The sequence below is a fragment of the Pedobacter sp. FW305-3-2-15-E-R2A2 genome (assembly GCF_038446955.1).
Classification (GTDB): domain Bacteria; phylum Bacteroidota; class Bacteroidia; order Sphingobacteriales; family Sphingobacteriaceae; genus Pedobacter.
The window spans coordinates 634,387-692,057 of record NZ_CP151803.1 but is presented as its reverse complement, the minus strand read 5'-3'; the positions used below and the strand labels follow the sequence as shown (position 1 = coordinate 692,057).

At 41.3% G+C, this 57,671-nt stretch carries 40 protein-coding genes and 1 tRNA gene (2 of these 41 only partly in view); 19 read left to right on the top strand and 22 right to left on the bottom strand.

The genetic code is table 11. The features are described from left to right. Positions 1–830, top strand: partial view of a glycoside hydrolase family 43 protein gene (locus tag AAFF35_RS02745; protein ID WP_342330810.1) — the 3' portion only. 235 nt of this gene lie to the left of the window's left edge; the window shows 830 of its 1,065 coding nt (coding positions 236–1,065); the start codon falls outside the window, past its left edge; it ends in the stop codon at positions 828–830. A gap of 1 nt (position 831) precedes the next feature. Here the strand turns inward: AAFF35_RS02745 and AAFF35_RS02740 are convergent, their stop codons facing one another. The 13 genes from AAFF35_RS02740 to AAFF35_RS02680 all read right to left on the bottom strand — a co-directional run bounded on the left by AAFF35_RS02740 (position 832) and on the right by AAFF35_RS02680 (position 22,555). Beyond that, complete coding sequence (locus tag AAFF35_RS02740) at positions 832–1,848, bottom strand: LacI family DNA-binding transcriptional regulator (RefSeq protein ID WP_342330809.1); 1,017 nt, start codon at positions 1,846–1,848, stop codon at positions 832–834. An 83-nt stretch (positions 1,849–1,931) separates the two neighbouring features. After that, positions 1,932–3,608, bottom strand: coding sequence for a sodium/sugar symporter (locus tag AAFF35_RS02735; RefSeq protein ID WP_342330807.1), 1,677 nt, complete (start codon positions 3,606–3,608; stop codon positions 1,932–1,934). A gap of 49 nt (positions 3,609–3,657) precedes the next feature. Beyond that, positions 3,658–4,989, bottom strand: coding sequence for a xylose isomerase (xylA, locus tag AAFF35_RS02730; RefSeq protein ID WP_342330806.1), 1,332 nt, complete (start codon positions 4,987–4,989; stop codon positions 3,658–3,660). Between the two features lie 26 nt (positions 4,990–5,015). Further along, the gene (locus tag AAFF35_RS02725; protein WP_342330805.1) at positions 5,016–6,491 is read right to left on the bottom strand and encodes an FGGY family carbohydrate kinase; all 1,476 of its coding nucleotides are present in this window, start codon (positions 6,489–6,491) and stop codon (positions 5,016–5,018) included. 170 nt (positions 6,492–6,661) lie between these two features. Continuing rightward, positions 6,662–8,602, bottom strand: coding sequence for a RagB/SusD family nutrient uptake outer membrane protein (locus AAFF35_RS02720; RefSeq protein ID WP_342330804.1), 1,941 nt, complete (start codon positions 8,600–8,602; stop codon positions 6,662–6,664). Positions 8,603–8,613: 11 nt separating this feature from the next. Then, positions 8,614–11,637: a TonB-dependent receptor gene (locus tag AAFF35_RS02715; protein WP_342330803.1), complete on the bottom strand. Its 3,024-nt coding sequence runs from the start codon at positions 11,635–11,637 to the stop codon at positions 8,614–8,616. A 256-nt stretch (positions 11,638–11,893) separates the two neighbouring features. Next, positions 11,894–13,672 (bottom strand): glycoside hydrolase family 9 protein, encoded by a 1,779-nt coding sequence (locus AAFF35_RS02710; RefSeq protein WP_342330802.1) that lies wholly within the window; start codon positions 13,670–13,672, stop codon positions 11,894–11,896. 1 nt (position 13,673) lies between these two features. Next, positions 13,674–14,222 (bottom strand): carbohydrate binding domain-containing protein, encoded by a 549-nt coding sequence (locus AAFF35_RS02705; protein WP_342330801.1) that lies wholly within the window; start codon positions 14,220–14,222, stop codon positions 13,674–13,676. 104 nt (positions 14,223–14,326) lie between these two features. Further along, complete coding sequence (locus AAFF35_RS02700) at positions 14,327–15,439, bottom strand: IPT/TIG domain-containing protein (RefSeq protein ID WP_342330800.1); 1,113 nt, start codon at positions 15,437–15,439, stop codon at positions 14,327–14,329. 5 nt (positions 15,440–15,444) lie between these two features. Next, on the bottom strand, positions 15,445–17,022 hold the full coding sequence (locus AAFF35_RS02695) for a RagB/SusD family nutrient uptake outer membrane protein (RefSeq protein WP_342330798.1): 1,578 nt from the start codon (positions 17,020–17,022) through the stop codon (positions 15,445–15,447). Between the two features lie 23 nt (positions 17,023–17,045). Continuing rightward, positions 17,046–20,519, bottom strand: a complete 3,474-nt coding sequence (locus tag AAFF35_RS02690) for a TonB-dependent receptor (protein WP_342330796.1) — start codon at positions 20,517–20,519, stop codon at positions 17,046–17,048. 197 nt (positions 20,520–20,716) lie between these two features. Continuing rightward, positions 20,717–21,880 (bottom strand): FecR domain-containing protein, encoded by a 1,164-nt coding sequence (locus AAFF35_RS02685; RefSeq protein ID WP_342330795.1) that lies wholly within the window; start codon positions 21,878–21,880, stop codon positions 20,717–20,719. Positions 21,881–21,970: 90 nt separating this feature from the next. After that, entirely contained in the window at positions 21,971–22,555 is a 585-nt protein-coding gene (locus AAFF35_RS02680; protein ID WP_342330793.1) for an RNA polymerase sigma-70 factor, read from the bottom strand. A 521-nt stretch (positions 22,556–23,076) separates the two neighbouring features. On the opposite strand from AAFF35_RS02680, the gene AAFF35_RS02675 reads away from it, so the two are divergent. After that, entirely contained in the window at positions 23,077–24,549 is a 1,473-nt protein-coding gene (locus tag AAFF35_RS02675; protein WP_342330791.1) for a hypothetical protein, read from the top strand. A 112-nt stretch (positions 24,550–24,661) separates the two neighbouring features. Here AAFF35_RS02675 and AAFF35_RS02670 read toward each other — a convergent pair whose 3' ends face one another. Further along, positions 24,662–25,201 carry a Bro-N domain-containing protein gene (locus tag AAFF35_RS02670; protein ID WP_342330790.1) on the bottom strand — a complete coding sequence of 180 codons (540 nt, stop codon included), beginning with the start codon at positions 25,199–25,201 and terminating at the stop codon, positions 24,662–24,664. A gap of 620 nt (positions 25,202–25,821) precedes the next feature. Between AAFF35_RS02670 and AAFF35_RS02665 the strand changes: the two genes are divergently transcribed. The 3 genes from AAFF35_RS02665 (at position 25,822) to AAFF35_RS02655 (ending at position 28,482) form a co-directional block, all read left to right on the top strand. Next, positions 25,822–27,147, top strand: a complete 1,326-nt coding sequence (locus tag AAFF35_RS02665; protein WP_342330788.1) for a HEPN/Toprim-associated domain-containing protein — start codon at positions 25,822–25,824, stop codon at positions 27,145–27,147. Positions 27,148–27,260: 113 nt separating this feature from the next. Then, complete coding sequence (locus AAFF35_RS02660; protein WP_136878775.1) at positions 27,261–28,130, top strand: hypothetical protein; 870 nt, start codon at positions 27,261–27,263, stop codon at positions 28,128–28,130. Continuing rightward, positions 28,108–28,482, top strand: coding sequence for a hypothetical protein (locus tag AAFF35_RS02655; protein ID WP_342330787.1), 375 nt, complete (start codon positions 28,108–28,110; stop codon positions 28,480–28,482). The genes AAFF35_RS02660 and AAFF35_RS02655 overlap by 23 nt, the downstream gene beginning before the upstream one ends. 380 nt (positions 28,483–28,862) lie before the next feature. Here AAFF35_RS02655 and AAFF35_RS02650 read toward each other — a convergent pair whose 3' ends face one another. From AAFF35_RS02650 to AAFF35_RS02640, 3 genes are all read right to left on the bottom strand, one after another. Further along, on the bottom strand, positions 28,863–31,373 hold the full coding sequence (locus tag AAFF35_RS02650) for a S8 family peptidase (protein ID WP_342330785.1): 2,511 nt from the start codon (positions 31,371–31,373) through the stop codon (positions 28,863–28,865). A gap of 18 nt (positions 31,374–31,391) precedes the next feature. Beyond that, positions 31,392–32,387, bottom strand: a complete 996-nt coding sequence (locus tag AAFF35_RS02645) for an ATP-binding protein (protein WP_136878772.1) — start codon at positions 32,385–32,387, stop codon at positions 31,392–31,394. A 445-nt stretch (positions 32,388–32,832) separates the two neighbouring features. After that, on the bottom strand, positions 32,833–35,874 hold the full coding sequence (locus tag AAFF35_RS02640) for a hypothetical protein (protein ID WP_342330782.1): 3,042 nt from the start codon (positions 35,872–35,874) through the stop codon (positions 32,833–32,835). Positions 35,875–36,048: 174 nt separating this feature from the next. Here AAFF35_RS02640 and AAFF35_RS02635 point away from each other — a divergent pair, with 174 nt between their 5' ends. Further along, on the top strand, positions 36,049–37,692 hold the full coding sequence (locus AAFF35_RS02635) for a recombinase family protein (protein WP_342330780.1): 1,644 nt from the start codon (positions 36,049–36,051) through the stop codon (positions 37,690–37,692). A 354-nt stretch (positions 37,693–38,046) separates the two neighbouring features. Here the strand turns inward: AAFF35_RS02635 and AAFF35_RS02630 are convergent. From AAFF35_RS02630 to AAFF35_RS02620, 3 genes are all read right to left on the bottom strand, one after another. Next, a tRNA-Arg gene (locus AAFF35_RS02630) sits at positions 38,047–38,123 on the bottom strand. A 108-nt stretch (positions 38,124–38,231) separates the two neighbouring features. Next, complete coding sequence (locus tag AAFF35_RS02625; protein WP_342330778.1) at positions 38,232–38,696, bottom strand: redoxin domain-containing protein; 465 nt, start codon at positions 38,694–38,696, stop codon at positions 38,232–38,234. Positions 38,697–38,707: 11 nt separating this feature from the next. Further along, entirely contained in the window at positions 38,708–39,613 is a 906-nt protein-coding gene (locus AAFF35_RS02620; RefSeq protein ID WP_342330776.1) for an SDR family oxidoreductase, read from the bottom strand. A gap of 239 nt (positions 39,614–39,852) precedes the next feature. Here AAFF35_RS02620 and atpD point away from each other — a divergent pair, with 239 nt between their 5' ends. Next, positions 39,853–41,358: a F0F1 ATP synthase subunit beta gene (atpD, locus tag AAFF35_RS02615; RefSeq protein ID WP_342330775.1), complete on the top strand. Its 1,506-nt coding sequence runs from the start codon at positions 39,853–39,855 to the stop codon at positions 41,356–41,358. Between the two features lie 22 nt (positions 41,359–41,380). Beyond that, a complete protein-coding gene (gene atpC, locus AAFF35_RS02610) occupies positions 41,381–41,623 on the top strand; it encodes an ATP synthase F1 subunit epsilon (protein WP_073229919.1) in 243 nt (80 codons plus the stop codon). 65 nt (positions 41,624–41,688) lie between these two features. Here atpC and AAFF35_RS02605 read toward each other — a convergent pair whose 3' ends face one another. Together AAFF35_RS02605 and AAFF35_RS02600 are read right to left on the bottom strand one after the other, a co-directional pair. Continuing rightward, positions 41,689–42,303, bottom strand: coding sequence for a hypothetical protein (locus tag AAFF35_RS02605; RefSeq protein WP_342330774.1), 615 nt, complete (start codon positions 42,301–42,303; stop codon positions 41,689–41,691). A gap of 68 nt (positions 42,304–42,371) precedes the next feature. Continuing rightward, positions 42,372–43,076, bottom strand: a complete 705-nt coding sequence (locus tag AAFF35_RS02600) for a LytTR family DNA-binding domain-containing protein (RefSeq protein WP_342330773.1) — start codon at positions 43,074–43,076, stop codon at positions 42,372–42,374. Positions 43,077–43,866: 790 nt separating this feature from the next. Here AAFF35_RS02600 and AAFF35_RS02595 point away from each other — a divergent pair. From AAFF35_RS02595 to ilvA, 11 genes are all read left to right on the top strand, one after another. Next, complete coding sequence (locus tag AAFF35_RS02595) at positions 43,867–44,757, top strand: branched-chain amino acid transaminase (RefSeq protein WP_342330772.1); 891 nt, start codon at positions 43,867–43,869, stop codon at positions 44,755–44,757. Position 44,758: 1 nt separating this feature from the next. Next, positions 44,759–46,456 carry a dihydroxy-acid dehydratase gene (gene ilvD / locus AAFF35_RS02590; RefSeq protein WP_342330771.1) on the top strand — a complete coding sequence of 566 codons (1,698 nt, stop codon included), beginning with the start codon at positions 44,759–44,761 and terminating at the stop codon, positions 46,454–46,456. A gap of 33 nt (positions 46,457–46,489) precedes the next feature. Further along, positions 46,490–48,229, top strand: a complete 1,740-nt coding sequence (gene ilvB, locus AAFF35_RS02585) for a biosynthetic-type acetolactate synthase large subunit (RefSeq protein WP_342330770.1) — start codon at positions 46,490–46,492, stop codon at positions 48,227–48,229. Between the two features lie 10 nt (positions 48,230–48,239). Continuing rightward, positions 48,240–48,851: an acetolactate synthase small subunit gene (gene ilvN, locus AAFF35_RS02580; RefSeq protein WP_124580257.1), complete on the top strand. Its 612-nt coding sequence runs from the start codon at positions 48,240–48,242 to the stop codon at positions 48,849–48,851. A gap of 74 nt (positions 48,852–48,925) precedes the next feature. Further along, entirely contained in the window at positions 48,926–50,407 is a 1,482-nt protein-coding gene (ilvC, locus tag AAFF35_RS02575) for a ketol-acid reductoisomerase (protein ID WP_342330769.1), read from the top strand. 59 nt (positions 50,408–50,466) lie between these two features. After that, positions 50,467–51,882, top strand: coding sequence for a 3-isopropylmalate dehydratase large subunit (gene leuC, locus AAFF35_RS02570; protein WP_342330768.1), 1,416 nt, complete (start codon positions 50,467–50,469; stop codon positions 51,880–51,882). Positions 51,883–51,893: 11 nt separating this feature from the next. Further along, positions 51,894–52,478 (top strand): 3-isopropylmalate dehydratase small subunit, encoded by a 585-nt coding sequence (gene leuD / locus AAFF35_RS02565; RefSeq protein ID WP_342330766.1) that lies wholly within the window; start codon positions 51,894–51,896, stop codon positions 52,476–52,478. Next, the gene (locus tag AAFF35_RS02560) at positions 52,478–53,947 is read left to right on the top strand and encodes an ATP-binding cassette domain-containing protein (protein WP_342330764.1); all 1,470 of its coding nucleotides are present in this window, start codon (positions 52,478–52,480) and stop codon (positions 53,945–53,947) included. Before leuD ends, AAFF35_RS02560 begins: the two co-directional genes overlap by 1 nt. A gap of 4 nt (positions 53,948–53,951) precedes the next feature. Then, positions 53,952–55,040, top strand: coding sequence for a 3-isopropylmalate dehydrogenase (gene leuB / locus AAFF35_RS02555; protein WP_342330762.1), 1,089 nt, complete (start codon positions 53,952–53,954; stop codon positions 55,038–55,040). 12 nt (positions 55,041–55,052) lie between these two features. Beyond that, positions 55,053–56,561 (top strand): 2-isopropylmalate synthase, encoded by a 1,509-nt coding sequence (locus AAFF35_RS02550; RefSeq protein WP_342330761.1) that lies wholly within the window; start codon positions 55,053–55,055, stop codon positions 56,559–56,561. 1 nt (position 56,562) lies between these two features. Further along, positions 56,563–57,671, top strand: partial view of a threonine ammonia-lyase IlvA gene (ilvA, locus tag AAFF35_RS02545; protein WP_342330759.1) — the 5' portion only. It continues 142 nt past the right edge of the window; only the first 1,109 of its 1,251 coding nucleotides appear in the window; its start codon is at positions 56,563–56,565; its stop codon lies off the right edge, out of view.

Sequence of the window (57,671 nt, the reverse complement as noted above, 5' to 3'; positions counted from 1 at the left end):
ACTACCACATTTTAAGCATGGACAGCGTGAATGGGAAAGTGACAGACCATGGTGTGGCTTTAAGTATAAAAGACATTCCCTGGGCGGGCAGACAACTTTGGGCGCCTGACGCCGCATTTAAAAATGGCATTTACTACTTATACTTCCCCGTAAAGGATAAACAGGATGTTTTCAGAATGGGGGTGGCTACCTCCACAAAACCTGAAGGGCCATTTAAAGCAGAACCTAAACCAATTGAAGGAAGCTATAGCATAGACCCTGCAGTATTCTCTGATGCCGATGGCAACAGTTATATGTATTTTGGTGGAATCTGGGGAGGACAACTTCAGCGCTGGAACAACGGAAAGTATGATCACAATGGTTCGAAAACTGATTCGGGAAAAGAGAATGAGCCGGCACTGGCTCCTAAAGTAGCAAAGATGAGCGCCGACATGTTAAGCTTTGATGGTGCGGTAAAAGATGTGGTGATCCTGGATAAAGAGGGAAAACCGCTGTTAACCAAAGATCATGACAGAAGATTTTTTGAAGCCGCCTGGATGCATAAATACAATGGTAAATATTATTTCAGCTATTCAACCGGCGACACACATTACCTGGCTTATGCAATTGGTGATAACCCTTATGGTCCTTTCACCTACCAGGGAACATTTATGGATCCGGTTCAGGGATGGACTACCCATCATTCCATTGTAGAGCAGAAAGGAAAATGGTATGTTTTCTACCACGACACACAGCTATCCAATAAAACGCACCTGAGAAACGTAAAAGTAACGGAACTAACGCACAATCCAGACGGAACGATCAGTTTGATAAAGCCGATCTTAAAGTAAGCTATACATTGGAAGACTGCCGTTTTATGATGGTAGGTTCCAAAACCAGGTGACAGATGTCATCATAAGGATGGTTCTTTTTGATCATCTGTAAAAACAATTCGGCACACCCCCGGCCCATTAAATTGGGATGTTGATCCACCGTTGATAGCGCAGGCGAAATGTAAGCTGAAAAAGCCTCGTTTGAAAAGCCAATAAGCCCTATCTTCGGTGGGATCTCATTTACTTCTTTCAGCTTTTTAAGCACGCCTAATGCGGTATAATCATCTGCGGTAATGATCGCTTCAGGAATGGTTTCAGCCCTTAATAATTTGGCTGCCCCATATCTCCCATCTTTTATAGAAAGACCACCGAAAACAATATGGTCCGGATCAATGGGTAATTGATTGACTTTCATCGCTTCTCTGTAGCCCTCCAGCCGGTCTGTGAAAGTTTTGATTGGCTGGGCCGTAGTGATAAAAGCAATTTTTTTGTAGCCCTGATCGATGAGGTGTTGTGCAGCAAGGAAACCTGCGTTAAAATCATTGAGGGTTACAGTAGGTACTTTTAGCCTGGTGCTGATCCTGTCGAAAAGGACCAAAGGTTTGTGCTGTGCAATGATGCCCTGGAAATGCGATATGTCGTCCTCAGTTCCCAATGATAAAGAGGCGATAATGCCATCTACCTGGGCTTCCAATAAAGTTTTAACTCCTTTAATTTCATTCTCCAGCAATTCATTCGACTGATAAAGTATAATGCGGTAGCCACTGTCTTTTAGCCCTTCTTCAATGCTGTGGATCACAGAGGCAAAAAAATGCGACTGTATACTTGGGACAATTACCCCGACTATAAATGTTTTACCAGATTTGAGTGCAGATGCAAGTCTGTTAGGACTATAATTGAGTTTTTTTGCAGTTTCTGCGACCAGGCGCCTTGTGTTTTCACTAATGGCAGGAAAGCCGTTTAGTGCCCTGGAGACGGTAGAGACCGTGATATTGAGCGCTTTCGCGATATCATAAATTGTGGTATTCTTCTTCAAAATCTGTAGCCGCTATATTTAAGACATAAATAAAAATCCGTTGCCTGAAAAATTAAAAGCTTCAGACAACGGATCAGAATTATTTACCAAAACACACTGTAAAGTGCCACTATAAGACCAACTACGATTAAGGCCCCAACCGCAAAAGCTGTTGAAGTTTTGAACATCGTTGCATCAATTTCAAGTCCTTTAGGATCTTCCGCTCCTTTATTTTCCAGGAGACTGATGATGATCATACCGATGATACAGAAAACGAACACGATGCCCATTCTGTCTATAAATGGAATTTCATAGATACCTGCTGAATTTTTAACAGCAAAGCCTACTTCCGATAACCAGGAAAGATCGGTCATATCGGGTAAAAATTTAAGCAGCAGGGAAAGTCCGAAACCACCTATTGTTGCGAAAAGTGCGGCATTAGAGGTCGACTTTTTCCAGAAGAAACCCAGGATAAACATGGCAAAAATACCTGGCGATACAAAGCCTGTATATTCCTGAATATATTGGAAACCTCCTTTTTTATCAATGCCCAAATGTGGGGCAATCAGTACGCCTAATATCATAGATACAATGATGGCTACTTTACCGGTCATGACCAGATTGGCTTCTGAAGCTCCGGGTTTAAGTACCTTCTTGTAAATATCCAGGGTAAATATCGTAGCGATGCTATTCGCTTTCCCCGCCAGTGAAGCCACTACCGCAGCCGTTAAAGCCGCAAAAGAAAGTCCTTTTAAACCAGCTGGTAAAAGATTAAGCAATACCGGATAGGCACGGTCCGGATTCAACTCTCCATTCTGCAGCATTTCCGTTTGAAAAGCCCCGTCTTTGTACAATACATACGCTGCGATTCCGGGAAGCACGACGATAACAGGCATCAGTAACTTTAAGAAAGCAGCGAATAAGATCCCCGCTCGGGCTGTCTTCAGGTCTGCTCCTAATGCACGTTGTGTGATGTATTGATTACAACCCCAGTAATTCAGGTTTACGATCCACATACCACCGATAAGTACGCTTAATCCTGGTAAATCGATATAATTCTCATTGTCCGGCTTAAGGATCATATGGAAATGCTCAGTAGCCTTTTCTGTCATAAGGCTATATCCTTCCAGAATGCCTGATGTTCCATAATGTTCAGAAACCAGGTTTAAAGCAAGGTAAGTCGTTGCAAGTCCGCCCAGGATCAGGAAAAACACCTGGATGACATCGGTGTAACCGATTACTTTCATCCCGCCCAAGGTAATGATAATGGCAAATGCTGCAATGGCATACATACAAAATTCCAGGCTGAAGCCGGAAATACTACTCACTGCCAGTGCCCCCAGGTAAAGTATGGAAGTTAAGTTAACGACCACATAGAGCAACAACCAGAAAACAGCCATGATCATGGCTACTGTACCGTTGTACCTCTGGTGAAGGAACTGTGGCATGGTAGAGATCTTGTTTTTCAGGTAAACAGGAATAAAAAAAACGGCAACTACGATCAGGGTGGCCGCGGCCATCCATTCGTAGGTGGCAATGGCAAGCCCCATTTTAAAGCCTGAACCACTCATGCCTATAAATTGTTCAGCAGAAATGTTGGAAGCGATTAAAGAGGCCCCAATGGCCCACCAGGTCAAAGAACCTTCGGCCAGGAAGTAATCCTGCGAACCGCTGGCGGCAGATTTTTTCTTGTTGTAAATGTACAACCCGTAGGCGGCAACAATGACAAAGTAAATTAAGAATACGATGTAATCTTTCGTATCCAGCACGTTGGTTTTCATTAATTTGGTTGGTTTAAGTCTTTAGCTATACAATGAATTACTATTCGGTTTATATGTGACGGTTGATCAGGTTTTCCAGGTATTCCTGTCTTCCACTTGTCACGGCCGGTTCCCCATTTTCTGCTGCATAGTTTCTTAAATCTACGAGGTTCAGTTTCCCCTGTTCAAATTCTGCGCCTTTACCTGAATCGAAAGAAGCATACCTGTCGGTCCGTATTTTTTTGTAATCAGATTTTTGAAGTATTGCATCTGCGGTAATCAGGGCTCTTGCAAAAATGTCCATGCCCCCGATGTGTGCATAAAAAAGATCGGCAGGGTCAGTTGAATTCCGGCGGATCTTGGCGTCAAAATTTACACCACCACCTTTCAGTCCACCACCTTCCAGGATGATCAGCATTGCTTCCGTCAATTCATTGATATCATTAGGAAACTGATCGGTATCCCAACCATTCTGGTAGTCTCCACGATTGGCATCAATAGATCCCAAAAGTCCGCTATCTACCGCTACCTGAAGTTCGTGCTGGAAAGTATGTCCTGCTAAAGTAGCATGGTTCACCTCAAGGTTTAATTTAAAATCAGCAAGTAAATCATATTCCTGCAAAAAGCCACGAACGGTAGCTGCATCATAATCATACTGATGTTTAGATGGCTCACAAGGTTTTGGTTCGATAAAGAAAGTTCCTTTGAAACCCTGTTTGCGTGCATAATCTCTGGCGGTATGTAAGAATTTAGCCAAATGTTCCTGCTCACGTTTCATATTGGTATTCAGCAAGCTCATATAACCTTCTCTTCCACCCCAGAAAACATAATTTTCTCCACCCAATTCAATCGTTGCATCCAGGGCTGCTTTCACCTGTGCCGCGCCATGGGCAAGCACCTGAAAATCAGGATTTGTGGCAGCGCCATTCATATATCGTTTATGGCTGAATAAATTGGCCGTTCCCCAAAGCAATTTCACACCACTGCTGGCTTGCTTTTCTTTTGCATACGCGACCATAGTTTGTAACCTGCGTTCATTTTCAGCAATATCATCCCCATAATCCACCACATCCACATCATGGAAACAATAGTAAGGCAACTGCATTTTAGTAATAAATTCAAACGCCGCATCCATTTTATCCTTTGCCCTTTCTACTACCTCTTTTTTTTCATCCCAGGGAAAAGCATGTGTAGGTCCTCCAAATGGATCTGCACCATTCCCGTTAAACGAATGCCAATAGGAACAGGCAAATTTAAAATGCTCATTCATGGTTTTACCTGCGACTACTTTATTGGCATCGTACCATCTAAAAGCAAATGGATTATCGCTTTGTAATCCTTCAAATTGTACCTGCTCAATTCCTTTAAAAAATTCCTTTTCTCCTGTTACTACTTTTGTCATGTTGATCTTATTAAATTCTATTTATATTATATTTTTTCGTTTAAAAGTGCTTTCCATTCCTGGTACAGCGGTTCATAAGCTGCAGAATTTCTGGGCTCCAGGTAAGTAATCAGTTCATGCCGGTTAAATGCCTGCTCCGGGCTTTCGAAAATTCCGGCGCCAATTCCTGCTCCTAAAGCTGCTCCCACACTGCCATCATTTTCATATAATTCGACAGGTACACCGGTTACATCCACAAATGTCTGAGCGAAAACATCACTTAAAAATAAGTTGGCCATGCCTGCCCGGATCACTTTCGGCTCCATCCCATTTTCCCTCATGATGTCCAACCCGTAACGGAAGGCAAATGCAATACCTTCCTGAACAGCCCTAAAAATCTCAGCACGTGTATGTAAATTCAGGTCGATACCCACCAATTCTGCCCCCGTATATTTATTGTTCAGCATTCGTTCAGCACCATTTCCAAATGGTAAAACCTTAAGCCCCCGGCTCCCGATTGGAGCTGAGGAGGCAAGGTTATTGAGCGTTGCGTAGGTCAGTTCGGGTGCAAAAGTGTATTTTGCCCAGCGGTACATACTCCCTGTACCATTGATGCAAAGGAGCACCCCGGTATGTTTTTGTGTTTTAGAATAGGTGACATGAGCAAAGGTATTTACCCTCGATTTCGGGTCGTAGGTCAGTTCATCACTTACCCCGTAGATGACACCCGATGTTCCGGCCGTGGCAGCCACTTCTCCCGGATTAAGCACATTTAATGATAAGGCATTGTTGGGCTGGTCCCCTGACTTATAAGCTACCGGAATTCCTTCCTGTAAGCCCAACAATCTTGCAACATCCGCTTTAAGCGTTCCATGCACAGAAAAAAGCGGCTTTATTTCCGGAATTAATTTTTCGTCAAGCCCATAGTATTCCATAACAGCTTTAGAAATTTCGTCTTTCTGAAAATCCCAGAACACACCTTCAGAAAGTGCAGCAATGCTGGTGCTGATCTGACCGGTAAGCTTCATGGCGATAAAATCACCAGGTAACATGATTTTGTCGATCTTACTATAGATCTCCGGTTCATGCTGCTTTACCCAAGCCAACTTGGAGGCGGTAAAATTACCCGGAGAATTAAGCATGCTGTGTAAACATTGTTCATGACCTATGGCATCAAACGCCTCCTCACCCAATTCTACCGCTCTGCTATCACACCAAATGATGCTGTCCCGCAGTACATTCTGATCTTTATCAACCAATACCAGTCCATGCATCTGGTACGCTATTCCTATAGCGGTCACATCTTTAGGATGAAAACTTCCTGATGCACTTAATTTTAGAATTGCATGTACCACATTTTGCCACCAGTCTACAGGTGATTGCTCTGCCCAGCCGGGCTTAACAGACTTAATTTCTGTTTCCTCATCAGGGTATTGCACCGACAATACCCGCTTTTGAGTATGCGTATCCACTACCGAAACTTTAATGGAAGAGGTGCCAATATCCAGGCCTAATAAATACATATATTAAATTTTAGAAGTTGTTAATTGCATTTGATTGGGGTTTAACCCAATACAATCGATTGCATTATTCTTTAAATAAAAAGATCAGTTTCACTGGGTCCATATTAGAGATGGGATATCCGTTTAACCGGATAAGCCCATCGCTGTAAAGACCATTTTGTATATAGAAATTAATTTGCATATCCCGGATTCTGATACGCTTGTTTCTCTGCAGCAGACATTTGCATTCCATCAATCTGTCCTTGCGGGATTGGCCGTAAATAAAGATTTGGGGTAATGGTACGCGTTATAGTTACCGGAGTATGGTCACCTATAGCCGTTCCACAAATTGTATAGGTAGCAGACAATTCGGCCCATTTTTGCGTCCGTATCAAATCAAACCTGCGGTAACCTTCCGCATAATATTCACGAGAACGCTCTGCCAGGATATAATTAATGTCAATTGTTGCCGGCGTTGCTGCAATTAAGGCCGCACTGTTATCTTCTGCCTTAGCTTTATTCCCATTGTTGTCCCAACGCCATTTTCCGGCCCTGCCACGAATCACATTGATCAACTCACGGGCACTTTTACCAGCTTTAGGTACTGCTCCTTTTACCGCTGCCTCGGCAGCAACAAAATAGAGTTCAGAAAATTTGGCAACGGGGAAAGGACGGGTACTTGCGGCATTTGGTTGTCCCAGTCCGGTACCGTTATCTGTGCGGTATGGCCCAAGCTTCCAAAGTCCCGGATATACGATTCTGCTGATCCCACCTGGCGCGATTACGTAATCTGCTCTTCCCGGTAAAATACCGGCACCCACGTTACTGATTCCTGCGCCGGCCGGGTAGGTCACGGATGCATTGTCCTCATTCAGAAAAGTTAAAATGGCATCTCCCGGTACCACCGACATGCCATTGGCATTGACCAGAGAAGCCGGAGCACTTGAAGCCGGGTTGTAGCCCTTAGGCCAGTTGCCACGGTAAACCGTCGTGAAAGTTCCGTCATAACGCGAATCGTTAGTTTTGTCGGCAAAAGTATTCTTAATGACCTCAATTGTCGGCGCCATACGGTTCCATGGACGTCCAAGGGCCTGTGCTGCTTCCCGCTGTACAGAGCTGATTCCTGAACTTCTGATATTGGGGTAATTCCAGGTCAGCATCCAGCTTGAAAAGTTATCAGGGGCACCACCTGAGCCAAAGGTTAAACTTCCTCCATTAAATTTTTCGCTGCTCTCGGTATGATCTGCATATAATAACAGCTCTTTGTTACGGTCATTACCTGCCCAGTTCACGTCATAATAGGTATCCACCAGTCCAAAGGATCCGGGATTGTCGATAGCCGTGGCTGCCACATCATAAGCCTGTTGAAAATACCAGCCCGCATCATGTCCGTCAGGATCTTTTCTGTCACTTGCAGGATAAGTAGGGATATTGTTTGGGTTTTGAAGCCACCAGCCATAAGTAAGGTAAGCCTTCGCCAAAAATAACCTTGCAAGTGTTTGCGTTACACCTCCGGTAACACGTGCAGTTACCGGCAAATCCGTTACTGCTTTCAGCAGGTCTGGGAATATCGCTTTGGTATAGACTTCAGTTACCGTATTCCGCACAGATGTTCTTACCGGATTGATGTTAAATTTAAGTTCACCGGAACCTAGATCGAGTGGCACCCCACCGAATGTTTGCACCAGCAAAAAATAATCAAATGCCCTGAAGAACCTCGCTTCGGCAACTAAGGTATTAGAAATGCCTACTGCACTGGCATTCTCAATCACCCCACTCGCAGTGTTGATGTTAGGAAAAGCTTCCCCCCATAAAATACTGCTCGGGAAACTTGTCGACTGGATAGAACCCACGCCGGAACAGTCCATATCCTTAAAATTACCATCTGCATCCTTGCCCCATGTCGCCTCATCGGTCCCGGTGATACAAGAGTTATAATAATAAGCTTGTCCGTATATATTACGCAGGTGGCCGTACATTGCCGTTAATCCACCTTTAACACCAGCTTCGGTTTTAAAATAGTCAGGCGTAAAAATACTGCGTGGCTCTTCATCTAAAATTTTTGAGCATCCTGCTGAAAATACCATCATCAGCCCCAGCCCTATCATCGTTTTTATTTGTATAGGTTTCATATCGATTGATTCTAAAATGTTAAATTAACTCCGGCAATGTAATTGCGGGTTGAAGGTGTATTGGTACCAATTGTTAAAATGCGTCTTTGTGCATCCGATAATGGCACTGCCGCATTTTCATTCCCATAAGAGTTGGTTTCGGGATCCATTCCTGATTCCCGGTGGTATGGAGAGAACATCACAAATGGATTTTGTACGGTAACATACATCCGCAGCTTAACATTCGAATTTTTAAGGAGCGTTTTGAAGTCATATCCCAGTGATATGGTCCGTACCTTCAGATAAGAAGCATCGAAATACCCAAGTGTACTTCCATATTTAGGGTTATCTCCGCTGGCAATGCCCCCCGGTTTAGGATACTTCGCATCGGTATTCTCAGGCGTCCAGTAATCCACCTTTACATTTCCTCTGCGTCCATTCATTAAGTTGAGGTACCCACCTGATCCATAAAGAGAGCTCACCAGTATACCTCCGCTTTTAAATGCAGCGACCACACTCAAATCAAATCCTTTATAAGCTACCCTGGAGTTAATCCCTCCTGCAAATTTCGGATCTACATTCAGGATCTGCCGGTCGGCAGCACCGATAGCTCTGGTTGGTTTGCCGTTTGCATCAAAATCACCCGTATATTTTACTTTAATCATCCCTGCATTTCCTCCCGGTTCCAGTGTAGTCAGATAAGGATCATTCGCCTGCCATAAGCCTACTTTTTCAAAATCGAAAATTGCGTTGATGTTATGGCCGACAAACCATAAATTACCTTCGTCGCGCGTTTGTCCTGAAGCCAGTGAAACCAATTTATTACGGTTTGCATAAAAATTAACACCTAAATCCCAGGTCCAGCCATTTAGATTCTCCAGTATCACCGCATTCAGATTAAATTCCAGTCCCTTATTTTGAGTTTGCCCCACATTGGCAGTATAGCCACCTACTCCGGAAGTAGAAGGTAAATTAATGCCCAACAGGATGTCTTTGGTATTGGTCACATAATATTCGACAGTTCCGGACAAGCGATTCTTAAGGATTGAAAAGTCTAAGCCATAATTCCAGGTCTCAGAATATTCCCAACCTAAGCCTGGACTGGGAAGTCTCGACATATAATACCCTGTGGCATAACCGGTATTACCAAAATTATAGGGCCTTGAGCTTAAAAGTCCGAGTGTTTGATAAGGATTTACCGCCTGGTTTGAGGTTTGCCCGTAACCCACACGAAGTTTTAGCTTATCAATTACGGATACCCCTTTCATAAATGACTCGTTCGAAATATTCCAGCCAGCTGATACTGCCGGATAGGTATGCCATTTGTGTCCCGGCGCTAATCGTGATGAAGCATCTGAACGAAGTGTGGCACTGATCATATAACGGTCGTCATAAGAATACATCAGACGCCCCATATAAGACATCAAACCAGTCAGGCTATAATTTCCATTTCCAATAGTGATTTCACCATTGGCCTGGCCAAGGTTATAAAACTGAAAAGCATCTGTAGGAATGTCCCTTGCAGACATAGATGAAGAATTAAACTTATTTTGCTCGGCAGAGTATAAGGCGACAACATTCAAATTGTGCTTCTTTGCAAAGGTCCGGTCGTAAGTCAGGAGGTTTTCAATCGTCCAATGGTAGGTCTGAGCATTACCAACACCGGCAGTTGAGGGTGTTGTTGGGGTTGAGCTGCCAATTCCGACTCCCGTAAAATTTCCATTGTTGCTCTGAATAAAGTCCATGCCCAGGTTGGCCCGGTATTTTAACCCTTCCACACCCGGAATTTTCACCTCCGCATAAGCAGAATTGTAAGTGGCAAATCCTCTGGTTTCATTTAGCCATTGGTTCTGTAAACTATTCGTCAACTCTCTGGTGTATACCCATTGTTCATCCTGGGGCAACCTCACTGTCCTCTTTAAACTTCCATCTGTGTTATAAGGGTTCGCAATTGGCGACATGCTCAAAATTCCGTAAATCCCTACCTGGTTACCTTCGCTGATGTTATAATTGTTATTGGTCGTAAAACCAAGGCGGAAATATTTGCCAACTTGCTGATCAACTGATCCTCTCATTGAATACCTGGTATATTGTTGCGTTGGAATTAGACTTTTGTTCTTATAATAGCCTCCTCCAAAATTATAACTTCCTGTTTCCGAGCCGCCAGACAGACTGATATCATGACTGGTCACTATTGATGATTTATTGTAAAATAAGTCCTGCCAATCGGTATTCACCTCATTGGATTCATCGACTCCATTCGTAGTAAATAAACCTGCTGCTTTACGCAAGGCGATAAATTCGGGACCATTCATCATCGGATATTCCGCAAAAAGCGTCTGCAAACCGGTATAGGAATTGTAAGAAATTTTCGAGCTACCTCCTTGTTGTCCGCGGTTAGTAGTTAACAAGATCACCCCATTCGCCCCGCGCGATCCATAAATTGCGGTCGCAGAGGCATCCTTTAAAATGTCAATGCTCTTGATGTCGTTGGGATTTATATCGGCTATAGATCCAGGAAATGGTATTCCATCAAGTACGATCAAAGGCTCGTTACTGGCGGTTAATGACCGCTGACCGCGAATAAGTATTTGCATTGAAGCACCCGGTTTACTGGAAGTCTGGGTGATCTCAACGCCTGCGATACGACCTTGTATGGCCTGGGCAATATTTGGTGCAGGTACCTCACGCATTTTATCGCCATTGATTGATGCAACAGAACCAGTCACCGCTTCCTTCCTTTGTGTACCATACCCCACCACAACTACCTGTTCAAGATCGGATGAAACCGGTAAAAGATTTACGTTAATTGTCGTTTGGTTACCTACAGTAACTTCTTTTGAAGTGTAACCAATAAACTTAAACACCAGCACTGCATTCTTTCCTGAAACGGAAATGGAATAATTACCATTTTCAATACTCGCCGTTCCGGAAGAAGTACCTTTTATGACGACGCTGACACCTGGTAAACCTTTGCCCAATTCATCGACCACCTTGCCTTTCACTACAACCTGTGCTTGCACAGCTATGGTCGAAAAGATTAAAATTGTTAACATTAAAACCCAGTGGATAGATCGCGGATGCTTCCAGCGGGGAATTAAAGAAAGTTGTAAAACTCCATTGCCCATAATTCAGCTTATAATTTGGTTAATACTATCGAAATAAGTAACCCGGTTTAAAACCGGGTCATCATCCGAAAAATAAAGGTATTTCCAATTGCCGCAACAGGCTGATTCAAATGTTTATATTGATGGTAGAAATGTTTAAAAAAGACTTAATGCGCAGGAATACTAAGAGATTTTGAGTAGCCTCCTATTCATGTAAATTTTCGTTTACCTTCTTTTGCATACACTCCAGGGCATTTACAAGATAGACCAAAGGCGCATTCCAGTTGATCGCAATTTCATTACTTGCATAAGAGGCAACATCATCCAGATACGACAATTCCGGCTCTGCAGATCCATACGTTAACCCATCCTGCTTTTCGGAATTGGGTCCGCCAACGAGCAGGCCAGGAACCGGATCGTTGATCCCATCTGCAGAAGATGGACGGTGATGCGGATTCATGGGTGATTTGGTACCGATGCCCGTTACAAAGGAATAACCCGTTGGATTTCTTCCCAGAACGTAATCCAGGTTTCCAAGTGCCGCATTCAGGTAATCCTTGTTTTGTGTGAATAAATAAGCATTAATGAGCAGAACACCCTGGTTCATGGCGACCGAATTACTCCCCCATATAAAGTCCGATAGCGCGCTGCCCATCACTGTACCATAGGCACCCGTTTTGCGGGCCTGCAGGTAACGATCTGCAATGGAAACCACTTTCTTCTTTAAAATGCTGGTGATATTTTTATAGGCTTCCGGAAGTTTATGCTGACATCTGATCAGGGAGTAATACCCCAGAATTCCTACATAACTCCAACTCGGCAAATTCACAGGGGCATTCAGGCGCGCAAAGAAAGCATCAAAGTATTTTTGCTCCGCGGTAGATGCCAGTAACTCGGCCGAAGCCCAGATCCATTCATCTTCGAAATCCTTATCTCCATAACCACCTGTATTTACCTTCAGGTCGAAGGTCCTGTTCATCAGGTCCTGATCGTAAGCAAGGTTTGGATTTTTGACCGCCCAATTCCAGGCCAGGGCAGCTGCAGAACGGCAGCTATCGGCCAGGCCGGGATACTGTTCCGGAAAATTCTTTAAAATACGGGATGCCTGAGCGGCAACGGCGGCCATATTCAGCGTTGCGGCAGTACCTTTTGCCACGACATACCGGGTAGCTAACGCCTGCTCCGGCATCACCATCGCATCGAAATCAAGATTTGTACATTTATTATATACACCTCCATCAGCAGGATCCTGCATCTTCAGCATCCAGCGTAAATTATAGATGGCCTCGGTCAATATATCCGGCACCTTATTTTTCGCGTTTGGAAGGGTTGCTTTCAGGCTAAGGAAGTACTCAGGAAAGTCTTCGTATGCGGAAAGTAAGGTGGCAGTAGAAATCCCGCTGTTGACGATGTACTTATTGTAATCGCCTGCATCATACCAGCCTCCCGCAACATTAATGCGGCTATTGGCCTGTCGGTTTTTGGAGACAGCTGAAGGATGAATCTGAACCGCAGTGTCCGGGTGTCCCGAAGCCCGGTACCACTTTCCTGCATAATTTTTATCCAGTGCTGAAGAAGCCCGCTGGTAATAAAACCCTTTCAAAGCCGCTCCTGCCAGGTCCTGATGCACATCATCCCCAATCGGGAAAGCCGAAGATTCGCCGATTCCCGGAATCCGGATTAAATAAGTTCCGGGTTGTTGGAAACTGCTAAAATCTGCGATCCTGGTCTTAATTCCGGAATAGCCTGTACTTTTCTGCTCAGACAGTGATCCGGTATATACCGACTGCCTGCCTGGTAACGCAATGAGTTCAAAACTACCTCCCGGAACAGCTCCGGTGAGGAGCACACTTTTATCCAAAGCCGGATAAAATCCGGACTGATCGAAAAAGATTTGCTGGTTTTCGGTCTTTTGGGCCAGGGCCTCAGTTGAATTTAGTGCGAAAAGCATAAAAAGCGATCCGTAAAATATGGATTTCATCATGTTACAGATATTTTTCATAATCGGCCTGACTGATTGCTTTGAGGCTCACATCATCAATAAACATTGTCCCGGATACATAGCCCAGTGCAAACAACAGCTTTATTTTCGTCACCCCGGAAGGAATGATATAGGCTCGTTCATAAAGCTTCCAGTCCTGGGTTCCGGTAACTGAAGCGATGTTAATCCCCTCTCCGACTTTTGATTCGTCCTTATTGAGCATTTCAAACAGGAAAAGAGCCCCATTCCAGGCTTCCTTTCCAACGCTCACTTCATCTGCCTTAATCCGGGCAGTCATCAGGATATATTGTGTGTTTTTGGGAAGGGATACAATTTGATGCATTCCTGTCCATTTTGAGGGATCATGAGAAACCAGTGCGCTGCTCATTTTTCCGGTACTAAAAACATAAGGGGTAACCTTGGCAGAATAATCCACCCATCCGCTAAGCTCATCTTCAAAGCCACCATTTGTGACCAGATTTTTTTGCGCCATTGCGGAGTAATTAACGCTGAGCATCAGCATGCCCACAGCTAGATATTTTAATAATTTCATTGGATTATATTTTTTGTGCTTAACCTAAAATAATCCGAAGCAACAGTCTGGCTATCCTGCTGTTGCTTCAGATCATTTCATTGAACTATTTTAATACGGAAGAATTAATACACCCCGATATCATCCAGGAAAATGGTCTCCGGTGCATTACCACTCAATTCCTGAAACCCAATCCAATTCAGACTGGTGGGTTTACCAGGTTGTATTGCATTTTGGAAACGTTCCAGAGGAACGACATAAGTGGTCCATTTGCCGGAGTGGAGCACGATGCTCACCTGACGGTTGTCAAAATCGTTCAATCCGATCTTGATCACTTTGCCTTCAGTACCGGTGGTTCCGTAGATGGAAAATTTAACATAGGTCTTATCACTCAGGTCTACCGGATCGCCACTGCCCACTGCATATCCTGCATAATTTCCGGTATAGGTAAGTTTGATGGAATTGGTACCCCTTTTAACCATTTCTGCATTGTTCACATCGCCGCTGGCACCACCAAAATTAAAGTCATAACCCGCTGTTATTTTATCGTCGTAAAACAGGTGTCTGAACCCAAAAGGCAATAATATGGGTACTGCGACCCCATCGTAGGAGACATACGGACCTGTACCGGTTCCACCAGGAGTAGTTACGCTTACTGCGCCCAGGGCAGCATCAGGTACCGACACTTTAATTTCTGTACTTGTTGTTGAGATTACCCGGGCTTCTACCGTACCGAATTTTACACCGGACACCCCGTCAAAACGAGATCCTGTGATGGTAATGATATCTCCGGCCGCTCCGTTAAACTGGCTCAGATCTGTAATGAGCGGAGCCGGCTGCCGGATGCTAAAATCGAAGGTGGTGCTGCCGGATGCATTGGTTAGCTTGAGTTTACCTGTTTGATTGATCCAGGATGCAGTAGCAGGAATCGTAACCACAATGGTACGGTCACTAAAAAGTGCGGTGTTCAAATAGGCTTCTGCCCCATTAAACTCGACCCTCTTCGTGCTTTTCAAATTCAAACCTTCGATCACATAAGTACCACCAACATCGCCTGAGCTGACCGTAGAGTCCAAAGCGATTGGTGCAGCACTTCCCGGCTTAACCAGGGTACGAATCCTGGTGATGACCGGCGCGCCCTTGCCTTCCTCCTCTTTTTTGCAGGAAGTGATAAATATCAACATGAAAAATAGACCTGTCAGGCAAAGGGCTATGGGGTTTTTATATATGATTTTCATAATAACTATTTAAAATTGTAAGGTACCGGTGGCAATAATAATTTAGGGTTGAGGGTGGATTCTGTGGTTGGATATGGCAAAAGAAAATTCGCATCAGTCGGCGTATATTTCTGGCCCCAAATTACTACAGGTGTAGTATTGCTGTAAATGCCCCGTTCCTGGTTGGCGATAACCGCGATCGCTTTAGGATGGGAAGTCACATTAAACCCATCCATTCTGCCCAGATCAAACCAATAATCTGCCTCAAACACAAATTCTACCCGGCGTTCCTGATAAATATCCTGAATGGAGATCGATGTTTTGGGAATCAGCCCGGCCCGTTGTCTGATTTTATTGAACGGGATGAGGGCAGCAGCAGCAGAAGTACGCTCTGCTCCAGCAAGAACAGCCTCTGCCTCAATTAAAAGTACATCTGCATAACGCATCAGGTAAGTATTATTTGCAGTTGAAAAAGCGGCTCCTTTACCTCCATTGTCTGCTGGTGTCCCTACTACATACTTTTTGATAAATGCAGGCATTCCCTGTGCAACTGCCCCAACTGGTAAAGTATAACCTCCTTTTGCCTGGTTAATTTCCGGATAAACATCGCCCTGCATCATTACGGTAGGTTTTCTCCTCAGGTCACCTGGCTCATAGTTAGTTAACAAATCTATTGACGGAGTAACGCTGCCATATCCATCTCCCGTACCGGTAATTTCAGAATTATAGGCCAGGAAAGACTGCAAAGCATTTCCATGCCCATAGGAAGATCCGCCCAGCCATTGGATAGCGGCTATACTTTCTTCATTATTGTTATTGGCGGTTTTAAATAAGTCCGCATAAGTTTTTCCGGAAATGTCTACCCCATATAATTTGAATTCTCCACTATTGATCACTTGTTCTGCTTTAAGGCGGGCATTGGGATAATCCCGCATGTAGAGGTAAACTTTTGCCAATAATGCAGCTGCTGATCCGCTTGATACCCTGCCTTGGGAAACAGATCCTGTTCTGATCATTTTAGTGCAGTTCTCTTCAGCAAACTTAAGGTCGTTGATGATGAACTGATAAATATCAGTTATCGGATTGGTATTGATCTGATATTTGCTGACATGATCCAGGCTATTTTCTATGATCGGCACATTTCCCCAGGTCCTGACCAGGTAAAAATAGGCAATAGCGCGCATGAACCTCGCTTCACCCAATGCATTATTTACTACTGCTGCCGGCACACTTGCAGGAACTTTCGCTTTGAGGTTATTGATCACTGCGTTTGATTGGGCAACTACGCTATACATGGAATTCCAGGCCGATAGCAGCTGGGTATTGTCGGCGGTTACCGAGAAATTGCCAAAGTTGATCACATCGGGCGAATAGGTATGTGCATTGCCGCTTAGCAATTCGGAGATACACCAGGAGGCTTTCGCATTCCAGTCAAACCATGGAGAATTATACAGTGCGGTCGTGCTGGCCTGTACCTGCTCCGCATTCTGGTAAAAATTATCTGCGCTGAGCGCATCCTGTGGCGGAATGTTAAAAAAATCTTTTTTACAGCTGCTGCTGACAAGGGCTATAAAAATAAAGGCGTATATGAGATATGATTTCATTTTCTTACAATAATTTGTGGTCACTAAAATTGTGCGTTTATTCCAAAAGTGATCGTCCTGGCTATCGGATACCTGCCCAGGTCGATATTATTCAGAATTGCGCTTTGATTCATTGCCCCTATTTCCGGATCGTACCCTTTGTATTTGGTAAACGTGTAGAGGTTCTGCACACTTGAATACACTTTCAGATTGGTAAATTTGAATTTTTTGATCCATGCTGAAGGTACTTTGTAGCCAAGGCTTACATTTTGAATCCTTAAAAAGGATCCGCTCTCCACATATCTGTCGGACACTACCAGATTTGGATTATCAATCCCGATTTTAGGTGCAGGAATATTGGAATCCGGATTTTCAGGTGTCCAGAAATTGCTGTAAGCAGCATATTGATTTTGATAAACTGCCGCCAGGTTACCCATGGTATTGTTTAACAAATTCATAATTTTCGAACCATAAGATCCGTTTAAAAATACCGTAAAATCAAAGGATTTATAATTGAAGGTATTGGTAATGCCATAGGTAAATTTCGGGTTCGGGTTCCCAATCTCAGTACGGTCCTTATCGTCTATTTTGCCATCACCGTTTACATCCACATATTGAATATCCCCCAGCCAGGTGCTGTTGCTGTTGTTCGCTATGCCACGGCCAAATTGAACAGGTGCAGACTGAAGTTGTTCCTGTGTTTTAAAAATGTCTTTTACTTTATAACCATAGAACTCACCAACTGAGCCACCTACCACAGTACGTGTTACCGGTGTTTGCAGGTAGGCATTGGTTACCGTTCCGAAAAGTTCAGTAAGGCCATTGCCCAGTTCTTCTACCGAGTTTTTATAATGAGAGAAAACTACACTTGTACTCCATTTAAAATGATCATTACTGATATTTTGTGAATTGACGCTCAGATCAAAACCTACGTTATTGATCTTCCCAAGATTCACATAAGGTGGGTTGATGCCACCCAGGTAATCAGGTCCGCCTACAAGGTATGCAGGAAGTGTCAGTTGAAACAGGAAATCCTTCGATGTCTTTTTATAAAGGTCGAAACTGGTATTGATCTTTCCGTTCAGGAAGCTCATGTCAATTCCGCCGTTATATTGAACTGAGGTTTGCCACTTTAATGCCTTATTGTCAATTCGTCCGGCAAGGAAACCTGTGCCCAACCCGGTTTGAGATGACCTCAATAAAGAACTGTACAGGTAATTAGGGATGTCCTGGTTACCTACTTCCCCATACCCAAGGCGGATTTTAACCCCGCTTACCACCGTATTGATCTTTTTCATAAATGATTCCTCAGATAATTTCCAGGAAGCGGCAAAGGAAGGGAAATAGCCCGTCTGGGAGCCCTCCGCAAACTTGGATGTCTTATCTCTCCGGATCGTGGAGGTCAGGCTGTACTTTGAACCATAAGTATAAATGGCACGGGCATATATCGATTCCTGCCGCTGTGTACCAATGTATTCATCATTGGTTGCAGTTATGGCCTGCCCTAAGTTCAGCGACTGCACATCATTGCTGTAAAAGCCCTGGCGTCCTCCTTCGATCCCTCTCCAGGTCGCTTCCTGAACTTCATAACCTAAGATCGCATTCAAATTATGTTTAGCTCCAAAGGTCTGGTTATAGTTCAGGTATTCTTTCCAGATCAGAAATGTACTTTGCTGATGGCGTTCCTTTAAGGAAGCCGTTGGATTGGTAAAACGGCCCCATGAATAGCTTGGGGTGAAAACGTTGTTATCTGAGAAATTAAAATCACCGCCCAGTTCTGACCTTAAGGAAAGCGGTTTAAAGAACTTTAATTCATTATAGATATTTGTATTGATGTTGCTCCTCTTCAGTTTGTTTTTGATCTGCTGTGCCTGTGCAACCGGGTTTAATGCAGCTGCGGCAGCCAAAGGATCTGATGCCGGAGGCCCGGTATACGTTCCGTCAAGATTGGTTACTGCAAGGTCTGGTCCCTGTAACAGCGCATTGTAAATGATGCCATTGTTGTCGCTGGTAATTACATTTTCTGCTGAGCGGTTTGCGGTCAGGGTAATTCCCACTTTAAACCATTCCTTAACCTGGGCATCCACATTCGTGCGAAGGCTATAGCGGCGAAAATCAGAACCAATCACCGTCCCGTCTTGTCCGAGGTATCCACCTGAGATGTAGTAATTCATTCCTTCTTTACCACCGGAAACGGAAACCTGATGACTTTGCTGCGGGGCAGTTCTGAAGATTTCCTTCTGCCAGTTTGTACCTTCTCCCAATACGGAAGGGTCTGCAAATTCAACTCTTCTTCCGGTTCCATAAATATCCCCTAAAGCGTTCTGGAGTGTCGCATATTGTTTAAGGTTCATTACATCCATATACTTTGCTACCTTTTGAAAACCTGCATAACCATCGTAGCTAATGACCGCATTGCCACTTTTACCACGTTTGGTCGTGATGATGATCACCCCGTTGGATGCCCTGTTTCCATAGATCGCCGTTGCAGATGCATCTTTTAATACATCAATCGACTCAATGTCATTTGGATTGATCAGTGATAGAGGGCTGACGGTGGTCTGTGAATTCGCATTTGAGGAGGAAGCCTGTAAGGGCGAGCGACCGCTTGTACTCTGGTTACTCGCATCACCTGAGATCGGCACGCCATCTATCACATATAAGGGTTCATTGCTACCACTTAAGGAAGTCACCCCGCGTACACGGACCGAAGTATTGCTGCCGGGTGCCCCTGAATTCTGGGAGATGGTTAGTCCGGAAGCCCTGCCCTGTAACATCTGATCGATGCTTACCTGAGGTACATTTGCAATATCAGCAGCTTTTACAGAAGAGATCGATCCGTTAATATCGCTGCGCTTTTGAGTTCCGTAACCAATCACTACCACGTCACTCAGCAAGGTCGTTTGCGGCTTTAGCACCACATTCAGTACGTTCTTTTTACCAGCCGGGATTTCTTGTGTCTCCATGCCGACGAATGAAAACAGGAGCACTCCGCCAGCTGATGGAACCGAGATCTTATACGTTCCGTTGATATCAGTTACTGTAGCGACCTTTGAGTCCTTCACCCTGACCGCAACTCCGGGCAGGGTTACCCCCTTCTCATCGCTCACGGTACCGGAAATTTCGGTCTCCTGAATTTGACTGTTCAGCGCCGGAAAGTACGCTGTCTTTTTGAGAATGATGGTTTTTTTAATGATCTTGAAATCAAGGTTTGTGTTTCTTAAGATCATCCCCATTGCCTGTTCGAGAGGCATATCGGTGACATTTACATTGATTCTATATTTCTCGTCAATATCGGCAGGCCTGAAAAGCAAATGATAACCACTTTGTTTTTCAATTTGCTTCAGGACAGAAACGATGTCTGCATTGGTTTGTTTAAGCGTCAAATTCTGACTAAAGCTACTAGCGCTAACCTGCATCAGGGCAAGAATAAAAAAAAGCACAGTGAGTCTCATTCTCAAGAGGATTTGGTAAGGATCACAGCACAATACCTGCCTGATCCTAAAAAATAAATTCATATCTTTATGGAGTTTGGGTTAAATTATAATGTCGTCTCATTGGCTTGTAGGTAACCTTTACAATGACCGGATGTGCTGCAAACACTATCCGGTTCTTTTTTTTAAATGGCTACGCCGATTCATTATACTGTGTTGTAGTATTGTTTCATATCTGGTTGTTTATTTGGTTAAAAATTTAGTGTAGCCGGTTTTACGTATTATTCAATAATGGTGAGCAGACGGTTGTTCAATTCGTATTTTAGCCCTGTAAACTGAAGCATGCTCAGGAGCTCTGAAAGTTCAACATCTTTAGATATCGTACCCGTGTAAGGTATTTTTGAAGTCGTGCTTTTAAATACAACCTGAACATCATACCATCTGGATATTTGTCGGGCAATTTCTTTGATTTCCATGTCTTTAAAAATAAACAGGTTGTTTCTCCAGGCCATTACTTCCTGCAGATCGACGTGCTGATTAACCTGTATGCCGGATGCATCTACAGCAGCTTGTTGTCCGGGTTTCAAAAGCTTAGAAAATTTCCCCGAAGAAAGATGGATACTGCCTTCTAACAGTGTTGTTTTTTCCTCGGTTTCGTCTTCATAGGCCATCACATTAAAATGTGTTCCCAACACACTGATTTGTGTTCCCCGGGATAGTACTTTAAAAGGCTGCTTCGGATTCCTGGCAATTTCAAAATACACCTCACCAGTCATTTGTACCTTTCTTTCAGGTCCTGTAAATGAAGTAGGAAACCTTAAACTGGACTTGGAATTTAGCCAGACCTTACTGCCATCAGGCAATACGACACTGTATTTCCCTCCCACCGGTGTGGTGATGGTATTGTATACTATTTCTGAAGAATTGTTTGCGGTGCCTTTTTGATAACTCAGCTCTCCCTCAGCAGTTTTTATCACACTTACATTTTGCTGATCAGCCACAGTACCCAAGCTTGCGTCAGCCAGTACCAAAGACGACCCGTCGCTGAGTGTGAGCACCGCCTTATTGCCTCCGGGTTTAATATTTGTTGATTCAGCTGATTTGGTAATTTGCTTCGGGGAAAGCGAGGAAGGATGCTGCATCCAAAGAACAACCAAACTCAGGAACAACAACAGAGATGCAGCAACCGTCAGTCCTTTCCATGAATAAATTGATTTTTTTGGCAATGAATATGTACTGGTCTGCTCTTCTTTCTCTATGTGATGTAGAATGCGTTCAAAAACCCTGTCTTCCATTAACATCCGCTCCTCTTCTGACAGCCCCGCAATATGTTCCGGAACCCCATCCATGCTGTCAAACCAACGATTAACCTGTTCTGTCTCACTGGCAGTGCAGCTACCTGAAAGATATTTTTTAAGCAAGGACACAGTAATTGATTTGCCCATAATGGTTTATTTATATTTGGTTGGTTAATGATATAGTCGGCCGGACAGGCAGTTGCCCCCAAAAAAAAATAAAAAAAGATGAAGGGGGGCCTAAAATAATAACCAGGCGAAGGATGAAGCGATGAGCATCTCCTTAAAATGTACCCTGAAAAGTTTCAAAGCATTTGTAATATGGTTCTCTACGGTTTTTTCAGAGAGCCCCAATAATTCAGCAATTTCCTTATTTGATTTATGCTGCTGCCTGCTGAGTTCAAATACCCTTCGACATTTGGCGGGCAATTTCGACATGACAAAACTAATCCCCTCTTCTACCTCGTGTAAGAAGATTGTTTCTTCAGTGGTATTGGCGGTGTCCTTATAATTAAAAGAAAGCAATTCCAGATAGTTATTTTTTGTAGCCTCCTTAGCCAGATGATCAATAACCGAATAGCGGATAGACGTATGGAGATAAGCCCTCAGTGAACTCCTGATATTGATCTTTTTCCGATTGGTCCAGAATATAGTAAAGAAATTCTGGATAATTTCTTCCGATGCTTCTTTGGATCTCAATCTTTTATTGGTGATCAGATACAACTCATACCAATACCTGACATAAATTTCCCGGAAAGCAACAACATCGTTTTCCTTATATAGGATGATCAGTTCTTCATCGGTATGGTTATGCCGGTTGCTCATAGGGAAGTAAAAGTATAAAAAAAAACGACATCCAATGAGAACGACACCAGTTCAAATATTGCGCTGATTCAGGATGCTTTTTTTTTGCTGGCAAGTGTAGACATATCATAAAAATTACTATTTAAAGTTACCTTCAAAACCTTCCACTTTAAAACGTATTTGACCTTTACCATCTATCACAAACTTTGCAGGAATACATTTTGCACCAAATGCAGAAACTGCCGGAGGTCGTTTAGTAACTGGGTCTACCGTGTCTATGTACAAGTCAAAATTATGATCTCAAATCTTTTACCTATTTTAAAAGTATTGTTCAGGTTAAAAGTTTTGTTTGTTCATAATCAGCAAATTAGTTACACAAACGTTCAATACTAGGATCCAAACTTTGAGCTAGCAAAATCTCCCTGCTGAAAATCGACAAAAAATAAGGTAAACCCATACCAGTCCGCTGGAATATTTATTGAAACGGGCTCCACTGTATAAAAAATAAGTTCATACTTTGCATTATCAGATATTTAGAATCTATGGGCATATTCGATTTTTTTAAAACCAAAAAGAAAATAAATCAGGAAGAACAATCAGTATTAGCGGAAAACAGATCTGCTCTAAGTGTAAATTCTCAACCTAAAAAATCAATAAATGAGATGTATGCTGATAGACTTAACGCATCAACATTAAGTCAGTCGACAGGTATTTTTCAACCTGCTTCGGAAGAACAATTTCAACTCATATATAAATATCGGGAGTATGTAGTTCTTTTTACATCTATGATGTTCAGAGATAACCAATCACCTATTGCTGCCTTTGAAGATACTCAAAACAACCTGGTGGGATATTTATATGTGACAAAAGACATGAGTTTCAATTACACCGTCCCCGAGGTATTGGAAATGATGGAAACTGAATTTGAAAGAAGGATGTCTGCTGGTACTATATTATCTTACGCCATGTTTTATCATTCAGAATATAATAACGATGGCAATCATGCAATTGCTCATGAAGACAGTAAATATACTGCTATAACAATGAAGTATAATTCTGTTAATGGTCCAAAGGGCTCCATTGGCTTTCCTTATTCAATTGAGAATAATGCGGTAACATATAGAGGGTTCAGCTTTTTTTCAGATGAGCAGAATGCAAGCATATTATCTACTGAGCTAGATGAGGCTAAGAACTATTTCCAGGAACGGGTTGAAATTAAACCTGAAATTTCTGAAAATGAATTCGGATTGACGATCAAAAAGGTTAACAATGGAAGTTTAGGACATATGTGGTCTGGTATCTTCGGATTTGACAGATTAAATAAAAGTCAACAAAATGTGGTAATGGAATATGCAGCACTGGCTATGATTCAGCTTCCGGAAACATCCACAGATGAATTGATAATTTCCGGGCTCAAATATAATGAAGTCATTTTCAGAGCAATTCAGAAAAAAGACCAATCCAGAACTACCTTTTTCCCTGTACTTACAAATCCTGAATTTATTAACGTAAAAAATCAATTCATTGCAGAGTGGATTAACGCAGGTGGTCTGGAAGCCGTGATTAGTGGTGGCAGCAGCGATACTTTCGCAATGACCTATTTTGCTACCGATTACGCTGAAAAGAAAGCTATTTATCATTCACATTCAAATCTAAATATCTCGTTGAGTGGGATTATTCTATATTTATCAGAAGTAACAGAAGAAGAAATGCATTCGGACAGCGCTCCTGATTTTAGTAAAGACTTCACCATGTACATGCCACATAAAGCGTTGGGAGAACTTGGTGTCTACGATTTTATTGGAATACTGGAAGAAATCCATGATATGAACCTATTGGAGGATGGGAATATATCAGGACATATACTCAAAATCAGGCTAATTAATGATGTAGTTGCCAACGGCCGGTTTTCAATCCCGATGTTTCTCAACAATGACAATACTGAGATCAGGAACTTTCAGGTTGGGATGAAATTAGGAGGTTTATTTCAGATGCAGGGCGAGATAAAATTGTAAAAGCTTAGAGAAATCTCTAAGACTTTTTTGTGCTCCACTATAGACTGAACACAAAAAAATCTTATTAGGTTATGTCTTTCCAGACCTTTCACATCTTTATGGGTATTTACCGTCATACCGGTCCATTCCTGATGAATAATATTGGTAGCAGTACAAACTCATCTCCTTTTTGTACACCATGCTCCTGCCAATAATCAGTTAACTTATTCCGGGTTTCCTGCCCAGACATGCGCTGCTGAATCCATTTCTCAGTTCTGCCGGCTTTCTGCCAGTTTTCTCTGGCCCTATCCAGGCTTTGCTCCGGATCGGAGATTTCCTGCATCCGCTCGTAACCCACTTTGGCTAACCACATTTTAAATGGTTCGGCCTTCGGCGAGGGGATAGATTGGATTAAACGAAGTAATTGTTCCGTATCTGCAACATCAGTCATTCGCATTTTTCCATCCGCAGCTACCATTTTCAAACCGTTACAATTTGTAACGGTTTGATTCCCTTCATCCGAAAGCCTTTTTTTAAGCACCCTCCAGTACACTTGTGGATTTCCACTATCTGTCAATGTTCCAATGACATCAACAATAGAAAAATACCACTTCTGATCAGTTTCACTCCACTCTGAACGAATTCGCTTGCTTTCAAACAATTTGATATCCATATTACATACGTTAAGAGCTAATTTAATCTCTTTTTCAGCAAACAACCACAAATTATCAGGAATATATTATTTGGAATACATCAACATTTTCTTGAATAAATGCAATGTTGTGGACTATAGGAAAGTAGTTAAACGCAAAAAGCCTTAGATTTCTCTAAGGCTTTTTCTGTGCTCCCCTTCGAACTGAACTCAAAAAAATTCATAGATGATTTGAAGAAAATTGCTAGGATTAGCGAGTTGGTTGCCCAGGAGCCCCTTAGTAGAGATTTCACATTAAAGTATAGGAGAACCTGGAAAAAGAAAAAAGGATAAAAAATAGATCCTATGAAGAAAATTGGCCGATAATGCATTAAAACAAGCACCAAAAAATTCAATTCAAACAATGCATTTGCAGTCTCTAGTAGGGTATTTTTATGTGTATAAATAATCACATTTATCTCTACTAGAGATATGCTAAAAAATTAGTTTATCTCTAGTAGAGTAGTTTGAGTTTAAAAATATTCTACTTCAAAAACAATTAATACGAAATTCGGATCACTACTGGAAAGTTCATGGGACAAGCTTTATACATATTGGTGCTAAATTTCAATGCCGGAGCGAAATACGATAAAAGCCAATAATTGAATAACTTTACGACTTATCTCATTAATATGACAAGTTACGGCTCTCTTTACATCAAAAACAAACTGGTGAGATCAACGGTCGAAGATCTGGATTGGTTCACCAACCTGATATTTCATACCACCGACGCCAAGGTATATGAGCAGGAATACAGAAAAGATCATCCGAATCCCTTTTTACATACTGAAGAAAAGCATGTTTTGAGTTCTCGTGCCGGAATTCTCTTAGAAAGGCTGAACGTTCTAGGATTTTCAGAAGAGGAAATGAAGTCAAATTTTGAAGCAATGCGACAATACAGAATAAAAGAGCTAAGCTTTTTGATTGACTACCATGACACCATTGAAACAAGTAATCATATAAAAGAGCGGAAATTCTGGAAGAAATATGATCTTAATGATTTTTTAGAAAGTATACACAAGCTTGTACACGAACCTGACCTCAAAATAAAGAAGTCGTCTTACGAACGGATTTATAGTAACACCTTTAACTACATTATAGATAAGGATTATGATCTATTGGAAGCATTGCCTTTCAGCAACGACCTTTTCTCGCTTCGTGCATTTCTAACCGTGGTAGCCCCGGACACACTAGTCGTTTTTGACTACACCGACTTATATGACGCGGAAATATTCACCGATGAGGACGTTATCAATCCCAAAGAACCCCATGAACGGATTATTGTTCTGACCGAGGGCACATCAGATATTGCTATATTAAAGCCCGCCCTACAGTTGCTTTATCCTCACTTGTATGAGTTTTATAGCTTTTTTGATTTTGAAAGTTTCAATTCTCAAGGTGGCTCTGGCAATTTGGTCAATATGATTAAGTCTTTTGCCGGAGCGGGTATTAGTAACAAGATCATCGCTTTGTTTGATAATGATACTGCAGCCAGAGAAGCACAAGCCACATTAGAAGAACTCTCACTACCTCATCACATCAAAATATTAAATTACCCGTACATCTCCTTTGCAGAAAATTATCCCACATTAGGTCCTACGGGATTAAATTTCATGAATATAAATGGACTGGCCTGCAGCATTGAGTTATACCTTGGCGAAGACGTACTCAAAGAAATTAATGGAGAATTATTACCAATACTATGGAAAGGCTACAGTCCAAAAATGCAGGCATATCAGGGAGAAATTATGTCGAAACGAGAAATACAAAAACGTTATCTTCAAAAATTAGCCGCATGCAAAGCTTCAGATCAAGTATCAAATCACCAGAACTGGAACGGCATCATTTCCATTTTTGAAATGATGTTTGATGGTTTCAATTCAGAAAAAAACAACTATCAATCAGTCCTCAAGAGAGAGAGCTCTTAGTTTTCCGCTCCACCTGCTTACCTTTCGGCTGGAACCATAACACAGTAATAGGCACCTTAGTGCAAAATAGTTTTTTTTCATAAAAAAAAATGTATTTTGCAAAAACTGACCAAATGAACAACGCGACCGACCTTTCACGACGATTACTTAAATCTTATCCTGTTAAAATCCTAAAGGAGCATTTTGAAACTGCTCCAGGAAATCAAGAGGAAATCCTAGAAGAAATACTTCAAAACAATTCTCGAATTGAAATCGAAAACTTTAGTTACAGTCACTTTAATTACACTAAGCAACACATTTATATTTATAAATTTCAACACCCTTATGCACCAACTAGTATTACTCAACAACAACTTGGTTATAAAATCATCAAACAAGACGTTACTGCAAATAGGCTATTGATATTTGCTTTAGCTGATGTGACTTTTCAAGTAATTGTGAATTTTGGCGGAGCTATAAATCAGGTCGACTTGAATTTTCATCAACCCATGATGATTGAAGTAACTAGGCATTATTTAATAATCAGATTTACGGTATTGGAAAGTAAATTAACACCTTATTTCCCAGCGAACGCTGCATTGTATAGCCCAACTAAAGCCGTTGATGAAAAATCAATTCTTACACCACTTATCGCTCTTTTTGCTAATAATGCGCCTGAGAAAGCCGACCTAAATAAAGGTATAAAGAAACTTTGGGACGATGATTCGATTGACTCGCGTGAAGTGAAATTTAAAAAAAGTAAGTCAATGTCTAAGGAAACTATGGACGAAGATAATCTTGTAAAAGTGGAATATCCAGATGTATATGCGGAACTGATGAAATCACCACTAAACAAAACTCTTTTCAAATATCTTAAAGATAATGACGATCTTTGTGGTCACTTTACATGTGATCCAACTAACGGTGAGATAACGATACCCTTATATTCAAAAAACACTTCACAAATAGATTCTGTCATCAATGAGATTATTACAAATAATTGATAAGAGCTTTCTGGGGAAGTTCATTGCCAAAAAACAGGAACTTATTGCAGCTACAGATCCTAACAGAATCTACGTAGAGAATATTCGCAGTTTCTTTAATATTCCGAATAGACTGGCAAAGTTATTCTGTAACCTTGCTGTTAGAGAAGGAGTTTTTCGAGAAAAGATTGGGATTATATGCTATAATAAAGATTGTGAACGAATCATTTTATCTGTTGATAATCTTGATCAAATGCCATCGGTAATTACCTGTCAATCTTGCCAACTTCGGGAGGAATCTGAATATGACTTTAACACTGAAAGCCTTAGTACTATTATTTTTTATCAAATTGTAAGAAAGAATGGCAAGTAATATCGATGATGACAAGATCAAAGTTTACAAATTTATTTTTAATATAATTTGTCGAGCGATTATATTGCTTATTGTTTTAAGTTTATTAGTTTTTGTTACCATTTATCTGGTCCTGTATGCAAAATCCAGTGACGAAAAATGGAAATATTTGATCATTGATGGCTTCTTTGTCGGAACACTGTATTTGGTAATCCGTTATTTCTTTTCGAACACAGCTGATTAAAACTATCTATAATAGTTTTTTAGTTTGTCTCTGCCTTTTCTAAGATCTTATGCATATTTAACAATTAACCTGGGAGATAATCAATCTACAAAAAATTTAAGTGCCGATTTTTGATCTGATCCTGTTCCAAACATACTTAATACTATTCACTCAATCATCACACTCTTGCCTGAATAGGCACCTCTATATTTACCTGCTGCATAATATCATAAATCTCGACTTCAGAGTGTAAAATTTCAAAACTCACAACAAATGCATAAGGCACCTCTTGATTTAGATCATTTTCCCAACCTTTGTGCCCAATTACCGCAAAGGACAGTTCAGAAGGTAATTCAAATGATTTAAGTACTACCCAGTCTTTCTGATTAGCACTAGCCTGCCGTCTTATATCTTTAATTTTCCCCCATTTACTATTGCTCCAGATTGTCCATTTTATAGAATGTGGATCTTCAGGTTCCTCTTGTTCCTGATCCCAATCCTTTTCCACCATCTCCTTCAATACATCTGCATGAAATGCCTGACTGCTCTGTCCCAATTTACTGGATTCCCAAGTTAGCCATGCTGACAAGTAAGACCGCAGATTCTTTCTAGTTCTTCGTGGTTCTGCAGTATAGCATAGAGAAACTTCTATTAAGATATCATAAGCTTCACCCTGTCCGCGCATTTCTTCCGGCACCTTAACCGAGAAAATCTTAGCTTTTTTCGGTGCAATAGCTCCTGTTTCTGTAAAAGTAATCCGAAACGGAGTATTGTCTATCGCTCTATCCAGACTTGGGATACCATACCCCATGTGCCGTAAATGCCGGGCATGTGGATTGTGCCAAATAGCCTCTGGCAACCTAGCCGATTGTATGAGCAAAGCTTTGTAAAATAACACGTGCTCATTAGGAAAGAGTTTCTGTAAATGGCCCAAAATATGGGTCACCTGAGGAGCGCTAAATGATGTACCAATATCGACTCTACCTATGCCATGCAAACCCGTTTTCACCAATTCAGGAGATGTCTGGGGGAGGATTGTTAAATTAGAGCCGGCTTTTTCTTTGATCCAATCCCCCCCATACTCAACGACCTCCGGCTTTATTGCACCCCACATGCCCATCCCTGATCGTGAAAAAGATGAGGGAAAATCTTTTTTTCCAAATGATGCACGGTCAGCGTCGTCAAATTCACCTATACATACAGAACCAACCGTAATAGCAAAAATACTTTGAGCCGGATCAGCGATTCGCGAAGAAGGTTCAAGTAAATAACTTGGGTATGGGCGACTGGCCGCCAGATGTTCCTTAATGCCAGGCCTGTTCACCAAGGCGCCCGAGTCATTAATATTTCCCGCAGAAACTACAAAGATTTTCGCTTCTTCATGACAAATCATGTCAATAGCGGAAGCCCATTGCGACATATGACGCGTCCTGCACGGTACTCTTGTATTAATAGAGAGATTAAATATGGATATATCCCCGTTATGATCAGCTATTGTATGCATCAATTCAGGTTCAAACAGCAAGCTGGACATAGCCTTACCGGCATCCAGCACCCGTATATTGGTCAAAAAGAAAGGTGCCTGAACCGTTCCTGCTCTGGGAATTGCTGCGCCATAAAGAACTGCTCCAGCTACTTTCGTACCGTGCCCGCCATTTGGAACCTGATCGGCCACCGTAGTTTCGTGTGGGACGAAATTGATTGATCTGTCTGGCAAGATTGCAGGTTCCAGTAATATATGGTTCTGTTGAATACCACTATCTATAATACACAAGTTAGGTGAATCGATCGAGGGGGCGAGTATAGTACAATCAATTTCTCCGAAATCTTCATGAGTGAGCACTTGGCGTTCTATTTCACAGTGCTCAGCAATCTCAAACACATAGGGGTAATTTAGTACAATGTCTTTCAATGCGCGGCCAGAAAGCTCAGCACGAAAACCAAAGCTGTCTCGATATTCTACAAAACCTCCAACAAGGTTTCCGCCGCCTAATTCTATAAAAGTTTGAACTTGATCCTGGCGTTGCATCATCAACTGGTCTAGCTCAACATCTGTCACCAAAGTATTTTCATACCAGTTGGAAAGTTTAGTCTCAAAGGATTCATCACTCATTCCTTTAGTCTGTACAGGGTGATCACTCTGTTTTATATGACAGGAAATAGAAATATCTACTGTGAATTGTTCTTCATCTTTAATCCCATCCAGCCACTTCCAATACAACTCCTCATTTAAAATGTATTCAGGTCTCCACTGCTGTCCTTGCTCGATTTGCCAAAGTAGCGCAGTCCCTTGGTTCGTCTCTTTGATGAACTTACTAATCTTGGCCTTCAACGATTTAAATTGGTCCACGCTTGCACCAATAATAAAACCAGATTCCTCTTCTGCAATCACCTCCATGCCAAATCCCTTCAAGCTTTCAATATTGAAAACCTGTGGATCAACTTGCAACAATACAGGTATTATATGTTCATCAGGCAAATCTGGCAGTCCTTGCTCTTTACGCCAGGCCAGCACATCCATGTTGAGCTGTTGGATCCCTTCAGTCATCTGTAATAGTGACGTTCCGTGAGCTTTTCTATTATTTAAATTATCGAGCGAGCGTTGAGACTTACCGCGACCGGCAAAGCCCTTAAATTTATAACTGCCATCTAATATGGTCCTGAGAGGGAGATGAGGAAATTTTGCCATACAAAAGGCTTTGGTTGATTATTGGTGATAATTTTCGTTTTCTTTCAACGAATTCACAAAATCAGCTTCTTCTATCACATTCCTACCGCCTATCACTGCGAGCTTTGCTGCATCATTGGCAATTTTAACTATCAAGGCGCTAGAAAATCTATCCATTTTCTCAGCCATTGACTTAAGGGAGACTCTTTTGGATATCTTTATTGTAGCCAGTGTCGCTTTCAGTATTTTAGCAATTTCTTCGGTGCCCGGTTTAGGCATTTCTATAATATCATCAAACCGCCTGAATAACGCTTTATCCAATGTACCTTCCAGATTTGTTGTTGCAATTACAATACCTTCACCTTTATAGTCTTCTAACACATTTAGCAAAATATTTACCACACGATGCATCTCGCCTACATCCTGTTTACCATCTCTTGCCTTTGCAATAAAATCGAACTCATCGAGCAATAGAACACATGGAAAGTGCTCTACCGCTGCAAAAATATTAGTAAGGTTAGTAGCAGATTCACCCAAATAAGATGATATAATAGCCTCAAAGCGTACCTTTAAAAAAGGTAACCCTATATTCCACGCGATACGTTCGGCCGTCATACTCTTTCCGCAACCCGGACTACCGTATAATAATATGCGCTTTCTTGGCTGTAAACCAAAATGAGCTAACCGTTCCCGAGCTACAAATTCACTCTCGATTCGTGTAATTTTGGCTTCAATCTCAGCTGAAAGAATCATTTCATGACGAAGATCTTCCCTTTTTATTTCTGTAGCAAGTGGCACATTTTTCCGTTTATCAACAGGAATGGTTACACTTCCCCCAAATATAGTTTTCAGTTCACCTTTAAGCGACTGAGTAGATTGCAAATTTCTTTTCAGTATAGAATTCAGTCTATCAGCAAGCTTATGATGTCCTTTCTGACGCTCAGACTCGATAATGACACTAGCAACCTTGACAATATCATCCTTAGGCTCCCCTTCTATAGACTTAAATAAACGAAGCATCAGTTCCTGATTCATAATAATTGGCCGTTAGAGATCATTTAATTAGCTGGCTAAATTACACAATATAGTACTCAAGGAACGACAAACCTAGATTATTTTTCAACTATTCCACATTACCTTGTCGGCAGATTATTCTTTTATCTACCTATGTATTGCCACGAAGGCTTTTTGCTACTAAAGAATACCAAATTAGATTACAACAGTCTCCACTTTTCTTTAATACTTTTAACACCTTCCCCTATTGAATGTAACCAATTTTTCAATCGCGACCTTTCCAGAGTAAATGTTGAAGATAAAAAATGGAACATAGGCGGCAAGATGAAGATTCTACAAAGAATTGTTATAGATATATATCAGTATCTAGTAATTGTGATTGAATAAATCCGATTGATGTAAGGTCAATCTTTTGATTGACCTTACATATTCATCACACTCTATTATTAATAAATAATATGTACATTTATAATACTTCTTTTCGTTGGAAATCGTCCCTCTTCAGGTTGATTTCTTTCAATGGCCGTAGATCCTCAGGCAAGACCTTTCTCAGTTTATCAAGTATGCGATTTATTTTTTCAATCTCGGGCTTGTTGGACTCCCAGGATCCAAATAATCCATGTATCAATTGCATTGAATAATGGAAATATTCCTTCGTTAAAAGCGGATAAGCCGAGGCATACCACTTGGTGTATGGGTGATCAATATTGACTTCCTTGCCAGGCAATAGCGATGAATGGTTTTTAAAACGCATAAAGGTCTGTGGCTCAAAACCTTCAACAATCACAGAATTTACAGTTGATTTTGTTGACAGATAAAATCGTTTAACATCACTGCCTTCCTCATGAAAATACGCCACAGAAATGTCGAAATTAGATTCGAGAATATATTTGATTAAATTCCTGTAAAAGGCTGAGCTGTGGTAATTATTAAAAATCTCAAGATCATTTGGGGATTTTTCTATCAACTCATCAACGGATAAGACTCCGTCGCCAGTATGGATTTTGATCTCCTGATTCCAAAATTCCCTATGACTTTCATAGAATCTGGATTTTTCGATTATGCCTGAAGTAAATTCAACATCATGCTCTAATCTTTCGAAGAAATTGAATTGGTGCTGTTCAGGATTATCATATATCAGTCGGTTAAGTGAACGAAGCGCAACTAATAAATGGGCAACAGTCGGAAAGGTCATTTCACGTATTTCATTTCGCGACACAGTAAGGTTTGGTAACAATTCGTCCTGAAAATAAACGACCCCGGAACAAATAAAATTAAAATTACTAAGGTGTCCCCAATTAAGCTGATAACTATTGATTCCCCCTCTATTTAAAGCTAAGGTCTTTGTATCCTCAGGTATCCTGATGCCATTGTGGCTAAAACGAAGGACATTCAAATGATAGGGATGAAACGAATATGGATTTAAAGTAACTACATCCGGAATTTTTAGATGATCGAAAAGAAATGAAACATCTTCCGTTTCCCTCTCATCAAAAGTCTTTCCATCCTTTTTTTTGGTCTTGACACATTGAACTTCAATTTTTCTATTCTGAGAATCGAGTGTAAATCTAATATTATCATCTCTTAATAATGGATGTTCAGGTATATCGATATAAGTGATGATTAGCTGTCCTTTAATATTAGAAGAAAGAGCATCTTGAGTTAAACTAATGGGTAGAATAGATATTTTGATACCGGATTCAAGGGGCAGTTCGGTTAATGTCCTGACTTTATTGACGTATTCCTCGTTAAGTTCAAAACTTTGAGCAGTTGCCCAAGGGGTGTCCATCAGTTCTTTAAAATCACCACCAATTGCGGTTCCATCATATTCAACTGGGACTGGCGGCGCCATTAAATATCTTTCGAGAAGCGCTTTGACATCAAACCCCTCATACTCTTTGTTAGTAACAATTCTTACCGCAATTGAAGTTCCGGGCTTTTTACGGTAGTCCTTTTCCGGTTTGTTTTCAGCAGGCATGGGGGCTGGTGTATCATGCTCTTTTTTACTCTGCAACATAAAGAATCCATTTCTTCCTTCCACTGACAAGCGGTAAGGATTATTAGGCTCGTCTTTATGGACTGTGCTGATTTCGATTTTATCCCCCGCGATGAAGCATGATAACAGACCTATACCAAAGCGACTGATTGGAACGAAATCTGCATGTATCTTTTCACGAATCGCCAGCTTTTCAAGTTTGAAAGCATCAGAATTATAATAAGATTTGCCTTTTTTGAGCAAGTGTTTTTCAATGATTTCCAGGTTCATCCCCATACCGTAGTCATCGATACGGATCCATTGATACCCTTCATCATCAGTAAAGTTTGAAACAATAATTGGAGAAGCATGAAAGGTACTGTCAACTAACCTTTCTCTAAATTCGCGGTGTCTGCTAGTGTCTATCGCATTTTGCAAGAGCTCCCGCAAGAAGATGAAGTCATCATTGTAAATCCCCTCACCAGTAAGCAATTTCATAACATCGTCTTCAGCGAGTGAAAAGTGATAGTTTCCAGATCGATAGTTTTTACTTTTAATACCCTCTAAATTAATTTCGTCAGGAAGTTCGAAATGCACCCACTCGTCTGAACAAAAACGAAGAAGCCTCGCACATGCATTGAGTTCAGTTTCAATGATCTTAAGAAAACTCCTAATACCAACCTCGACTTTTGGATGCTCCGGCACGGCAATAAAGCGCAGACGAGTTCGGCCATGTTCACGCTCCACGGTAAAACCCTTTGCACTCATATGTTGCCGCCATTCCTTATCGCTGATCTGGTCATCTGCTTTATTGGATTTGTCAAGACCCAAATATTCGTAAAGACTGAGTGGGGTACGTGTGTCGTCGAAATCGAGAATATCTCCAATACGCAAAAGCAGGGCACAAAACTTCAAATCGCATTTACCTAGAAAAGTAACGCTAAATTTATCGTCATTATTTTTGATGTATTCAATTGAACTATTATGGCTTTCACATACGTTACCCAATTCAACTTTAAATGGCACCTTATCCCAGACAAATGGTATTGTGCTGTCAACATCCTGGAGAAATGGCCAAACTCGTTTCGCGTGCATCCAGCGGCAATACCAACCTATAAGACTTTCAGTCGCTTGCTTTCCATCTTCTTCAAATTGAAGTTTTGCTGCAGTGTTTATAAATAAAAACTCTTCAAACTCAGGCTCCAATGACACAGTTTTGAGCTCTTCCGGCTTGTAGACCATCCCAATATCGTGATAAACCGCACTCAATATTAATATTGCCGTCTCCAAGCCACTTAATCCTTGTAGTCGTATCCCAAGAATTTCTCCGATCAGTCGAAGAATATTGTGTTGGTGCTGTGCGTTATGAAGCGTAAACGAAGGATATGCAACTATAATGCGTTCTAATAATGGCAGGGCATGTCCAATGTGATTAATCACCATTTGGCGATTATCAGTTTCATTTTCTGTTGTCTTTAAAAAGTGCTCCCAAATGGGTAAATCAATAAATGGATTTTGTATGGCTGTTGGCATGTGTATAGCGTAAATTCAAATATATTAATTAGAAATTTAAAGTGGTTGCCTTGTCCTGCCATAACTCGCCGTCAATTCTAACTGGGACAATTAGTTTTATAATTAACAAGTCATCTTAATTCAAGAAAAAATACTACTCTGCCTTTCCATCGTAGATAACAAAAATATTCCATCATGCAAACTGCAATGTTATACATTCGTGTAAGTACTGATGAGCAGGCACAAAAAGGATACTCACAGCAAAGCCAAAGAGAACGTTTAGAAAAGTTCTGTTTCGTTAATAAAATTCAAATTCTACAGATCGTATACGAAGATCATTCAGCAAAAACCTTTAATAGACCCGAGTGGTCAAAATTATTCTTAGGCTTAAACCGTAGTAGAGTTAACAGACCAGACTTTATTTTATTCTCCAGATGGGATAGGTTCAGCAGGAATGCTGCGGATGCATATTCCATGATTGAAAGGCTTAAAAAGATGAACATTGAAACCAAGGCCATTGATCAACCTCTTAACCTCGCTATTCCAGAAAATAAAATAATGCTCGCTATTTACCTAGCAACATCCGAAGTAGAAAATGACAGGCGAAGTTTGAATGTCAGGCAAGGTATGCGTAAAGCAAAACAAGAGGGACGATATATGTGTCATGCACCGATAGGATATATAAATATCACCTTAATCGATGGCAAAAAATGTATAATACCCAAAGAGCCAGAGGCGACCTTTATCAAGAACATTTTTATCGAATTGGCCAAAGGATATTATTCCACACGTTTTATTTATAACGAAGCAATAGAGAACGGATTTAAATGTAGCTTAAATAATTTCTGGCTGATGATCCGAAATCCTATTTATTGTGGTAAGATCATAGTTCCAGCGTACGAACAAGAAAATCGGTATTTAGTTAATGGCTTGCATGAAAAATTAATATCTGAAGATGTCTTTAAACAAGTTCAACAGGTATTAAATAACAATGCAAAACCACAATGCAGAACTAAAACTAATAATCAACTACCATTACGAGGTCTATTAACATGCCCACTATGCCTTAAGATCCTAACAGGTAGTGCCTCGAAAGGTAAAAATAGGTATTACCATTACTACCACTGTATGAATGGTTGCAAATTCCGGGTTAGAGCCGATTCTATGGATGAATTGGTACTAAAAGAGTTAATACAGTTAATTCCTGGAGAATTTTATTTATCTCTTTTTCGTGTGGTCTCACAACGTGTTTATAATAAACATTTCGGCGAAGCTTCAAATACACAATCCCAAATCTTCAGAAGCATCGAAAGAACATTTGAAAGGCTAAACAAGGCTAAGGAACTTTTATTATCAGGTGAAATAGACAATGATGACTATTTCGCAATAAAAGCCGATTGTGAGTACAAAATCAACAGGATAGGAACTAGTTTGAACAACGCAGCGTTTATGATTTCAAAAGCTGAAAAAATAATAGCTGAGGCTATGCAAAAATTCTCAAATATCTCTCTAACCTACCAACAATTTGAAACTACATACAAAAGAAAAACAATCGACCTCTTAACTGCCAAACGGATACTTTGCGATGATAAGAACTTTCATATCCTTTTCACAGATGCAGTCAAATTCATTTTCAATTTAGATCATGAAATTTTGGATGCTATTACTGAAATCCAAGCAATTTCCGATTCAAATTCAGTAGAAGAATTTGTTTACTCGAAAGAATGTGAAGAAATAATAAAGTTTGAAAGCAATAATAACCGGAATATTGAGTCTAGAAATGCTCAAAATATTATATTTTTCCTAGAGAGTTTTGCAGAACTGGTCATCCATAGCTAAAAAATGAATTACTTTACTAGGGATAAAAATTCCTAAAATCAATTTCTAATCGCCCGTTATTAACTGTTTTTTATTAAATCGACAATTTTACTCTACTAGGGATATATTGCTTTGGTTCGACTCTCTTTAACTCACCCTTCCGGATATCGAACCCTTTTTTAGAATTTTGATTAAAAAAAACAAATCAAACATCTATATATCAGTATATTAAATAAAATAACACTTAAAAATTTCTAAAAACACTAAGATTTTATAGTTCAAAAATCAGCCAATCCGTAAAAATTGTAATAATCTGAATATCAAATGAATGAATAAAAAAAGAGGGAATCTCATTGCTGAAATTCCCTCTTTCTGTGGTGCACTTGTAGGGATTCGAACCCCAAACCTTCTCATCCGTAGTGAGATGCTCTATCCAATTGAGCTACAAATGCATTTCCGTTTTCGTTGTTTCGTTAACGGACTGCAAAAGTAGTGTTTGAAATTGATTTTACAAATTTTTTTTTAAAAAAATCAATATTCTCAATCAGAAAAACACGCGCTTATGCTTCTATTGAACGCTTAATCGCATCAAAGTCAGGCATATTACCTGCATCTTCCAACACTTCTGAGTGAATAATTTTTCCTTCTTCATCAATTACAAAAGCCGATCTTTTAGAGACTCCTTTCATATTGAAAGCAAAATCTTCGTACAAAGCACCGAATGCTTTAGAAGTTTCTTTGTTAAAATCAGACAACAAAGGGAACTGATAGCTTTGTTCTTCTTTAAATTTAGCCAAAGCGAAGGGAGAATCTACGGAGATACCCACTACATCGGCATTCATTCCCTCATAATAGCCAAAGCTATCTCTCATCGTACACAGTTGTGCAGTACATACCCCTGTAAAAGCCAATGGGAAGAAATGAACAACCAGTTTTCTACCTTTATAATCAGATAGCGCTACTTCTTTCAGGTCTGAGCTGAATAATTTAAAATCCGGGGCTTGATCGCCAACTTGTAATGCCATAGTATGTATATTTATTTATTCTTTAACTGCTCGTCTAATATCGCTAATCCTTCTTGAAAACTACGAGGCTGATAGCCAAGATCACGAATCGTTTTATCTAAAATGAATCCTGTTCTTACCGGGCGCTTAGCGCTCTGGTTTAACGTTTCTGCACTGATCTCTTTGATCAGGCTTTTATCCAGGTTCCAGTAATCTGCTACCTTTCCTACCAGTTCGGAAATGCTCATCATATCCTTTCCGGAGGCATTATAAACACCCTGTGCATTTTTAGACACCGCGAGTAAGCAGCAATCCGCAAGATCTTCTGCCAGAGTTGGCATGCGCCACTGGTCATTTACGACATTAATAGGTTCGCCTTTTTCCAAAGCACCTTTTGCCCATAATACAATATTACTACGGCTCATGTCACTCACAATACCATATACGATGATTGTTCTCAGGATTGCCCATTTTCCACCTGCAGCGATGATCGCTTCTTCGGCTTCCAATTTGGTTTGTCCGTAATAACTCAAAGGACATGCCGGCGCAAGTTCATCATACGGTCCGTTGGCCCCATCAAAAATAAAGTCTGTAGACAAGTGAATCAGCTGTATATCGAACTTCTTACAAACCTCAATTAAGGTTTCCACAGCGCCTACATTCAACTCCTTTGCCAACTCTTTTTGCGACTCACAAGTATCCACATTCGTCATTGCCGCGGTGTGAATGATCGCATCCGGTCTGTATTTTGCCACCACTTCTGCCACATTTACCGGATTAAGGATGTCCATTTCCGCATAAATATATCCTTCTTTAACAGGAAAACGATTCTCCCCTTTTGAGGTTGCAATGAGGTTAAAATCTTTTGTCGCCAGTACCCGTTCTGTGATCTTCTGCCCTGTAAGGCCGTTACTTCCTGTTACTAATATAGTTTTCATCAATTATTTTTTCTTTTTAACAACGAATGCAGCATTGAAAAAAACCGCTTTTCACCTTCAAAAAGCCGCTGTCTGAACTCCGTTTTATACCTGCTAAATTATTCATTTAAAAACTGTGGAAAAACTTTTTATTTATATATGTAATTTATGTTGGAAAATCTTAACTTTGCAAACCGAATTGTGGGCTTATAAAACAGCCTTTAACAAATTGATATTTATAATTTTACCCAAAACAATATATGCCTAACATTGGAAAAATAGCGCAGATTATAGGACCGGTAGTTGACGTGAGTTTTGCTGACGATGCTCATTTACCTCAAATTTTCTCTGCATTAGAGATTGAAAAAGAAAACGGACAGAAGATCGTTTTAGAAGTTCAACAACATCTTGGTGAAGACCGCGTACGTGCAATTGCAATGGACTCGACCGATGGTTTAGTTCGTGGCATGAAAGCATTAGATACTGGTGCGCCTATCAAAATGCCTGTTGGTGATCAGATTAAAGGTCGTCTATTCAATGTTGTTGGGGAGGCTATCGACGGAATCAACACAGTTGATAAAACCGGCGGAAGACCAATCCACAATGCTCCTCCTAAATTCGACGAGCTATCAACTGAATCAGAGGTACTATTTACAGGTATCAAAGTAATCGACTTATTAGAGCCTTATGCTAAAGGTGGTAAAATCGGTTTGTTCGGTGGTGCGGGTGTAGGTAAAACAGTATTGATCATGGAATTGGTAAACAACATCGCGAAAGCGTATGCTGGTTTATCTGTATTTGCCGGTGTAGGTGAGCGTACTCGTGAAGGTAATGACCTTTTACGTGAGTTTATCGAATCTGGTGTAATCAACTATGGTGATGAGTTCCTTCATTCAATGGAAAAAGGTGGATGGGATTTAAGCAAGGTTGACACAGAAAAATTAAAAGATTCTAAAGCAACATTGGTATTCGGTCAGATGAATGAGCCTCCTGGAGCACGTGCTCGCGTGGCTTTATCAGGACTAACCGTTGCTGAATACTTCCGTGATGGTGATGGCGAAGGCGCTGGAAAAGACATCCTTTTCTTCGTTGATAACATCTTCCGTTTCACTCAGGCAGGTTCTGAAGTATCTGCACTTCTAGGTCGTATGCCTTCTGCGGTAGGTTACCAACCAACTTTGGCAACAGAGATGGGTTTAATGCAGGAACGTATTACTTCCACTAAACGTGGATCAATTACATCTGTTCAGGCGGTTTATGTACCTGCGGATGATTTAACGGATCCGGCTCCGGCTACAACGTTTGCCCACTTAGATGCGACTACAGTATTGTCACGTAAAATTTCTGAGCTAGGTATTTATCCTGCGGTGGATCCATTGGATTCAACTTCAAGAATCTTATCTCCGGCGATCTTAGGTGATGAGCACTATAACACTGCTCAACGCGTAAAAGAAATCTTACAACGTTATAAAGAACTTCAGGATATCATCGCGATTCTTGGTATGGACGAATTATCTGAAGAAGATAAATTAATCGTTCACCGTGCGCGTCGTGTTCAACGTTTCTTATCTCAACCATTCCACGTAGCTGAGCAATTTACAGGCTTAAAAGGTGTACTTGTTGACATTAAAGATACCATCAAAGCATTTAACATGATTATGGATGGTGAAGTTGATGAATATCCAGAGGCGGCATTTAACTTAGTAGGTGGTATCGAAGATGCAATCGAAAAAGGTAAGAAACTATTAGCTGAAGCAAACGCTTAATTAAAGCGCTTATACTTTGAATATGACACTAGAAATATTAACACCAGATAAAAAAGTCTTTGAAGGCGAAGTAACCGCGGTTACGGTACCAGGTACTATGGGTTCTTTTCAAATATTGAGAGACCATGCGCCTATTATCTCCACCTTAGAAGATGGACCAGTAATTATTAAAAGCAAAACCGGTGAAGAGACCTTTGTAATTAAAGGTGGTGTAGTTGAGGTTTTGAAAAACAAAATTATTGTCCTTGCCGAAGGGGTAGCTTAATATTTAAAGCATAATATATAAGAAGGATGTCTGTACAGACATCCTTTTTTTTTGCCTTGTTAAAATCACTTCTTCATTAAAGATCGCTGAATCCCGAACTCCCAACGGTTGATCCTGCCATTCTTGCCATCAGAGATATTCTCAAAACGTTCGATTCCTTTGTTCAACCGAATGTACAACCGGGTAGCAGTACTCACCTTAACTTCCGCATCCAGGGCCAATGACATGAAGTTCTTAAATGCCTGCTGATTTTCAGCTATCCTGTATTTATACCGGTTGGTATGGAAATTCCATTGTGGACCTGCACCAACACGCAGAAATGGCAAGGGGTTGACCTGGAAAAGCAAGGGTACAGACCAATAACCCATTCCTTTCATACCAGTTTTCAGACCATCGACAGCTACCATATTTTGCAGTCGGGTCCGGTTATACAAAACCTCAGTCTGCAAGCTTAGGAAGGGTAATGGATCAAAGTTAAGGTACAGCCCAAGCTGGTAGCTAATGCGGTTCTTATCTGAAAAGTTGGAATTGGCTCTGACATCTGTAGAAACACCGCCAAATTTATAGCCAATGTCTACCTGAGCAAGAGCAGAAGAATTACAAATGGTTACTAAGGCCAATATTGCCGGCTTCTTTTTCAACAGGCCTAAGACCTTCTTTAGTTTAATGTTTACTTTCAACGTATATAATTATGGTTACACCTATACCTTATATACAATTGAAAACTGACCAGGGACTAGTGGACTGGCTATTTTATTCTATCCATAAAAGCATTTTTGTAAGTAATACCAATTGGAATGGCACCATTTACATTCTTCAGACGGACCACATTCCCTTCTATCATCTGGATCCTGGAAATGCGGATGATATAAGAATTATGTACGCGGACAAACTGAGCCACAGGAAGCAGTGATTCCAGGTCTTTCATATTCATGAGGGCCTGCACCAGTTCCCCATCCTTATAGATTCCCACGTAATTCCGCATACCTTCTACATAGTCAATCTCATCAAAGTTGATCTTGATTAGTTTTCCTTTTTGCTCGGTCTTCACGAGAAGATAATCCTTCCGTTCCTCCTCCCCTTTTGGTTTATCTAAACCAGACATCAATGTCATTGCCTTTTGGGCACTTTTTAGAAATCGGGGAAAGATGATAGGTTTGAGCAGAAAATCAAGCACATCATGCTCAAAACCTTCCATTGCAAACTTACTGTATGCGGTGGTAAAGACGACATGATGCTTCCCGCCCAGCGCCTTTGTAAATTCCAGTCCCGACAATTCGGGCATTTCAATATCAGAAAAGATCAGGTCTACCTCAGCTGTATTTAAAAATGCCAGGGCCTCCAGGGGATCTGTTGAACTGTAAACCAATTCTAAAAATGGAACGCGTTTAATATAAGACACAAGGAGGTCTACAGCATGCTGTTCATCGTCTAGCACTAAACATTTAATCATACACAAGAAGGTTACTTATTTTCCAGGCAAGCTCCATCCCCTATTGAATGTACTTAATCCGGCTCCACTATAAACATTAGTCGTATTATTTTTCGTTTTGTTACGCACAAAGGGCATAAATTCTCAAATAACATGAAATCGATACCGGGAATCATCAAATCGATGTAGAAAATATTTGCAGGATAACCGATTCCTATAAATTTACTTTAAGACTAACCATCAGTAATAAAGTTCATTCAGAAAAAAGATCCCCCTTAATAATTTCCCAATAGCCCTGCTTCAGCGAATACCCCCAGCTGATAACAGGGCTTTTTTTATGTCCCGAATTCTTACAAAATTTACCATTTTTTTCGGTGTTTTCCACATTTCAGGAAGAAAATCGACAAAATTACAATGCTTGCATAACACCCATACCGAATACCGATTTCATATTTGGTATAGTAGCGACCAATTAAAGATATTAAAAACACAATTAATCAAGAATAATATTTGTATATTTATAAAAATAAAAGAATAACATTTTTTTTCAATTATTTTTAGCTGGCTATTGGAAGTGTAGAAGCCAAAGCCTAAATTGGATTTACAAAGCAACAACAAATAAATAACAAAATGAACCTTATTAGCACCGCCTTAATTATTGTCATTATTAATGTGATTCTTCTGCTGATTATTCAGAGGGATAAGGCGCTGTAAATGAATATTTAATAAAAAAATATACGCAAGCGCCCCCCACAAGTGGCGCTTTTTTAATGAACCAATAAAAAGAACAAAACATCAATCTACAACCAAAATGAAATACCACAATTCAAATACAGTGTTATACTTAGACGGCAAGTTCCAGAAAGCCGCCAACACAACTGCCGATATCTACGGGCAATCGCTCCATTATGGCTACGCTGTATTTGAAGGGATCAGGGCTTACCATACCCATAACGGAACCCGTATATTTAAGATCAGAGAACATTTCGAAAGGTTAAAAAAATCTGCCGAACTGGTAAATATGCCTTTTCCATGGGACATCAATAACCTGATCAAACAAACCTATAAATTACTGGAATTAAACAATTTAAAGGACGCGTACATCCGCCCCTTGGTCTATGCCGCACCAAATATGCAATTGGTTGCCGCAACAGATGTTTCCATCATGATCTGTGCCTGGGAATGGGGAGCTTACCTTGGAAATCAACAATTAAAAGTTTGCGTTTCCAGTTATGAGCGCCCGAATCCAAAATCGACACCTATAGAGGCTAAAGTAAGCGGCAACTACGTGAATTCTATCTTAGCCACTACCGAAGCTAAACGGAAGGGATTTGATGAAGCCCTGTTATTAGACATGAACAGCAACATTGCAGAAGCACCAGGAGCTAATATTTTTATTGAGAAAAACGGAAGGTTATACACCCCTCCTCTTGGCAATATCCTGGCTGGAATCACCCGTGCTACAGTCATAGAATTATGCCGCATACTGGACATCGAACTGGTGGAAAAACACCTGACGGTAAAAGACTTGAAACATGCAGACAGTGCTTTCTTCTGTGGAACAGCTACAGAAATTGCAGGCATTGCTTCGGTTGACGAATATCAGTTCCCGATCCGGTGGAACGACAGTGTTGGTGCCACGATACAACGCACTTATAAATGTTTGGTTTTAGAAAAGCAAAATTACGAAGTAATCATATAATATGTCACAATCACCAGAAATAAACCGCTACAGTAAAGTATTCACGCAGGACCCAACCCAGCCTGCAGCACAAGCCATGCTATATGGAATTGGTCTGACCAAGGAAGATATGGACAAAGCACAGGTCGGTGTTGCCAGTATGGGATACGATGGAAATACCTGCAACATGCACCTCAATGATTTAGCAAAAATTGTTAAAGACGGGGTCTGGGATAACGGAATGGTCGGTTTAACCTTCAGCACCATCGGCGTAAGCGATGGCATGTCAAACGGAACAGATGGAATGCGTTATTCACTGGTTTCCAGAGATGTAATTGCAGACTCTATTGAAACCATTTGTGGTGGACAATATTATGATGCCGTAATTGCTTTGCCAGGTTGTGATAAAAACATGCCGGGTTCAATCATGGCAATGGGTCGCTTAAACCGCCCATCGATCATGGTATATGGTGGAAGTATCCACTCCGGAAAGTATAAAGGAAAATCATTAAATATCGTATCTGCTTTTGAAGCCCTTGGCGAGAAACTGGCAGGTACCTTAAATGAAGAAGATTATCAGGGCATCATTCGCCACACTTGTCCGGGAGCCGGTGCCTGTGGTGGAATGTATACCGCAAATACCATGGCCTCGGCAATCGAAGCATTGGGCATGAGTTTGCCATACAGCTCTTCTTATCCTGCATTGAGCGAGGAAAAAAGAAAAGAATGTTTAGATGCAGGTAAAGCCATCCGTGTTTTATTGGAAAGAAACATCCTTCCTACAGACATCATGACCGAAAAAGCATTCCACAATGCGATTGTAACAGTAATGGTGTTAGGTGGTTCTACGAATGCAGTGTTGCACTTAATTGCCATGGCGAAATCAGTAGGATTAACCTTAAAATTAGCCGATTTCCAGGCGGTGAGCGACAATACTCCGGTATTGGCAGATTTGAAACCAAGCGGACAATACCTGATGGAAGATGTTCATGAGATCGGTGGTGTTCCAGCTGTATTAAAATATCTGTTGAAAGTAGGTTTAATTCATGGCGACTGCTTAACTGTAACCGGAAAAACATTAGCTGAAAACGTAGCTGATGCTGCTGATCTGGATTTTGATGCACAGAAAGTAATCCTTCCGGTAACCAATCCGGTAAAAGCGACAGGTCACTTACAAATGTTATACGGCAATATCGCCGAAAAAGGTGCAGTAGCCAAAATCAGTGGTAAAGAAGGAGAAAGATTTGAAGGTCCGGCAAGGGTTTTTGAAGGAGAAAAATCATTGATCGCCGGAATCCAGAGTGGAAAGGTGAAAAAAGGCGATGTAGTGGTGATCAGACAGGTAGGTCCTAAAGGCGCGCCGGGAATGCCGGAAATGCTAAAACCAACTTCGGCCATCATTGGTGCAGGATTGGGAAAATCGGTTGCCTTAATTACAGACGGACGTTTCTCCGGAGGTACACATGGTTTCGTGGTAGGACACATCACTCCGGAAGCATGGGACGGTGGAAATATTGCTTTTGTACACGACAACGATACGATCATCATTGATGCGGTAAACAACACTTTACACCTGGATATTACCGAAGCCGAAATGGAAAAACGTAAAGCGGTTTGGAAACAGTTGCCACCACCCGTCAAAGGCGGCGTCCTTTATAAATACCTGAAACAGGTAAGCGATGCCAGTGAGGGCTGCGTTACCGATGCCTACACTCACTAATTAACCGAAACCCCTATACCTAAAAATAAAACAATGAACACTGCACAAGAGGAAGCAACAACCTTAACAGAGCCAAAGAAAACAGTAAATGTTTCTGGTTCTGTCGCTTTATTGGAAGGATTAATAGCTGAAGGCACGGATACCATTTTTGGTTATCCTGGTGGTGCCATCATGCCTATTTATGATGCGATATACGATTATAAAGACAAGTTAAAACATATTTTAGTACGTCATGAACAAGGCGGCACCCATGCCGGACAAGGTTATGCACGTACTTCCGGCAAAGTCGGCGTCGTATTCGCTACGAGTGGCCCGGGAGCAACCAACCTGGTAACCGGTTTGGCAGATGCACAGATCGACAGTACGCCTATGGTTTGCATCACCGGACAGGTATATGCACACCTTTTAGGAACAGATGCTTTCCAGGAAACGGATGTAATTAACATTACTACTCCGGTAACGAAATGGAATTACCAGATCACTGATGCAACGGAAATCCCGAGTGTATTGGCAAAAGCTTTTTACATCGCCCGCAGCGGCAGACCTGGCCCGGTATTGATCGACATTACCAAAAATGCACAATTGCAAATGTTTGATTATGAAGGCTATGTACCTTGCGATCATGTCCGCAGTTACCGCCCGAGACCAAACATCCGCAAAGAGTATATCGAACAAGCAGCTGCGCTGATCAATTCCGCAAAGAAACCTTTCATCCTTTTCGGACAGGGTGTTTCTTTAGGAAATGCAGAGCAGGAATTTAAAGCTTTTGTAGAAAAAACAGGCATTCCGGCGGCATGGACAATTATGGGTGCAGGTGCAATTCCTACAGATCACCCGTTAAATGTGGGTATGTTAGGCATGCATGGCAACTATGGTCCAAACGTACAAACAAATGCTTGTGATGTACTGATTGCCATAGGAATGCGCTTTGACGACCGTGTAACGGGACGTTTAGATAAATATGCGAAACAGGCAAAAGTAATCCACCTGGATATCGATCCAGCTGAGATCGATAAAAACGTAAAAGCAGAAGTTCCGGTATGGGGCGATTGTAAGCAAACCCTTCCTCTTTTGACCGCTTTAGTGGATCAGAAAGAACATAAAGAATGGTTGGCCGAGTTCAGGGCTTATGATAAAACAGAGTTGGAAACAGTGATCCATAACGAGTTAAACCCGCAAAGCGGAGAGTTAACCATGGGTGAAGTCATCAACCAGTTAAATATCCTGACCAAAGGCGAAGCAATCATCGTAACTGACGTGGGTCAGCATCAAATGGTGGCTTGTCGTTATGCGAAGTTTAACCATACGAGAAGTAACATTACGAGTGGTGGTTTAGGGACCATGGGCTTCGGCTTACCTGCAGCAATCGGTGCTAAATTTGGTGCGCCAGACCGGACCGTAGTTGCTGTAATCGGTGATGGTGGTTTCCAGATGACGCTTCAGGAATTGGGTACGATCATGCAAAGTGGAATCGATGTGAAGATCATGATTCTGAACAACAGGTTCCTGGGTATGGTTCGCCAATGGCAGCAATTGTTCCATGAGAAACGCTACTCTTTCGTAGACATTACCAGTCCTGATTTCGTCAAACTTGCCGATTCTTATTATATCGCCGGTAAAAAGGTTTCTGAACGTGAAGATCTGGTAAGCTCATTAGAAGAAATGTTAAACCATAAAGGTTCCTTCCTCTTAGAGGTTATGGTAGCCAAAGAACACAATGTATTCCCAATGGTTCCGCAAGGAAGCAGTGTAAGTGAAATCAGACTTAAATAATTAGCAGATCATGAGCAGTTCTCAAGAAATAAACGAAAAACAGGAATTTACGATCACGGTATACACGGAAAATCAAATCGGATTACTGAACCGTATTGCCATTATTTTTTCAAGAAGAAAAATCAATATAGATACTTTAAATACTTCTCCTTCGGAGATTGAGCACATCCACCGTTTCAACATCGTGATTCACGAAACTGAAGAAGTGGTGCGCAAACTGGCCCGTCAGATTGAAAAACAGGTAGAGGTATTGAAAGTATATTTCAACACCAATGAAGACATCATCTGGCAGGAAATGGCACTTTATAAAGTGCCTACCGACACGATCGCGGAGCTGGTATCGGTAGAACGTTTGTTGCGTGAAAATGGCGCAAGAGCGGTAGTGATCCGTAAAGATTACACCGTGTTTGAAACGACCGGTCACCGCGAAGAAACGGACAAGCTGATCGAAGTATTACAACCTTACGGACTGATCGAATTTGTCAGAAGTGCAAGGGTGGCGATCATCAAGGACAGTGAAGGCTTTAACCGTAAACTCAGAGAGTTTGAACGCAGAGAGCCAGGACAGGAAGTAATTGAAAACGAATTTCTTGATAAAGAGAAAAACGTATTCAGTATGTAATTTGAAGGCCGAAAGCCTTTCTGTAAATAAATATTAAACAAAAAATTAGAACCTATAAATAACCATTAAAAACGATGTCAAACTATTTTAACACACTACCTCTTAGAGAAAAATTAAACCAATTGGGTGTATGCGATTTCATGGACAGCTCTGAATTCCTGGACGGCGTAAATGCCCTGAAAGGAAAAAAGCTGGTAATCATCGGTTGCGGCGCACAAGGATTGAACCAAGGTTTAAATTTAAGAGATAGCGGTTTAGATGTTTCTTATACTTTGCGTAAAGAAGCGATTGAAGGTAAAAGAGATTCCTGGAAAAATGCGACAGAGAATAACTTTACCGTAGGTACTTATGAAGAGTTAATCCCTACAGCTGATGTATTGATTAACCTGACTCCTGATAAACAACATACTTCGGTAGTTACTGCAGTAATGCCTTTGATGAAACAAGGTGCTACATTGTCTTACTCACATGGTTTCAACATTGTGGAAGAAGGCATGCAGGTCCGTAAAGACATTACGGTAATCATGGTGGCTCCTAAATGCCCGGGTAGTGAAGTAAGAGCAGAATATGTACGTGGTTTCGGTGTACCTACTCTAATTGCGGTTCACCCTGAGAACGATCCGGAAGGAAAAGGTCTGGATCAGGCTAAAGCCTATTGCGTTGGAACAGGTGGCCACAAAGCAGGTGTTTTAAAATCATCTTTCGTGGCTGAAGTAAAATCAGATTTAATGGGCGAGCAAACGATCCTTTGCGGATTATTGCAAACAGGCTCTATCCTTTCATTTGATAAAATGATTGAAAAAGGAATTGATGCTGGTTACGCTTCTAAATTGGTTCAATATGGTGTTGAAGTGATCACTGAAGCCTTGAAACAAGGTGGTATCACGGCGATGATGGACAGATTGAGCAATGTGGCTAAGATCAAAGCATTTGAGGTTTCTGAAGAATTGAAAACGATCATGCGTCCTTTATTCCAAAAGCATCAGGATGACATCATGAGCGGTGAGTTTAGCCGTGTAATGATGGAAGATTGGGCTGCTGGTGATAAAAACCTATTGGCATGGCGTGCGGCAACTGGCGAAACTGCTTTTGAGAAAACTCCTGCCGGCAATGTTAAAATTGGCGAACAGGAATATTTTGACAACGCATTGTTAATGGTCGCTTTTGTAAGAGCAGGTGTGGAATTGGCTTTCGAAACGATGGTAGAGGCTGGAATTAAACCAGAGTCTGCTTACTACGAGTCATTACACGAAACTCCGCTAATTGCAAACACCATTGCCCGTAAAAAATTATTTGAAATGAACAGGGTGATTTCTGATACTGCAGAATATGGTTGTTACTTATTTGACCATGCTTGTAAACCACTTCTGGCAGATTTCATGACTAAAGTTGATACTGACCTGATCGGTAAAAACTTCAACGAAGGTAAAGATGGTGCTGTAGATAACAGAACATTGATCTCCGTAAATGAAGTGATCCGTTCACATCAGGTGGAAGTTGTAGGTGCTGAATTAAGAAAGGCAATGACTGCAATGAAATCTATTAAAACTGCCTAATCATAAAATTAGAAGGACTCAGGTTTTAAAGGCCTGAGTCCTTTACAAAGCAATAAAAAATGTCAAAAACATTAGTAGAAAAAATTTGGGATGCCCATGTGGTAAAGAGTGAAGTCGGATTTCCGGATATTTTATATATCGATACACACTTGATACACGAGGTGACTTCCCCTCAGGCTTTCGATGGTCTGCGCAAAAGAGGCTTGCCTGTTTTCCGTCCGCAGCAAACTGTGGCTACGGCAGATCATAATGTGCCTACCTTAAACCAGCTGCAACCCATTAAAGAAGAACTTTCCCGTTACCAGGTAGACATGTTAACCAAAAACTGTGCAGAATTTGGCATTGAGCTTTATGGTTTAGGTCATCCTTTCCAGGGAATTGTACACGTGATCGGTCCGGAACTGGGCATCACCTTACCAGGAAAAACTATGGTTTGCGGAGATAGCCATACTTCTACACATGGTGCTTTTGGTGCCATTGCATTCGGGATCGGTACTTCTCAGGTGGAGCAGGTTTTTGCCACGCAATGTTTATTGCAGCAGAAACCTAAAACCATGAAAATTGAGGTGAACGGTGAATTAGGACAAGGAGTTACTGCTAAAGACATTATTCTATACATCATCGCTAAAATATCTGCTGCCGGTGGTACAGGTTATTTTATTGAATATGCAGGTTCTACCATTGAGGCTTTAAGTATGGAAGCCAGAATGACGATCTGTAATATGAGCATTGAAATGGGTGCCAGAGGTGGTTTAATTGCCCCTGATCAAACCACTTTCGATTACATTAAAGGCAGAGAATTTGCACCTGCAGGTGAAGAGTGGGACAAATCACTGGCCTACTGGAAAACATTATACAGCGATGCTGACGCTCAATTTGACAGCGTTTTAACCTTTGATGCAACAGACATCAGCCCAATGATCACTTACGGAACAAATCCTGGAATGGGAATGGGCATCGCAGAACATATTCCTTCTACGGCAAGTCAGGTTTCTTCGGAGCAGGCATCTTTCCAGAAAGCATTGGATTATATGGGCATCGAACAGGATACAGAATTGGTAGGCAAACCTATTGATTATGTATTTATCGGGAGCTGTACCAATTCCAGAATGGAAGATTTACGCGAAGTGGCGGAATTTGTAAAAGGTCGTCAGAAGGCAGAAAACGTAACCGTTTGGATCGTACCTGGTTCCAAGCAAATTGAACAGCAAGCAATTGCTGAAGGATTGGATAAAATCTTTGAAGCCGCAGGATTCCAGTTGCGTGAGCCTGGATGCAGTGCTTGTTTAGGTATGAATGAAGATAAGATCCCTGCAGGAAAATACTGTGTATCTACTTCCAACAGAAACTTTGAAGGAAGACAAGGTCCAGATTCCCGCACATTTTTAGCCAGTCCACTTACCGCAGCAGCTGCTGCCATTACCGGAAGGGTTACGGATGTAAGAACTTTATTGAACGAATCTGCACACGCTTAAATAGAACGACCATGAGAAAATTCGAAAAACTAACCTCGGCAATTGTGCCTTTAAATATAGAGAATATAGATACCGACCAGATCATTCCGGCCAGGTTTCTAAAGGCAACAACGCGCGAAGGTTTCGGTGAAAACTTATTCCGCGATTGGCGTTACAATGGTGACAATACCCTAAAAACAGATTTCGTGTTAAACAATCCGGCTTTTAAGGGCAGGATTTTAGTAGCAGGAAAGAACTTTGGTTGCGGTAGTAGTCGCGAGCACGCAGCTTGGGCCATTCAGGATGCAGGTTTTGATGTCGTAATCAGCAGTTTCTTTGCCGACATCTTTAAAGGAAATGCATTGAATAATGGTTTATTGCCAATTCAAGTGAGCGACGAGTTCTTAGCCGAGATCTTCAGCACGGTAGGTCAGGATAATACTGCCCCCCTTGATGTTGATTTAGAAGCACAAACAGTAACGAATGTGGTCACCGGATCTAAAACTGATTTCGAGATCAACCCTTATAAAAAATCTTGCTTAATCAATGGTTATGATGACATCGATTTCATCTTAAACCAAAAGCAATTGGTCGTAGAATTTGAACAAAACAGATAATGTCACAACCCGTCGTCCATATCGCCCACTTTAATCTAAAGTATCACCAACAACCGGTGTTACAGGATTTGAGCTGGGTAATAAACCGCAATGACAACTGGTTATTGTGTGGATCGAGTGGAACCGGAAAAACATCATTGGCCAAAGCCATTGCGGGCTTAATTCCTGTTCCTAACGGAGAGGTCAACATCAGCTTCAATCCGGAAAGCACCTTACCAGCTTTGGTACATTATGTGGCCAACTGGTATCAGTTTAAAGACCTTGAAGGTGCTTCAAACTTCTATTATCAGCAACGCTATAACAGTTCAGTTACGGTAACGACAGCTACAGTAATCGCTGAATTGGAAATTTATGGCAAGGAACACGGGCTTCAATTTGAAGAAATTGAGCACATTTTAGAAGCCCTAGACTTTAGTGCTTTAAAAAATGCTCCGTTGATCCAGTTATCCAGCGGAGAACATAAAAAATTACAATTGGTAAAAGCCTTATGGTTAAAACCTCAATTGTTAATTCTGGACCAACCTTATAACGGCCTGGATACCCTTTCCCGCAAAAATTTAAATATTTTACTGGAAGAAATTGCTGCAGCCGGAACACAGTTGATCTTAATTAGCAATGAAACAGAACTTCCTGCGGTGATCAATCGCGTTGCAGAGATCCGGGAAGGCGCGTTAACGGAGATTTCCTTTGAAGATCGTGCTTTGGATGTCGTAGAAGAAATCAGCAAGCCTGTTCCTTCGTTTTTAAACAATGTCGCGGTTTCCTCCACTGCTGATCACATCATCAAAATGATCGATGTTAACATCAGTTATAGCGGGAAACAGGTATTGAAAAACATCAACTGGGAAGTAAACTCAGGAGAGAAATGGCTTTTGCAAGGTTATAATGGCTCCGGAAAATCAACTTTATTGAGTTTAATTGCCGGCGATCATCCACAAGCCTACTCCAATAACTTTTACCTGTTCGGCAATAAAAGAGGAACAGGTGAAAGCATTTGGGAGATCAAAGAGCGCATTGGCTTAATATCCCCTGAATTACACTGGTATTTTGATGCTTCTGCGACAGTATGGCAAAGTATTGCCTCCGGATTTTACGACAGCTCGGGCTTGTTCTGCAATCCGGGTGCAACCAAACATAAACAAGTAGAGGAACTGATCAGTTATTTCGGATTAACGGAATATAAAAACAGGTTAATGAACGAGCTTCCTCTGGGCAAGCAACGATTGACCTTACTGGCCCGGACCATTATCAAAAATCCGGAGATCCTGATACTTGATGAACCTTGTCAGGGATTGGATCAACAACAAACACAACATTTTAACAAGCTGGTGGATGAACTGTGCAAAAATGGAACAACCTTAATCTATGTTGGCCATTTTGAATCACAACTACCAAGTTGTTTAGAGAAAAGAATTTTATTAGAAAACGGAGCAGTAAAATCCGTAGAACCGATGTTACAAACTATCTAGAACGATGAAGAAAAATATATTAGTTATTCCCGGCGACGGAATCGGACCTGAAGTGACCACTTGGGGTAAAGCAGTATTGGAACAAATTGCCAAAGGTTTCGGACATGATTTCAGTTATGACGAGGCACTGATGGGCCATGCAGCAATTGAAGCAACAGGCAATCCACTACCCGATGAAACGCTGGAAAAAGCTAAAAAAAGTGATGCCATTCTTTTTGGGGCGGTAGGTCATGCGAAGTATGACAACGACCCCTCTTTAAAAGTACGCCCTGAGCAGGGATTGCTTAAAATCCGCAAGGAATTAGGTTTATATGCCAACCTGCGCCCTATTTTATTGTTTGACGAATTATTGAATGCTTCCAGCATTAAACCCAGTATATTAAAAGGCACAGACATCCTGTTTTTCAGGGAGCTGACAGGTGATGTTTATTTCGGAGAGAAAACCCGCTCTGATGACAACAATACCGCTTCTGATTTGATGATCTACCATCGTTATGAGGTAGAAAGAATTGCCCGTAAAGCATTTGAAGCCGCAATGCAACGTAGAAAAAGATTGTGTTCTGTAGATAAAGCAAACGTATTGGAAAGCTCCAGATTATGGAGAGAAACCGTACAACAGATCGCAAAGGAATATCCGGAAGTACAAACCGACCATATGTTCATTGACAATGCAGCAATGCAGCTGATCAAAGATCCTAAACAGTTTGACGTCGTACTAACCGCCAACCTTTTTGGTGATATCCTTACGGATGAAGCTTCGCAGATTGCAGGTTCCATGGGTATGCTCGCTTCTGCTTCTGTAGGCGAAAGCACTGGATTTTTTGAACCGATCCATGGTTCTGCGCATGACATCACCGGAAAGAACCTGGCCAACCCGCTTGCTTCGATCCTGTCGGTATCCCTGATGCTGGAAATCGGCTTCGGACTAAAAGATGAAGCAAAAGTGATCATTGATGCGGTAGATCAGGTACTGAAAGAAGGTTTCAGAACAAATGACATTGCAGACGATACGACCAACCCTTACAAAGTTCTTGGAACCAAAGAAATGGGACAATTGGTCTTGAAATATATTACACAGAAAACTAATCCCTAAACTCCAAGAATTATGTTACACGATCCTAATAGAGTCTATGTGTTTGACACCACCTTACGTGATGGTGAGCAAGTACCGGGTTGCCAGTTGGCAACTCCTGAAAAAATTGAAATTGCAAAAGCACTGGAAGCACTTGGAGTGGATGTAATTGAAGCTGGCTTCCCTATTTCCAGCCCTGGTGATTTTCAAAGTGTAGTAGAACTGTCTAAAGCAGTACGCGAACCGATTATCTGTGCCTTAACCCGCGCCAACAGAAAAGATATCGATTCTGCTGTTGCGGCTTTACAATATGCGAAAAGACCGAGAATCCATACTGGAATTGGTTCTTCAGACATGCACATCAAATATAAATTCAACAGCACCAGAGAAGACATCCTTCAAAGAGCAGTTGAAGCGGTAAAATATGCGAAAAAGTTTGTAGAGGATATTGAGTTTTTTGCAGAAGATGCAGGTCGCGCAGACAATGTATTCTTAGCGCAAATGATCGAAGCAGTAATTGCTGCCGGAGCTACAGTAGTAAACATTCCTGATACGAATGGTTATTGCCTTCCGGATCAGTATGGTTCGAAGATCCTTTATTTAAAAGAAAACGTTAAAAATATAGACCAGGCAATTATCTCTGTACACTGTCACAATGATTTAGGCCTGGCGACGGCTAATAGCCTTGCAGGATTGATCAACGGTGCCCGTCAGGTGGAATGTACCATCAACGGAATTGGAGAGCGTGCAGGGAACACAGCGCTGGAAGAAGTAACCATGGTTTTAAAAACACACCATGCACTGAACTTAAAAACAAACATCAACAGCAAGCATTTCACAGAGATCAGCTCGATGGTGAGCCGCATGATGCACATGCCGGTACAACCGAACAAAGCGATTATCGGTCAGAATGCATTTGCACACAGCTCTGGTATTCATCAGGATGGATTTTTGAAACATAGAGAAAACTATGAGATCATCAATCCGGAAGATGTAGGCTTAAATTCAGCAGACATCATTTTAACTGCACGTAGCGGTCGTCATGCCTTAAAGCATCACTTAGAGCGCTTGGGTTATGAGATTGACAGGTTGAACCTGGATCAGGTCTATGAACGCTTCCTGATCATGGCAGATGAGAAGAAAACGATCGGTGATGATGATATTCTTTATCTAATGAGTGATACGGAAGAAGGCGCAGTAAAAAACGGATACAAACTGAACTTGTTACAAGTGCTTTGTGGTGATCCGTTGAGCCCTACGGCCAGCATCAGACTGGAATATGATGGTGTGGAGAAAGAAGCAATGGCCACCGGAAACGGACCTGTAAATGCGACGATCAAAGCGATTCAGACGATTGTCGGAAAGGACATCACACTGAAGGAATTTACCATCCAGGCCATGCATGGCGGAAGTGATGATGTGAGTAAAGTAAACATGAAGGTTTCCTATGAAGGAAAATCTTATGTAGGCTATGGTTTTAGTACAGATATCGTAAAGGCTTCGGCCAATGCCTATCTGGATGCAATGAATAAATTTATATAAGATGAGTGTAGAAAAAGAAGTTGTACTGGATTTTCTGGCGGCAGCAGAACGATTGAAAGGTACGGTAAAACGTACCCCTTTGGAATATAATGCAGGACTTTCTAAAACATACCAGGCGAATATTTACCTGAAAAGAGAAGATTTGCAATTGGTACGCTCCTATAAACTAAGAGGTGCTTACAACATGATCAGCACACTGGAGCCGGAACAAATGGCACAGGGTGTGGTCTGTGCAAGTGCAGGAAATCATGCGCAGGGTGTAGCACATTCCTGTAAAAAACTGAACATCAAAGGGGTTATTTTTATGCCGGAAATTACCCCGAGGCAAAAGGTGAAACAAACAGAAATGTTTGGTGGTGACCATATAGAAATCATCCTTGTAGGTGATACTTTTGACGATTGCTTAAAAGAAGCATTAGAATATACCGCAGCCAATGGTATGACTTTTATCCCTCCTTTCGATAATACAAAGGTGATTGAAGGTCAGGGAACGGTGGGTGTGGAAATCTTTGAAGACCTTCCTGAACTCGACATCGTGATCATGCCTATCGGTGGTGGCGGACTTGCTTCGGGTGTAGGCAGCTATCTGAGAAACCTGAAACCTGGAATTCAACTGATCGGTGTGGAACCTGAAGGTGCGCCTTCTATGAAACATGCGTTAAATACTGGTGCTCCCGTTCTACTGGGCGACATTGATCGTTTTGTAGATGGTGCGGCAGTAAAACGAGTAGGAAATCTCACTTTTGAGTATTGCAAGGAACTGTTGAATCAAATGTTGCTGATCCCGGAGGGAAAAATCTGTACGACGATCTTGAAGTTATATAATGAGGATGCCATTGTGGTAGAACCCGCAGGTGCACTTGCTGTAGCTTCCTTAGATCAGATCAAAACTCAGATCATAGGTAAAACAGTGGTATGTATCGTAAGTGGCGGTAACAATGACATTGAAAGAATGCAGGAGATCAAAGAGAAATCATTACTCTTTGAAGGATTAAAGCATTATTTCATCGTTCGCTTTCCACAGAGACCAGGAGCATTGAAGCTATTTGTAAATAATGTGTTGGGTCCTCATGACGACATCACCCGTTTTGAGTTTATCAAAAAAACCAA

What these genes read in the sequence shown, in the direction of transcription:
- AAFF35_RS02735 (WP_342330807.1), bottom strand. Translation starts at nt 3,608, where the DNA reads ATGAAAACCAACGTGCTGGATACGAAAGATTACATCGTATTCTTAATT.
- xylA (WP_342330806.1), bottom strand. Translation starts at nt 4,989, where the DNA reads ATGACAAAAGTAGTAACAGGAGAAAAGGAATTTTTTAAAGGAATTGAG.
- AAFF35_RS02725 (WP_342330805.1), bottom strand. Translation starts at nt 6,491, where the DNA reads ATGTATTTATTAGGCCTGGATATTGGCACCTCTTCCATTAAAGTTTCG.
- AAFF35_RS02720 (WP_342330804.1), bottom strand. Translation starts at nt 8,602, where the DNA reads ATGAAACCTATACAAATAAAAACGATGATAGGGCTGGGGCTGATGATG.
- AAFF35_RS02715 (WP_342330803.1), bottom strand. Translation starts at nt 11,637, where the DNA reads ATGTTAACAATTTTAATCTTTTCGACCATAGCTGTGCAAGCACAGGTT.
- AAFF35_RS02710 (WP_342330802.1), bottom strand. Translation starts at nt 13,672, where the DNA reads ATGATGAAATCCATATTTTACGGATCGCTTTTTATGCTTTTCGCACTA.
- AAFF35_RS02705 (WP_342330801.1), bottom strand. Translation starts at nt 14,222, where the DNA reads ATGAAATTATTAAAATATCTAGCTGTGGGCATGCTGATGCTCAGCGTT.
- AAFF35_RS02700 (WP_342330800.1), bottom strand. Translation starts at nt 15,439, where the DNA reads ATGAAAATCATATATAAAAACCCCATAGCCCTTTGCCTGACAGGTCTA.
- AAFF35_RS02695 (WP_342330798.1), bottom strand. Translation starts at nt 17,022, where the DNA reads ATGAAATCATATCTCATATACGCCTTTATTTTTATAGCCCTTGTCAGC.
- AAFF35_RS02690 (WP_342330796.1), bottom strand. Translation starts at nt 20,519, where the DNA reads ATGAATTTATTTTTTAGGATCAGGCAGGTATTGTGCTGTGATCCTTAC.
- AAFF35_RS02685 (WP_342330795.1), bottom strand. Translation starts at nt 21,880, where the DNA reads ATGGGCAAATCAATTACTGTGTCCTTGCTTAAAAAATATCTTTCAGGT.
- AAFF35_RS02680 (WP_342330793.1), bottom strand. Translation starts at nt 22,555, where the DNA reads ATGAGCAACCGGCATAACCATACCGATGAAGAACTGATCATCCTATAT.
- AAFF35_RS02675 (WP_342330791.1), top strand. Translation starts at nt 23,077, where the DNA reads ATGGGCATATTCGATTTTTTTAAAACCAAAAAGAAAATAAATCAGGAA.
- AAFF35_RS02670 (WP_342330790.1), bottom strand. Translation starts at nt 25,201, where the DNA reads ATGGATATCAAATTGTTTGAAAGCAAGCGAATTCGTTCAGAGTGGAGT.
- AAFF35_RS02660 (WP_136878775.1), top strand. Translation starts at nt 27,261, where the DNA reads ATGAACAACGCGACCGACCTTTCACGACGATTACTTAAATCTTATCCT.
- AAFF35_RS02655 (WP_342330787.1), top strand. Translation starts at nt 28,108, where the DNA reads ATGAGATTATTACAAATAATTGATAAGAGCTTTCTGGGGAAGTTCATT.
- AAFF35_RS02650 (WP_342330785.1), bottom strand. Translation starts at nt 31,373, where the DNA reads ATGGCAAAATTTCCTCATCTCCCTCTCAGGACCATATTAGATGGCAGT.
- AAFF35_RS02645 (WP_136878772.1), bottom strand. Translation starts at nt 32,387, where the DNA reads ATGAATCAGGAACTGATGCTTCGTTTATTTAAGTCTATAGAAGGGGAG.
- AAFF35_RS02640 (WP_342330782.1), bottom strand. Translation starts at nt 35,874, where the DNA reads ATGCCAACAGCCATACAAAATCCATTTATTGATTTACCCATTTGGGAG.
- AAFF35_RS02635 (WP_342330780.1), top strand. Translation starts at nt 36,049, where the DNA reads ATGCAAACTGCAATGTTATACATTCGTGTAAGTACTGATGAGCAGGCA.
- AAFF35_RS02625 (WP_342330778.1), bottom strand. Translation starts at nt 38,696, where the DNA reads ATGGCATTACAAGTTGGCGATCAAGCCCCGGATTTTAAATTATTCAGC.
- AAFF35_RS02620 (WP_342330776.1), bottom strand. Translation starts at nt 39,613, where the DNA reads ATGAAAACTATATTAGTAACAGGAAGTAACGGCCTTACAGGGCAGAAG.
- atpD (WP_342330775.1), top strand. Translation starts at nt 39,853, where the DNA reads ATGCCTAACATTGGAAAAATAGCGCAGATTATAGGACCGGTAGTTGAC.
- atpC (WP_073229919.1), top strand. Translation starts at nt 41,381, where the DNA reads ATGACACTAGAAATATTAACACCAGATAAAAAAGTCTTTGAAGGCGAA.
- AAFF35_RS02600 (WP_342330773.1), bottom strand. Translation starts at nt 43,076, where the DNA reads ATGATTAAATGTTTAGTGCTAGACGATGAACAGCATGCTGTAGACCTC.
- AAFF35_RS02595 (WP_342330772.1), top strand. Translation starts at nt 43,867, where the DNA reads ATGAAATACCACAATTCAAATACAGTGTTATACTTAGACGGCAAGTTC.
- ilvD (WP_342330771.1), top strand. Translation starts at nt 44,759, where the DNA reads ATGTCACAATCACCAGAAATAAACCGCTACAGTAAAGTATTCACGCAG.
- ilvB (WP_342330770.1), top strand. Translation starts at nt 46,490, where the DNA reads ATGAACACTGCACAAGAGGAAGCAACAACCTTAACAGAGCCAAAGAAA.
- ilvN (WP_124580257.1), top strand. Translation starts at nt 48,240, where the DNA reads ATGAGCAGTTCTCAAGAAATAAACGAAAAACAGGAATTTACGATCACG.
- ilvC (WP_342330769.1), top strand. Translation starts at nt 48,926, where the DNA reads ATGTCAAACTATTTTAACACACTACCTCTTAGAGAAAAATTAAACCAA.
- leuC (WP_342330768.1), top strand. Translation starts at nt 50,467, where the DNA reads ATGTCAAAAACATTAGTAGAAAAAATTTGGGATGCCCATGTGGTAAAG.
- leuD (WP_342330766.1), top strand. Translation starts at nt 51,894, where the DNA reads ATGAGAAAATTCGAAAAACTAACCTCGGCAATTGTGCCTTTAAATATA.
- AAFF35_RS02560 (WP_342330764.1), top strand. Translation starts at nt 52,478, where the DNA reads ATGTCACAACCCGTCGTCCATATCGCCCACTTTAATCTAAAGTATCAC.
- leuB (WP_342330762.1), top strand. Translation starts at nt 53,952, where the DNA reads ATGAAGAAAAATATATTAGTTATTCCCGGCGACGGAATCGGACCTGAA.
- AAFF35_RS02550 (WP_342330761.1), top strand. Translation starts at nt 55,053, where the DNA reads ATGTTACACGATCCTAATAGAGTCTATGTGTTTGACACCACCTTACGT.